Origin of the sequence: Pseudomonas sp. TWP3-1 (assembly GCF_049896625.1) — a bacterium.
GTDB lineage: Bacteria > Pseudomonadota > Gammaproteobacteria > Pseudomonadales > Pseudomonadaceae > Aquipseudomonas.
The window spans coordinates 57672-115342 of sequence record NZ_JAFCUQ010000017.1; the positions used below are offsets into that span (position 1 = coordinate 57672).

49 protein-coding genes and 1 pseudogene (2 of these 50 cut by a window edge) are annotated in these 57671 nt (G+C 59.0%); 19 read left to right on the forward strand and 31 right to left on the reverse strand.

The features are described 5' to 3' along the window. Positions 1 to 2105 carry the 3' portion of a 5-methyltetrahydropteroyltriglutamate--homocysteine S-methyltransferase gene (metE, locus tag ACP7BN_RS21325; RefSeq protein WP_426205971.1) on the forward strand. The gene continues 208 nt to the left of window position 1, outside the view, so only the last 2105 of its 2313 coding nucleotides appear in the window; its start codon lies off the left edge, out of view; its stop codon occupies positions 2103 to 2105. Positions 2106 to 2187: 82 nt separating this feature from the next. On the opposite strand, the gene ACP7BN_RS21330 is transcribed toward metE, so the two are convergent. From ACP7BN_RS21330 to ACP7BN_RS21340, 3 genes are all read right to left on the reverse strand, one after another. Next, positions 2188 to 2661 (reverse strand): hypothetical protein, encoded by a 474-nt coding sequence (locus ACP7BN_RS21330; RefSeq protein ID WP_426205972.1) that lies wholly within the window; start codon positions 2659 to 2661, stop codon positions 2188 to 2190. A gap of 131 nt (positions 2662 to 2792) precedes the next feature. Beyond that, positions 2793 to 8324, reverse strand: coding sequence for a dermonecrotic toxin domain-containing protein (locus tag ACP7BN_RS21335; protein WP_426205973.1), 5532 nt, complete (start codon positions 8322 to 8324; stop codon positions 2793 to 2795). A 146-nt stretch (positions 8325 to 8470) separates the two neighbouring features. Then, positions 8471 to 11938 (reverse strand): Ig-like domain-containing protein, encoded by a 3468-nt coding sequence (locus tag ACP7BN_RS21340; RefSeq protein WP_426205974.1) that lies wholly within the window; start codon positions 11936 to 11938, stop codon positions 8471 to 8473. A gap of 241 nt (positions 11939 to 12179) precedes the next feature. On the opposite strand from ACP7BN_RS21340, the gene ACP7BN_RS21345 reads away from it, so the two are divergent. Then, entirely contained in the window at positions 12180 to 13214 is a 1035-nt protein-coding gene (locus ACP7BN_RS21345; RefSeq protein ID WP_426205975.1) for an alpha/beta fold hydrolase, read from the forward strand. Positions 13215 to 13420: 206 nt separating this feature from the next. Here ACP7BN_RS21345 and ACP7BN_RS21350 read toward each other — a convergent pair whose 3' ends face one another. From ACP7BN_RS21350 to ACP7BN_RS21400, 11 genes are all read right to left on the reverse strand, one after another. Further along, positions 13421 to 13750 carry a GlpM family protein gene (locus ACP7BN_RS21350; protein WP_420646674.1) on the reverse strand — a complete coding sequence of 110 codons (330 nt, stop codon included), beginning with the start codon at positions 13748 to 13750 and terminating at the stop codon, positions 13421 to 13423. A 20-nt stretch (positions 13751 to 13770) separates the two neighbouring features. Then, the gene (locus ACP7BN_RS21355; RefSeq protein ID WP_426205976.1) at positions 13771 to 15099 is read right to left on the reverse strand and encodes a sigma-54-dependent transcriptional regulator; all 1329 of its coding nucleotides are present in this window, start codon (positions 15097 to 15099) and stop codon (positions 13771 to 13773) included. After that, a complete protein-coding gene (locus tag ACP7BN_RS21360; protein WP_420646196.1) occupies positions 15096 to 17009 on the reverse strand; it encodes a sensor histidine kinase in 1914 nt (637 codons plus the stop codon). Before ACP7BN_RS21360 ends, ACP7BN_RS21355 begins: the two co-directional genes overlap by 4 nt. A 219-nt stretch (positions 17010 to 17228) precedes the next feature. After that, on the reverse strand, positions 17229 to 17963 hold the full coding sequence (locus ACP7BN_RS21365) for an amino acid ABC transporter ATP-binding protein (RefSeq protein ID WP_007953170.1): 735 nt from the start codon (positions 17961 to 17963) through the stop codon (positions 17229 to 17231). Beyond that, positions 17960 to 18631 carry an amino acid ABC transporter permease gene (locus tag ACP7BN_RS21370; protein WP_420646198.1) on the reverse strand — a complete coding sequence of 224 codons (672 nt, stop codon included), beginning with the start codon at positions 18629 to 18631 and terminating at the stop codon, positions 17960 to 17962. Before ACP7BN_RS21370 ends, ACP7BN_RS21365 begins: the two co-directional genes overlap by 4 nt. After that, positions 18631 to 19377, reverse strand: coding sequence for an amino acid ABC transporter permease (locus ACP7BN_RS21375; protein WP_095190466.1), 747 nt, complete (start codon positions 19375 to 19377; stop codon positions 18631 to 18633). The genes ACP7BN_RS21370 and ACP7BN_RS21375 overlap by 1 nt, the downstream gene beginning before the upstream one ends. Positions 19378 to 19570: 193 nt before the next feature. Then, complete coding sequence (locus ACP7BN_RS21380) at positions 19571 to 20485, reverse strand: glutamate/aspartate ABC transporter substrate-binding protein (RefSeq protein WP_420646199.1); 915 nt, start codon at positions 20483 to 20485, stop codon at positions 19571 to 19573. Between the two features lie 341 nt (positions 20486 to 20826). Further along, complete coding sequence (glpD, locus tag ACP7BN_RS21385) at positions 20827 to 22365, reverse strand: glycerol-3-phosphate dehydrogenase (RefSeq protein WP_426205977.1); 1539 nt, start codon at positions 22363 to 22365, stop codon at positions 20827 to 20829. 315 nt (positions 22366 to 22680) lie between these two features. Beyond that, a complete protein-coding gene (locus ACP7BN_RS21390; RefSeq protein ID WP_007916700.1) occupies positions 22681 to 23436 on the reverse strand; it encodes a DeoR/GlpR family transcriptional regulator in 756 nt (251 codons plus the stop codon). Between the two features lie 95 nt (positions 23437 to 23531). Further along, positions 23532 to 25034 carry a glycerol kinase GlpK gene (gene glpK, locus ACP7BN_RS21395; protein WP_420646201.1) on the reverse strand — a complete coding sequence of 501 codons (1503 nt, stop codon included), beginning with the start codon at positions 25032 to 25034 and terminating at the stop codon, positions 23532 to 23534. Positions 25035 to 25110: 76 nt separating this feature from the next. Further along, a complete protein-coding gene (locus ACP7BN_RS21400; RefSeq protein WP_420651208.1) occupies positions 25111 to 25962 on the reverse strand; it encodes an MIP/aquaporin family protein in 852 nt (283 codons plus the stop codon). Positions 25963 to 26323: 361 nt separating this feature from the next. Between ACP7BN_RS21400 and ybaK the strand changes: the two genes are divergently transcribed. Beyond that, complete coding sequence (ybaK, locus tag ACP7BN_RS21405; RefSeq protein WP_426205978.1) at positions 26324 to 26794, forward strand: Cys-tRNA(Pro) deacylase; 471 nt, start codon at positions 26324 to 26326, stop codon at positions 26792 to 26794. An 89-nt stretch (positions 26795 to 26883) separates the two neighbouring features. Beyond that, on the forward strand, positions 26884 to 27666 hold the full coding sequence (locus tag ACP7BN_RS21410; RefSeq protein WP_426205979.1) for a PhzF family phenazine biosynthesis protein: 783 nt from the start codon (positions 26884 to 26886) through the stop codon (positions 27664 to 27666). Between the two features lie 140 nt (positions 27667 to 27806). Here ACP7BN_RS21410 and ACP7BN_RS21415 read toward each other — a convergent pair whose 3' ends face one another. Both ACP7BN_RS21415 and argF read right to left on the reverse strand, forming a co-directional pair. Beyond that, complete coding sequence (locus ACP7BN_RS21415) at positions 27807 to 28916, reverse strand: ABC transporter ATP-binding protein (protein ID WP_426205980.1); 1110 nt, start codon at positions 28914 to 28916, stop codon at positions 27807 to 27809. Next, complete coding sequence (gene argF / locus ACP7BN_RS21420; protein WP_426205981.1) at positions 28913 to 29833, reverse strand: ornithine carbamoyltransferase; 921 nt, start codon at positions 29831 to 29833, stop codon at positions 28913 to 28915. Before argF ends, ACP7BN_RS21415 begins: the two co-directional genes overlap by 4 nt. Before the next feature lie 404 nt (positions 29834 to 30237). Between argF and ACP7BN_RS21425 the strand changes: the two genes are divergently transcribed. The 3 genes from ACP7BN_RS21425 to grxD all read left to right on the forward strand — a co-directional run bounded on the left by ACP7BN_RS21425 (position 30238) and on the right by grxD (position 33204). Next, on the forward strand, positions 30238 to 30528 hold the full coding sequence (locus ACP7BN_RS21425) for a hypothetical protein (protein WP_420646206.1): 291 nt from the start codon (positions 30238 to 30240) through the stop codon (positions 30526 to 30528). A gap of 134 nt (positions 30529 to 30662) precedes the next feature. Next, the gene (locus ACP7BN_RS21430) at positions 30663 to 32768 is read left to right on the forward strand and encodes a molybdopterin oxidoreductase family protein (RefSeq protein WP_426205982.1); all 2106 of its coding nucleotides are present in this window, start codon (positions 30663 to 30665) and stop codon (positions 32766 to 32768) included. A gap of 97 nt (positions 32769 to 32865) precedes the next feature. Next, positions 32866 to 33204: a Grx4 family monothiol glutaredoxin gene (gene grxD, locus ACP7BN_RS21435; protein WP_420646208.1), complete on the forward strand. Its 339-nt coding sequence runs from the start codon at positions 32866 to 32868 to the stop codon at positions 33202 to 33204. A gap of 132 nt (positions 33205 to 33336) precedes the next feature. Here the strand turns inward: grxD and bfr are convergent, their stop codons facing one another. Beyond that, the gene (gene bfr, locus ACP7BN_RS21440) at positions 33337 to 33813 is read right to left on the reverse strand and encodes a bacterioferritin (RefSeq protein WP_426205983.1); all 477 of its coding nucleotides are present in this window, start codon (positions 33811 to 33813) and stop codon (positions 33337 to 33339) included. A gap of 201 nt (positions 33814 to 34014) precedes the next feature. Continuing rightward, positions 34015 to 34233 (reverse strand): bacterioferritin-associated ferredoxin, encoded by a 219-nt coding sequence (locus tag ACP7BN_RS21445; protein WP_003227725.1) that lies wholly within the window; start codon positions 34231 to 34233, stop codon positions 34015 to 34017. 293 nt (positions 34234 to 34526) lie between these two features. Here ACP7BN_RS21445 and ACP7BN_RS21450 point away from each other — a divergent pair, with 293 nt between their 5' ends. Next, positions 34527 to 35129: a peroxiredoxin gene (locus tag ACP7BN_RS21450; protein WP_003227723.1), complete on the forward strand. Its 603-nt coding sequence runs from the start codon at positions 34527 to 34529 to the stop codon at positions 35127 to 35129. A 71-nt stretch (positions 35130 to 35200) separates the two neighbouring features. On the opposite strand, the gene rnt is transcribed toward ACP7BN_RS21450, so the two are convergent. After that, positions 35201 to 35875 carry a ribonuclease T gene (gene rnt, locus ACP7BN_RS21455; protein WP_426205984.1) on the reverse strand — a complete coding sequence of 225 codons (675 nt, stop codon included), beginning with the start codon at positions 35873 to 35875 and terminating at the stop codon, positions 35201 to 35203. Beyond that, the gene (gene pyrC / locus ACP7BN_RS21460; protein ID WP_426205985.1) at positions 35872 to 36918 is read right to left on the reverse strand and encodes a dihydroorotase; all 1047 of its coding nucleotides are present in this window, start codon (positions 36916 to 36918) and stop codon (positions 35872 to 35874) included. Before pyrC ends, rnt begins: the two co-directional genes overlap by 4 nt. A 160-nt stretch (positions 36919 to 37078) precedes the next feature. On the opposite strand from pyrC, the gene ACP7BN_RS21465 reads away from it, so the two are divergent. Both ACP7BN_RS21465 and ACP7BN_RS21470 read left to right on the forward strand, forming a co-directional pair. After that, positions 37079 to 37987: a flagellar protein MotY gene (locus ACP7BN_RS21465; RefSeq protein WP_426205986.1), complete on the forward strand. Its 909-nt coding sequence runs from the start codon at positions 37079 to 37081 to the stop codon at positions 37985 to 37987. A 129-nt stretch (positions 37988 to 38116) separates the two neighbouring features. Continuing rightward, entirely contained in the window at positions 38117 to 39334 is a 1218-nt protein-coding gene (locus ACP7BN_RS21470) for an argininosuccinate synthase (protein ID WP_420646213.1), read from the forward strand. Between the two features lie 129 nt (positions 39335 to 39463). On the opposite strand, the gene ACP7BN_RS21475 is transcribed toward ACP7BN_RS21470, so the two are convergent. After that, positions 39464 to 40135 (reverse strand): hypothetical protein, encoded by a 672-nt coding sequence (locus tag ACP7BN_RS21475; protein ID WP_426205987.1) that lies wholly within the window; start codon positions 40133 to 40135, stop codon positions 39464 to 39466. 485 nt (positions 40136 to 40620) lie between these two features. On the opposite strand from ACP7BN_RS21475, the gene ACP7BN_RS21480 reads away from it, so the two are divergent. Next, on the forward strand, positions 40621 to 41247 hold the full coding sequence (locus tag ACP7BN_RS21480; protein WP_108592726.1) for a response regulator transcription factor: 627 nt from the start codon (positions 40621 to 40623) through the stop codon (positions 41245 to 41247). 86 nt (positions 41248 to 41333) lie between these two features. Here ACP7BN_RS21480 and ACP7BN_RS21485 read toward each other — a convergent pair whose 3' ends face one another. The 8 genes and pseudogenes from ACP7BN_RS21485 to metG form a co-directional block, all read right to left on the reverse strand. Next, positions 41334 to 41513, reverse strand: coding sequence for a PA3496 family putative envelope integrity protein (locus tag ACP7BN_RS21485; protein ID WP_420646215.1), 180 nt, complete (start codon positions 41511 to 41513; stop codon positions 41334 to 41336). Positions 41514 to 41619: 106 nt separating this feature from the next. After that, positions 41620 to 42258: an endonuclease III gene (gene nth, locus ACP7BN_RS21490; protein WP_420646216.1), complete on the reverse strand. Its 639-nt coding sequence runs from the start codon at positions 42256 to 42258 to the stop codon at positions 41620 to 41622. Next, complete coding sequence (locus tag ACP7BN_RS21495; protein ID WP_426205988.1) at positions 42255 to 42779, reverse strand: Rnf-Nqr domain containing protein; 525 nt, start codon at positions 42777 to 42779, stop codon at positions 42255 to 42257. Before ACP7BN_RS21495 ends, nth begins: the two co-directional genes overlap by 4 nt. Beyond that, complete coding sequence (locus ACP7BN_RS21500; RefSeq protein ID WP_426205989.1) at positions 42776 to 43369, reverse strand: RnfABCDGE type electron transport complex subunit G; 594 nt, start codon at positions 43367 to 43369, stop codon at positions 42776 to 42778. The genes ACP7BN_RS21495 and ACP7BN_RS21500 overlap by 4 nt, the downstream gene beginning before the upstream one ends. Then, positions 43366 to 44349: an RnfABCDGE type electron transport complex subunit D gene (locus tag ACP7BN_RS21505; protein WP_426205990.1), complete on the reverse strand. Its 984-nt coding sequence runs from the start codon at positions 44347 to 44349 to the stop codon at positions 43366 to 43368. The genes ACP7BN_RS21500 and ACP7BN_RS21505 overlap by 4 nt, the downstream gene beginning before the upstream one ends. A gap of 427 nt (positions 44350 to 44776) precedes the next feature. Beyond that, a pseudogene (locus ACP7BN_RS21510) lies at positions 44777 to 45151 on the reverse strand (RnfABCDGE type electron transport complex subunit B); the annotation flags it as partial. 17 nt (positions 45152 to 45168) lie between these two features. Continuing rightward, positions 45169 to 45738 carry an electron transport complex protein RnfA gene (locus tag ACP7BN_RS21515; protein ID WP_426205991.1) on the reverse strand — a complete coding sequence of 190 codons (570 nt, stop codon included), beginning with the start codon at positions 45736 to 45738 and terminating at the stop codon, positions 45169 to 45171. A 114-nt stretch (positions 45739 to 45852) separates the two neighbouring features. Next, complete coding sequence (metG, locus tag ACP7BN_RS21520) at positions 45853 to 47904, reverse strand: methionine--tRNA ligase (RefSeq protein ID WP_426205992.1); 2052 nt, start codon at positions 47902 to 47904, stop codon at positions 45853 to 45855. 365 nt (positions 47905 to 48269) lie between these two features. On the opposite strand from metG, the gene apbC reads away from it, so the two are divergent. Next, entirely contained in the window at positions 48270 to 49364 is a 1095-nt protein-coding gene (gene apbC, locus ACP7BN_RS21525; RefSeq protein WP_426205993.1) for an iron-sulfur cluster carrier protein ApbC, read from the forward strand. 132 nt (positions 49365 to 49496) lie between these two features. On the opposite strand, the gene ACP7BN_RS21530 is transcribed toward apbC, so the two are convergent. Next, on the reverse strand, positions 49497 to 50255 hold the full coding sequence (locus ACP7BN_RS21530) for an SDR family oxidoreductase (RefSeq protein ID WP_426205994.1): 759 nt from the start codon (positions 50253 to 50255) through the stop codon (positions 49497 to 49499). Between the two features lie 163 nt (positions 50256 to 50418). Here ACP7BN_RS21530 and ACP7BN_RS21535 point away from each other — a divergent pair, with 163 nt between their 5' ends. The 4 genes from ACP7BN_RS21535 (at position 50419) to groL (ending at position 53927) form a co-directional block, all read left to right on the forward strand. Then, a complete protein-coding gene (locus ACP7BN_RS21535) occupies positions 50419 to 51150 on the forward strand; it encodes a HugZ family protein (protein ID WP_426205995.1) in 732 nt (243 codons plus the stop codon). Positions 51151 to 51215: 65 nt separating this feature from the next. Continuing rightward, entirely contained in the window at positions 51216 to 51692 is a 477-nt protein-coding gene (locus tag ACP7BN_RS21540) for an FxsA family protein (protein ID WP_426205996.1), read from the forward strand. A 247-nt stretch (positions 51693 to 51939) separates the two neighbouring features. Continuing rightward, positions 51940 to 52233 carry a co-chaperone GroES gene (locus ACP7BN_RS21545; protein WP_003227685.1) on the forward strand — a complete coding sequence of 98 codons (294 nt, stop codon included), beginning with the start codon at positions 51940 to 51942 and terminating at the stop codon, positions 52231 to 52233. A gap of 50 nt (positions 52234 to 52283) precedes the next feature. After that, entirely contained in the window at positions 52284 to 53927 is a 1644-nt protein-coding gene (gene groL, locus ACP7BN_RS21550; protein WP_426205997.1) for a chaperonin GroEL, read from the forward strand. A gap of 181 nt (positions 53928 to 54108) precedes the next feature. Here groL and ACP7BN_RS21555 read toward each other — a convergent pair whose 3' ends face one another. Next, positions 54109 to 54852 (reverse strand): phosphatase PAP2 family protein, encoded by a 744-nt coding sequence (locus ACP7BN_RS21555; RefSeq protein ID WP_426205998.1) that lies wholly within the window; start codon positions 54850 to 54852, stop codon positions 54109 to 54111. A gap of 231 nt (positions 54853 to 55083) precedes the next feature. Here ACP7BN_RS21555 and colR point away from each other — a divergent pair, with 231 nt between their 5' ends. The 3 genes from colR to ACP7BN_RS21570 all read left to right on the forward strand — a co-directional run. Next, a complete protein-coding gene (gene colR, locus ACP7BN_RS21560) occupies positions 55084 to 55767 on the forward strand; it encodes a two-component system response regulator ColR (protein WP_420646228.1) in 684 nt (227 codons plus the stop codon). Then, positions 55757 to 57031 (forward strand): sensor histidine kinase, encoded by a 1275-nt coding sequence (locus ACP7BN_RS21565; protein ID WP_420646229.1) that lies wholly within the window; start codon positions 55757 to 55759, stop codon positions 57029 to 57031. The genes colR and ACP7BN_RS21565 overlap by 11 nt, the downstream gene beginning before the upstream one ends. Before the next feature lie 162 nt (positions 57032 to 57193). Continuing rightward, positions 57194 to 57671: the 5' portion of a class I SAM-dependent methyltransferase gene (locus ACP7BN_RS21570; protein ID WP_426206018.1), read on the forward strand. Its footprint extends 191 nt past the window's final position; the window shows 478 of its 669 coding nt (coding positions 1-478); the start codon lies at positions 57194 to 57196; its stop codon lies beyond the right edge, outside the window.

Below are 57671 nucleotides of genomic sequence, written 5' to 3' on the forward strand. Positions count from 1 at the left end.
TGACTCACTCGCTGACCTTCGGCGTGATCCCCGAGCGCTTCAACGGCGTGCGTGACGAACAGGGCCAGCCGAGCCTCGACACCTTGTTCGCTATGGCCCGTGGCGCAACCGCCAACTGCTGCGGCGCTGACCACGGCCAGACGCAATATGCGCAAGAGCTGACCAAGTGGTTCGACACCAACTACCACTATCTGGTCCCGGAATTCAGCGCGGATCAGCAGTTCAAACTGAGCTGGGAGCAATTGTTCGATGAAGTCGAAGAAGCCAAGGCGCTGGGCCATAACGTCAAACCGGTGATCATCGGCCCGCTGACTTACCTGTGGCTGGGCAAGGCGAAAGGCAACGACTTCGACAAGCTCGATCTGCTTGAGCGTCTGCTGCCGGTGTACAACGAAATCCTTGTACGCCTCGCCGAACAAGGCGTGGAGTGGGTGCAGATTGACGAGCCAATCCTCACCCTAGATCTGCCGCAAGCGTGGAAAAGCGCCTTCGAACGCGCTTACCACATCCTGCAATATTCGCCGCTGAAAAAACTCGTGGCGACCTACTTCAGCGGTCTGCAAGACAACCTCGGTCTGGCCGTCGGCTTGCCAGTGCAAGGTCTGCACATCGACGCGGTGCGTGCGCCTGAAGAACTCGGCCAAGTGCTTGATCGCCTGCCGACCTACAAGATTCTCTCAGTCGGACTGGTCAACGGTCGTAACGTCTGGCGCTGTGAACTGGAGCAGGCGCTGGCGCAACTGCAACCAGCGCAAGAGCGTTTTGGCGACAACCTGTGGGTCAGCAGTTCCTGTTCGTTGTTGCACAGCCCGGTGGATGTCGAGCGCGAAGACCAACTCGATCCTGAACTCAAGAGCTGGCTGGCCTTCGCCGTGCAGAAATGCAGCGAAATCTCCGTGCTGCGTGATGCCCTGAACGATCCACAAGCGCCGAAAGTCCAGCGCGCACTGGCCGAAAGCCGCGCCATTCAAGACAGCCGCGCGTGCTCGCCGCGCATTCATAAACCTGCAGTGCAGGCGCGGATCAAAGCGATCAACGCCAAGGACAGCCAACGCCAGTCGCCGTTCGCCAAACGCATCGCCCAGCAACAGGCGCGTCTGCAATTGCCGACGTTCCCCACCACTACCATCGGCTCGTTTCCGCAGACCGCTTCAATCCGTCTCGCGCGTCAGGCGTTCAAGCAGGGCAAGCTGTCGGCCAACGATTACACCGACGCCATGCACAGTGAAATCCGCCATGCGGTTGAAGTGCAGGAACGTATCGGGCTGGACGTGCTGGTACACGGTGAAGCCGAACGCAACGACATGGTCGAGTACTTCGCCGAGCAACTCGACGGTTATCTGTTCACCCGTTTTGGCTGGGTGCAGAGCTATGGTTCGCGCTGCGTGAAACCGGCAGTGATTTACGGCGACCTCAGTCGTGCGCAAGCCATGACCGTCGACTGGATCACCTACGCACAGAGCCTGACCAGCAAGGTCATGAAAGGCATGCTCACCGGTCCTGTGACCATGCTGATGTGGTCGTTCCCGCGCGAAGACGTGTCGCGAAAAATCCAGGCGCAACAACTGGCGCTGGCCCTGCGTGATGAAGTGCTGGATCTGGAAAACGCCGGAATCAAGATCGTGCAGATCGACGAAGCCGCGTTCCGCGAAGGCCTGCCGCTGCGCCGCGCGCAATGGCAGGAATATCTGGACTGGGCGGTGCAAGCGTTCCGTCTGACGGCCTCCGGCGTCAAGGACCAAACGCAGATCCACACGCACATGTGCTACAGCGAATTCAACGATGTGATCAAGGCCATCGCCGAGATGGACGCCGACGTCATCACCATCGAAACCTCACGCTCGGACATGGAACTGCTCGAAGCCTTCGAAGCGTTTGACTACCCGAACGACATCGGCCCCGGCGTGTACGACATCCACTCGCCACGGGTGCCGGACACGGCCGAGATGGTCAAATTGATGAGCAAAGCGGTGCAGCGGATTCCGGCGGAGCGGTTGTGGGTCAATCCTGATTGCGGCTTGAAAACCCGTGCCTGGCCCGAGACGGAAGCGGCGTTGATCAATATGGTCGCGGCGGCGCGGCAGTTGCGTAATCAGTTGGCGTGACGCGTCGAGGTCCCGTAACCGCGTCTAAAACCCCGCTACAAGGCACCCAGTGGGGGGCATAGTTCCAGCGCTCGTCTTGAGACTACCTCGGGGTGTAAGTCACGTGGTCGATGTAGAGCGGGCCTTTGCTTCCGTCTGGGTCGGAAGGCCCCGAGAATCGTACTTCGACTTTTGCAGTGCCTGCCGGCATGGTGCCGCTGTATCGAAACAGTGTCTCTGTGGGTTGTAGCTGGGCCAGACCAATATCCATCGAGAGCCACAGACCGTTGGCGTCGTATGCCTCAACGAAATATGCGAGAAACGGGTGAGTAGCATAGTTAAATGGCGGCTTGAAGTTCTGAGCGGTGGGCGCCGATGCTATGAACGTCATGTCACAAGGGCCGGGCGGTGCGTCGAATTTGTTAAAGAGTAATACGCCGTTATCCACTCCCGGCTGTACTCGCGCCTGGAAGCTGCGGTTGTGATTGACTACGTCGGCCTTACCCTGGAAAACCCGAAGAGTCCAAAAGCTGAAATCGCCCGTCTCGAAATCGCCGTTCGGAATGATGTTGCTCATCTTGCCTCCGCGATGCATTGCTGGCCCGTAAGGGGCACTGGAAAAATCATGCTCTGCGCAAACTGGATATCGGGTAACTGTCATTTCTGACAGTCCCGATAAACGGTATATAGCGTCTGCGTTGTCGACAATCAGAGATGCTCGAAAAACGGCAACGCCGCCGAGCGTTTACCAATGTCGGCATACGGCAGGTCAGGATTGTCCGCGTGGGTCAGAGCGCGGTGTTCCGGCAACTTCAAATGGGCTTTCTCGAAATCGCCGAAGCGTGGTGCGGCCTTGGAATAGTGAAAGTGCGCGTACCACAGCAGCTGCGCTGGTTCTTGGGTGAGGTTCCAGATTTCGTATTCCTGCAAATAATCGAATCGGCCATCACTACGTTTGCCGAGGGCTTTGAGCGGCGCGCGTTTGCGGATTTCCACAGCTTTCTGCCCGATCAGATCGAGCAACATGCCGTCGGTGGGTGCGTGCGTTCGCAGTGTCTGGCGGGTGCGCAGTTGGCGGCCGGTCCTCCTCAGTTCTGCGGCTTTTTCGCGAAGTAACTCAATGATCGGATCGTGGCTCGCAAGCGCTTCGATATCCCGCGCGCGGCGGGTCAGATCATCCGCTTCGATGACCAGCATATGTTCCAGATCAACCGGCAGCATGTGCTGCTCGGCGTACACGTGTACGTCCGCCAGATATTTGCTTTGGGCGCCGAGGCGCTTGCGCGCATCGGTGACCAGTCTGGCCAGATCTTTGGGCGCAGATTCAGGAGGCGTTGAATCACGCAGGCGAAATTTGCCACTGTCGGCCTGCTCCCAGATCTCGCCGCTGCGGCCTTCTTCACTCAGGGCGAACTGGCGCTTGCGGGTTCGCGGCTCCCACTGTTCGACGCCGAGCAGCATCTGGCCGTCTTCGGTCTGGAAGACTTTTTTATTCGACTGCCCGGCCGTTCTCGGCGCAGCTGGCAGGTCAAGCGTGGCGCGCGCCTTGTCGGCCATGCGCTCGATGCCGGCCATCAGGGGGGCGACGACATCGGCGTGGAAATAGTCAGGATGGCTGGTGGTCCACGCTTTCATTTTCTGCTGAAAAGCCGCGTAGGTTGCCAGGCACTCGCGCAACATCTGATTGCGTTGCACACGGCTGATATCGGCTTGCGCCAGGCTGTGTTGCACGTACAGCGCGCGGTGTATGTCGGCACGCGGCAGATAGGCCTGTTGCTGCAAATAGATCCACGACAGCTCCCGGGCGTGGGCGTAGTTCCTGACGATTTGCATTCTGTGGCTGGTTTTCAGGTACAGCAGATTGCTTTCGGTCAGGCGCTGGTTGAAGGTGGCGACGTCTGCGGCCAGGCGCAACTCCGGCCTTTGCGTCAGCGTGGTGATGCGCTCGTACCAGTGATTGAGTTCGCGCATGAGCAATTCGATGTGCTCCAGCTCGCGCAGTGATTCAACACGCAGTGTGCGGATAGCTTGCAGGTCGTTGAGGTGCTGGGTGATTGCTTCTGGCGGCAACTGATCGAGGGCTGTTCGCATGGCGTCGATCTGGTTTTGCAGGCGTGTCGCGCGGTCGCTCGAATAGTAGATGCGGTGCCGGTAGCGGTCGGCGATGATCCGCGCACTGTCACTGAGAAACCTGATCGTCTCGCGGCGTTTGTTGCCGTGGGTCAGGGGGTGCAAGTCTGTCAGTGCCTGAAAGCGGCGGCGGACCAGGCCGATATCGCCAATGCAGGCGACGTCGGCCAGCTCGCGCAGCAGTGGATCGTCCGTATTGTTGATGTAGCGGCTGATCTGTCCGTCATGGCGGGTGATCTGCAGCCTGATCTGTTCCATTAGGCTATCGGCGGTGTTCGTCAGCTGCACATGCCGGCGCAGGGCGCGATCAGTCCACCAGTGCGGCAGGCGCGCGCGGATCGCTTCCGGCCACAGCGGTTGCAGGGTATTGGCCAAATGGCCGAGTACACCACCACCGCCCAGTCCGCCACCTTCAAATGCGCTGCCGTAGACGCCGAACCAGGTGTCCCAATTGCCTGCTTCATCCAGCGCGATCGGCTGTTTATAAGTTTTCCCCGCCGTACCGGTAAGGCGCCAGTTGCGCGAATCCTTGCTCCACTCCACTTGGAAAAACCGTCCCTGGCGAACAATGAATTCACCGTCGGCATGCCGATATACGTTGCGGTAGATACCATGCGTCGAAGGTTGCAGCCCGGACAGCGAGAGCGGGCGCTGGTACTCGTATCCGCTGAAGCGCGCGACTGCATGTGCCGCCTGACGTCGCGACGCGGCCTGCAGGGCGGACGCGCTGGCGCTCAGTGCGCCCAGTTGGCGGGTGCGGGTCAATGCGCGTGCCGCCGGAGCGACGGAGGAGGCCGCCGCGTGACCCGGAATCAGATCCATCGCGGCATCGATCACTGACAGCAACGCCGAGACCAGTTCGTCCAGCCCGTCGCCGACCTTGCCGCGCAGAAACGCCGCGACTGCCTGATTCGCCGCGGTCCAGGCATCGTAGAGGGCAATCGCCGTGCCCATGAACGGCACAAAGCCCAAGGCCATCTTGATGTAGTTGAAGGCACGCGGGCCTTGCAGTGCATAGCGTTCAACGTACAGCGCATCGTTGGAACGCGAGCTGCCACGATGCGCTTCGAGCAGTCGCCCGAGGTGCGCATCGAGCAGCTGCGCGGCGAGCGAAGTGCTCACCGGCCAGCGCTCGCCGACGCCGATCATGCCGTCGAAATCGCGCTGCACGGCGTGGTTGAGTCGATGCTCGTGCGCGCGCACGTTGCCATGCAAGGTGCGGCGAGCCAGGTAGTGAATCATGGTGTCTTGCCGACACAGGGTGAACAGCCCCCGGCGCGCGTCTTCGAGACTGCTGAAGCGACGCAGAAAACGCTCGTCCGGACTGTCCGGCAGATAGAGCAGGGTCACGCCGCTCAGTTGTTCTTCAATGAACGTCACGCCGGACAACGTGGATGGGCCCTCGGCGTGGGTGTCCTTGCCGCCGGCGCTCAGGTAAGCCGGCAGGATCACGATGCGTTTGCCCGGCGGATTCCACGCCTGGGCGGTGACGGCATCCATCGCGATGTGCAGCGTTTGCAGATCGCTGTCGTTGAACTCGCCTTGCAGTCGCGCGCGTTGACCCTGCAATTGCAGCGTCAGACGCCACGGTTCGAGCAGGCATTCGCGGCGATGTTGCTGGATGAAAACGGCTTCGTCGGGCGCGCCTTTGAAGGTGTCGAGAATCAGCTTTTCATAAGCTTTGGGCAGATCCAGTTCCGGCAGGATCTTGCGCAGATAGATCAGGTTGATGCCGTTGAGCAGCTTGTAGCGATCGCCCGAATCCGTTGCGGCCACCTCCAGCCGCATGAACACCAGGCGCTGTGACAAGCCATCCTGCTGCACCGCATGCTGGTTATCGATATTCAGTTGCGCCAGCTCTTCCAGCGTCATTTTGCTGCGCGCGGTACTCGGCACCATGACCGTGGTTCTTCGGGTTCCGCTCGGACCTGCGCTGTAGCGCGTCTGCTGGGTGACCGAGTCGGGCAGGGTCAGCGCCAGCGTGAAATCTTCCTTCAACGCAAAGTCCTTGCGCAGCCGAGCGTGCAGGTGTTGGCGGGTGAAGTCATCGCGCCGGATCAGCTTGATCTCCATCAGCTCGTGGCTGCGCTGCATGGCCGCAACAAAGGCTTCGATCAGGGACTTGAGCCGGCTGCGCTCTGTGCTGTTGAGGCGGGTCAGCCAGTCCGGCAGTTGATTACTCAGAGTGGTGCTGCGCTCCTGCTCGTGCAGATGCTTGACCACCAGGCTCCTGGCCGCATTCACCGGGACGTGCAAGTCGGCGAGCGCGCGTTTGCGCAGGCGCTCCAGGGACTCGGCCTGATCGGTTGCGCCTTGGTGTTGGCGAATGGTTTCGGCCGAAGTTTTGAAGTCGGCCGTCAGCCGGGTCAGTGAGTGACGCAGTGGGTCGCCGGTGATCTTTTCCAGTTGCAGGTCGATGGCGCGGTCGTGGTGGTCGATCTTGAAAACCTGACTGGCAAGCACGCGGCGGTTGGCAAAACGTTGCAGACCGCCACCGCAGCCGGGCCAGTACAGCAGCACACTGTGAGGGGCGTCGGCATCGATCAATGTTTGCGCATGGGTGATCAGAAACGCGCCGCTGAGCGTTTGGCGTGTGTCGCCGGCTGGCCCGGTCATGCGCAGAGTCAGGCTTGCTGCGACGCGATCCGTACCGGGCGAATCCGGGCTTTCGAGCAGCGCTTTGAGCAAGTCTGCTTCTTCATCGCTGATTTGCCCAAGCATTCGTTGCAGTCCGGTCTCCGCATGCAAACCTGCCGTGTGCGCCTGATGCAGCGCCGTGAATTCCCGATCAAAGGTCGTGCTGTCCTGAGCGAGCAGGTTATGCGCGGCGGTATTGGCTGCCTGTTCCGCGCCCTCCAGCTCGCTGTGCAAAGCCGTGAATGCAGCAATTGTGCGCCCCGGTGCACTCAGCCAGGCCTCTAGCACTTCGCGCTGGCGGCGCACGGCAGCCTGGCGCCACGACCACGGAATGTCGGCGTACAGACTGTCGAACAGCAGCGGCTGATCATCTTCCGCTGTGCTATTTGCTGCCCCGAGCTCGAGCCCCGGCGCGGTAGAGAACACGGCAAGGCCCAATTGGCGGTCGACCTGATCGGCAACGCCGAGCGCCAGCGCGCCGTGCTCGGCCAAGTTGCGCCGCGCCGCTGAGCCATTACGCAAAGCGCCAACCTGGGCCATCTGCTGTTGCCACAGCCATTCGTTGAACGGCGTGTTCAACGCGCCATCAGTCGCGCCATATTCGACTTGCAGATTGACCTCGGGCACACCGAGCGGTATCAGCGGCTGGCTGATCAGCCACGCGTGTAAATCGCTGCGTCGGGCGAAGGCGTGCATCGCATCAGGTCGACTCGGCAGATACAGCAATTGCGCGCCAGCATCGTCACCGCGGCTGATGACCCACGCGGCGGCGAGCCTCGCCCGAGCGCCGTTGTTCAGCAGCAGATTTGGCAGTTCGACCTTCAGCGTTTCAGCGGCGGTTTGCGCAGCGAGCACAGGATCGAGCAATGACCACAGCGGTTGCAGTTGCCCGGCTGTGAGCTGGCGGCGGGCGAAGGCCATCTGTGCGACTGCCTCGATATGCTCGCGATACAACTGCGCAGCGTGTTCACGTCGCGACAGCGGCGTGCCCGGCGAGCGGGCGTCCCAGTAAGCGTTCCAGCGCTGTTCGAGCGCCTGAGCCGGTGCAAGGGTTTTCAGTCGATCGAGCAGTTGCAACGGCCTGAGTTGGCGCAACGCGTGGCTCGGGTGAATTCCCGTGACCTGGCACTGGCGGTCCAGCCATTCTTCCAGCACCGGCTGCTGAAAAACCAGCGCGCAGGCATCGGCGAGACTGACGAAGCGCTGCGCATGGCCGCTGACGGGATGAAACAGCAACCCGGCCTGTTGCCCGTCCAGATCCAACTGCTCACGGAGCAATCGATTGAGAGTCTGGCGCACGCTCGGCGCGCCAGCGCAGAGCTGGCGCAAACCTTCGCTGCTGGCACGCCGGTTGGTCGCGGCGACGTGCAGCAGATGTTCGTCCACCGGTGCTGCAAAGGCTGCCGCACCGGGCAAACCTGACAACAGGTCGCGCGCAGGCGGGGGGAAATCGAAAAGCAAGGATTCGGTCATGGCGGCAAGGCTCGATGAGGAGAGCGGCGGGCCCGCTCAATGCATCGGCCATTCAAGGGAAGTTGCCGGGGGGGAGGGTGTTAGATAGTTATCGCGTCGGAAACAGCCCCGCATGTTTGCGGGGCTGCGTGGGGTCGGCAGGGAGGTTATCGGCCAATCGTAGGGTAGTTCCTCGCGCCAACAGTATCGATATAAACTGTGCCACTCCCCATCATGAAGGCGTACGCATGGTGATTGATCGGATGATTGGTGGCCGTCCAGTAATTCCCACCAGGTATACCAAGTTGGGTCGGTACATCACCGCCGGGTGCATAAAGATTCCAGAGCGCCTGAACCTCCCAATATTGCAGACAATAGGGTACCCACGAGCCTTGTAAATGGACATGCCAGTTGACGCTGGACCACCATCTCACATACGTGACGCCAGTGACCGTAATGATAAAAGAGGCGCTTTGTCCGCTTCCGTCTGTGACCGTTATCTGTGCAGAGCCATTACCGACCGCGGCGATGCTCCCCTGATTGTTGATGACGACTGCGACAGCTGGATTTGAAGAGGTAATTGTGTAGGGACCGATTCCGCCGGACGGTGGGCGGTAAATGATGGCCCCAGGTGGATGAACCCGAGGAGGCCTGCCTGGAAACACAAAGTAAGCGCTCAGATTCACGTGGGCGTTGCCGCCGATACTAAGATCAGCTCCGATTCTCACCGTCCAGGTGTTCGATACCTTCAGGCCGTCCTGTGTTTGCGCCGTAAAGTTGTAGGTGCCGTACCCGAGGTTGAGCGTGGTTCTCCAGATGCCGTTTGCATCCACGGTGACTGCACGATGGAACGCTCCACCAATGAAAAAATCAATGATGGTTTTAGGCGTTGCTGTGCCAACCACTTCGGGTGTCGTGTCATCGCAACCGCCGCCGTTGGGAACCTGACCGGTACGTGGGGGCTGGTTATCGATCAATTGAGTAATTTGAGGCTTCGCCAACACGAGCGTGATGATCGTCAGCGTCGATATCGGGAATAACGTGTCGGCACCGCCCTTGTCACTGAAGTTGGCGATCGCCATCGAATTCAGTGCAGAGCCGCTCATGAACTCCAAGAGTTTTGGGCGGGGGATAGTGCCGCTTAATCCGGATTTCACATGGTTGGCATTGATTTGCCCATCAAATGCCATGAATACAAGTTCTTTACCGTTTTTATCGAGACCACTGAACGCTATCCGCATCCGTGTGCCTATAGCCATGAACAGGTAAGGTATTAATCGCCAGTGTGCGTCGCCGGTAAATTTATTGAAGTCCACCACATTGCCCTGTGCTTCCTGAATGGTGACGCTCGGGAATTTGAGCTCAGGTTTGTCGACAGTCTGCACCTTGTGTTTCGCCGAAGAAGACGTCTGGTCATTGATGCCGGGCTGAGCAACCACGTAATGGAAACTCATGAATGTGCCCATGTTGGCGGAGAATGCCGGGGGAGGTACATCGAATAGTAGTTTCCCTCTGGCGTCACCTTGTTTGGAGGCAATTAACGGGCTGCCGAAGCCAGGTCTCCCGATGACATGCGCAGTCACCTTATGTGTCGGGTGCATCCCTTCGTAGATGACTTCCAGGGTGGCAGATTTGTGGGTCTTCTCTGGATCGATGTTATTACCGGATGCCTCCTGCAGCTTGGGCGGGCCTAGCGCCAGCACCAGGTGGCCGATGCGCAATTCCCGTGGAGGGGCGGTCAACGGTGCCGACCGGAAACGTTTAATAAACCAATATATTCTGATGACGTTGTTAAGAAGCCCTTCAATGAGTTCATGTTCCAGGCGGAACTCGACGTCTTTCGCTACGTTAGCCGGTGTTATCGGCAAAGAATCGACATGCATCAATTCACCCGTTTTATCCGGGTCGCTGTCGTTCTTCCAGAGTTCAATATATACCTTATCACCGATCTTTGTGTGAGCAGCGGCAAGGCACTTGGCAGGCGTTCCGAAAGGGGTGTTTGCAGGATCAAGAACGTTGCCAATGACTTTGGCGACCTCGATTACTTCAAGTTGATGGGTTGCCGGGGCGATGCGCAGGTGGAGCACCTTGGACTTTATCGGTTCGGCATGTCCGTCTCCGGTCACTACGTAGAACAGTTCTACAAGGCCGTCGGGGAAGGTACTGAAATGCCCGGTTTCGTAACTAAAAGGCACACTGAATCCGATGCCCGGGACCTCCATGGATTCTGTCACGTATCGTTTGTAATCCTGTAGCCGAACCGTTCCCCCTGCGCTGGTGCTCTTGCAGGTCAATCTCACCTCGTCGGCCAATTTCATACCTTTCACGTCTGGCCCGCAACACACCAGTGTTTCTTTCAGCTCCGATGACAGAACCCCGCCTTGCGCCTCAAAGGCCACAGGTGGTGGTGCAAGGTAGGAGTGCGCACGCAAGCTTGGTGCATAGGAATAGGAGGGCGTACTGGCAGGCAAGCCAGGCGCTGGTCTGATTCTCGTGTATTTTAGGTTTATCGTGGTGGGCGCGAGCTGGGATACTACTTCGTATGGGATTTCAACGGTGTTCACGCCCACGCGGTAAGAAAACGGGCCATATATTTCACTGAATCCGCTGGCATGGTCAGATATCGTCAGCTCGAACTTATCTCCCGCCACTACCTCCGCCCGAGGCGCGTAAATATCCACCTGCATGGGTTTATGATCCAAGGCGTCGAGTTCCAGAGTATCGTCGAGCGTATTCCTCACTGTGGCTGCATCGAGCAAACTTATCTCTGGAATCAATTCCCCCGCGCCCACTGCCGACGGCAGACTGGTGTTTCCAACCAGGTCAGTGATGGAGTAACGCACCAGAAACGGGGCGGATGCTCCAATCGACTCAAGTACCGCAGACGGAACCGGAACCGTCACGTCCTTGCCAATGTGAGCAAGCTTGATCTCAAATTCGTATTTCACGCCGTCGAGATCCAGCACGATCTTATCCTGGTCAAACATGATCGACCAGGCAGGAATAATGAAATTGATGAATCCGGCTGCAAGCATTTTCTTGTCGATCACGGCGGGGAAGCCTGGAGCGCCCATCGCTTTACGCACGCTGGTATCGCCGGTCGGGTTGAGACTGTCTGGAAACGTCCGTATGAACAGCATGGCAATCCTTTCCGACTCATCTTGCGTGTTGCCACTGGTTCGCATTACCAGGTACCACCAATAACTGAGACAAGTGTGTTGCACGGCAACCGATGGAATATTGCCGGAGGTGTCTTCGTTGTTGTGATTCTGAGGGACCAGGAAAGTATCAATCAGGGTGCCGGGGTCCAAAGGGTCGGCCGCTTCGCCGGGTTTTAGACATTTCCCCTTGAACAATTGAATTGTGTCGTTTGTTTCCTGCTGCAGGTAAGCCGCGCACAGGCAAAGCCAGCCGTTACCGGGGCCGTCGGTTTCATCGGCGTTGACGCCCCACGTCGCCTGTTCGTAAGTCAATGGCACCGATCCCGGTATAAAGGGGGGGAGTATTTTCTGCAGCCCGCCGGCCTCGAACAGGGCGACCGATCGTTGTTTGGCGAACAAGTCCATCTTGATCTGCCGACTTTCATAGTTGATCTTGTCCAGGCCGGCTTTGGTGAACGGCTGCTTGGTGGTCATGAGCGAGTTCCTGTCAGGGCGTCACGGAGAGAATCTCCTTGGGCACCATTGGAGCGCCAATCCCGAAACCCGACCACTGTCAGAACTTACAGGTACGGAAGGTTTTCCGATAAACGGTTGCTCGCTGTGACATCCGACCGTTCGGCACTCTTCATCAAACTGTCACGTAACTGTGGCAGCGCGCTTGAACAAACTTCATCAGACTCGCGCTCTACTGGGGTTCTGCGTTTCGGTGTTTTTCATGGGTAAGCGTTTTCTTGCAATCGCAGCTGTATGGGCTGCGATTTTTTTCGGTTTGCCGGCGTCTGCCGCGTCGCGTTGCGATGTCAATGTTCCGACTGAACGGGTTGATCTGGCGCAGGTAAGCCTGGCGTACCAGAGCATTGGTCGTGCGTCCGATCCGGCGTTGTTGCTGGTGATGGGGCTGGGCGGGCAGTTGATTCACTGGCCGGATGAAGTCGTGGTCGCGTTGTGTCAGCAAGGGTTTCGGGTGATTCGCTATGACAATCGCGATGTCGGTCTGTCAACCTGGCGTCAGGCGCCGGCCGAGGCCAATCTGACTTTTGAAGTGCTGCGCTACAAACTCGGTCTGCCGGTGGCGGCGCCTTACAGCCTGACCGACATGGCCGACGATGCGCTGCGCTTGATGGACGCGCTGCACGTCGAACAATTCCACGTGCTCGGCGCGAGCATGGGCGGGATGATCGCGCAGCACATGGCGGCGATGGCGCCGCAACGGGTCGAGAGCCTGACGCTAATCATGACCAGCTCCGGTGCCGAAGGCTTGCCCGCGCCGAACGCGGCGTTGGTGCAGTTACTGTCCCGGCGTGGCGCACCGAATCGTGAAGTGGCACTGGAACAGCAGGCTGATCTGCTGGCGGCGCTCGGCAGCCCCTCGGTCAGTGATGATCGCCAGGCGTTGCTGCATCAGGCCGCGCAATCCTACGACCGTGCGTTCAACCCCGAGGGCGTCAAACGGCAGATCATGGCGATCCTCGCCGAGCCGAGCCGTGTGGCATTGCTCAATCAACTGCGGGTGCCGACGCTGGTGGTGCACGGTACGGCTGATCCGTTGCTGCCGGTGATGCATGGGGTGCATCTGGCGGCGCATATTCGTGGCAGTCAGTTGCGGTTGATTCCGGGATTGGCGCATCGCTTTCAGGAGGCGTTCAAGGAGCCGTTGCTGGGGGCGGTGCTGCCGTATTTGCGTGAGCATCGGGAGGATACTTCGCATTGGGCGCAGATTGAGCCGGTGGCAGAACACAATCTGCTGTGAAGCGGAAGAACCCCTCACCCCAGCCCTCTCCCAAGGGAGAGGGAGCCGACCGAGGCGTCTCGCGTCCGACAACGACCTGAAATACCGTGTCGATTGTGGATTCGGTAAAGCGCTTTCAGGTCGGCGTGTTTCTCCAATCTCCCCCAATCGGCCCCCTCTCCCTTTGGGAGAGGGCTGGGGTGAGGGGCTTTTGATCTGTGGGCAGGTCAGGCGTGCAAGCGCACCCAAACCGTCACCAGCACCGTAGCCGCCATCAACCATGCCACCGCAGCGACCGCCAGCGAAGCCTCCAGCCGCATCCGGTCAACCATCACATACAGCGTCGCCAGATACACGAAATACGGAATGATCGACCACATGCCAAACACGATGGTGGTCTTCAGATCGTCGATCGAACGGCCCTTGCCAACGATGTAATGCGCGATCAGCGCGAAGGTCGGAAACAGCGGCACCAGCCCTGCGATGTAGTAGTTTTTGGTTTTCGCCAGTGCGGCGAGAATCACCACCACCGCCGCACCGAGCAAGGCTTTGAAAATCAGATCCACATCGTTCTCGCTTAATGGCTGAGGCCGTATTTTTTCACTTTGTCGAACAGCGTGGTCTTGGCCATGCCCAGTTCCAGGCTGGCTTGCGTCAGGTTGCCGCCGCTGCGTTGCAGGGCATCACTGAGCAGGTTGCGTTCGAAGGCTTCCACCGCTTCGGCGAAGGCCAAACCCTGGCCGCCGCTGCTGGCGCCAGATTTCTTGAACGCCGGCAAACCGAGGGCGAAGCGTTCGGCGACGTTGCGCAGTTCGCGCACGTTGCCTGGCCAGTCGTGGCTCATCAGGTTCGACAGGGTCTGATTGTCCAGCTCCGGCAGGGCGCGGTCGAAGCGCAGGGCCGATTGCTGGGTGAAGTGTTCGAACAGTTGCAGGATGTCTTCGCGGCGTTCGCGCAGTGGCGGCAATTCCAGCGTCACCACATTGAGGCGGTAGTACAAATCGCTGCGGAATTCGCCGATTTTGCTCGATGCGTCGAGATCGGATTTGGTCGCCGCAATCACCCGGCAATCGACCGCCACGCTCTGGTTCGAACCGAGGCGTTCGAGGGTGCGTTCCTGCAACACGCGCAGCAGTTTTATCTGCAACGGCAGCGGCATGCTTTCCACTTCATCGAGAAACAAAGTGCCGCCGTCGGCGTGTTCGATCTTGCCGATCCGCCGTTTGCCGGCGCCGGTGAAGGCGTTGGCTTCGTGACCGAAGATTTCACTTTCAAACAGATTTTCCGGCAGGCCGCCGCAGTTCAGCGCGACGAACTGTTGGGTGTGGCGACGACTGAAATCGTGCAGGCAGCGCGCGACCAGTTCCTTGCCGGTGCCGGTTTCGCCTTCGATCAATACGTTGGCCGAGGTGTCGGCGACGTTGGCGATCAGTTCGCGCAGGTTCTGCATGGCTGGCGAGCGGCCGATGATGCGTCCTTCAAGAGAGTCGCGTTCGGCCAGTTGCCGGCGCAGCGAGGTGACTTCGCGGGCGAGGCTACGTTGCTCCAACGCACGGCGGGCAACGTCCACCAGCCGTTCCGGGGAGAACGGTTTTTCCATGAAGTCGTAGGCGCCTTTCTGCATCGCGCCGACTGCCATCGAGATGTCGCCATGACCGGTGATCAGCACCACCGGCAGGCTGCGATCGCGCGACTTGAGCCGGGTCAGCAGTTCCAGACCGTCGATGCCGGGCAGGCGAATGTCGCTGATGACGATCCCGGCGAAGTTGTCGCCCACGCGCTCCAGCGCTTCTTCGGCACTGCCGACGCCGATGCACGGAATGTCTTCCAGGGTCAGCGCCTGTTGGCAGCCGAGCAACACATGGGGGTCGTCTTCGACGATCAATACACTGAGGTCTTGGTTCATATTGGCTCGGCAGGAGTAGGGCTTACCAACGGTAAACTGAGGACGAAAGTGGTACCACCGCTGGCCGGGTGTTCAACACCCAGATGCCCACCGGTGGCGGCCGCCAGACTGGCAGAAAGCGTCAGGCCAAGGCCCAGCCCTTGTTCGCCGGGTTTGGTGGTGAAAAATGGTTCGAACAGATGTTTGCGTGCTTCGGCGTCGATACCGTGGCCGTTGTCGCGCACCCGCAGGCGATATTTGCCGTCGAATTCTTCGCCCTGCAGCCACAGCTCCGGCTGCGGTTGCGCCTGCATGGCGTCGAGGGCGTTGCCGATCAGGTTGACCAGAATCTGTTCAAGGCGGGTCTGGTCGATCTGCACTTGCACATCGATGAACTGGCGGTGCACTTGCAGCGCGGCGCTTTCCACCCGCGCGCCGAGTACTTGCAGCGCGGCGTCCACCGCTTTACCAAGACTGGCACGGCCCTTGTCGTCACCGCGCCGGGCGAACGAGCGCAGGCTGGCGGTGATGCGGCCCATGCGATCAATCAGGTCGTTGATGGTTTTCAGATTGGTGCTGGCGACGTCGAGCTGGCCACGTTCCAGAAACCTGATCGTGTTGCCGGACAGCGTGCGCATCGCCGCCAGTGGCTGGTTCAATTCGTGGGCGATGCTGGTCGACATCTGGCCGATGGCGGCGAGTTTGCCGGCCTGTACCAGTTCGTCCTGAGCACGGCGTAACGTCTCTTCGGCTTGCCTGCGTTCGCGGATCTGCGCCTTGAGCCTTTCGTTGCTGGCGCGCAGGTCGCCGGTGCGTTCGGTAATCCGACGCTCCAGTTGATTGTTGGCTTCCTGCAAGGCTTCGCGAGCGGCGAGGCGGGTGGCGATGACCTTGCGCCGCTCGTTCCAGGCGATCAGCAGGAACGCCACCAGCGCAAACGCAATGGCCACCAGAATCCCTTGGTTGATCGCTTCGCGGCGCAAGTCCTGCAACGGCGTGAGCAGGGTGAAATTCCACGGTGTATCGCTCAGCGGCCGGGTTTGCGCCAGATAGCTGATGTTTTCATCCTCAGGCTCTTGTTGCGGCAGCAGCTCGCTATTGGCCGGGAAGGTGAGTTTTTCCACGCCTTCGGCCAGGGTTTCACGGGCCAGCGGTTGCAGTTCGTTGAGCGGGAACCAGTAGTACTGCAGGCTGCGCGCGAGTTTTTCTTTGGTTTCGTCACTCAGCGGCACCACTGATTTCAGCCGTCGTGCCGGATCGCTGGAGAGAATGATGATGCCGTTCTCGTCGCTGACGAACGCTTCCAGGCGTGCACGCTGCCAGCGTTCTTCCATGGCTTCCAGACGCACTTTGACCACGGCGACGCCGATGATCTTGCCGTGTTCTTCGAGGCCGTGGGCCAGGTAGTAACCGGGTTCGCCGCTGGTGCTGCCGATGCCGTAGAAACGTCCGGGCTGACCGCGCACGGCATTCTGGAAGTAGGCGCGAAAGGACAGGTCTTCGCCGAGGTAACTGTCGACGTCGCGCCAGTTGCTTGTGGCCACCACGCGGCCGGTGGTGTCCATCACGTAGATGGCCCGACTGCGGCTGCGCCGGTTCAGGCCTTCAAGGTATTCGTTGACCGTTTGCCGGTGGTCCGCCGTCGGTTCGTCGAGCAGGCGCGCGACGCTCGATTCGAGCTCCAGCAGGCTGGGCAGGTAGGTGTATTTGCTGATTTCGCTTTCGACCGCACGGGCGTGCAACTCGAGTTGCCGCTGGCCGTTTTCGCCAAGGCTGCGGATGCCGAAATGTTCGCTGGTCCAGAAGCCGGCATAACCCAATCCGATCATCAGGGCGATGACCAGCGGCGGCAGGAACAAATGGCGGATCAGACGGGGTTTCACGGCAAGTGATGGCGTGGTTGCGCGATAAAGAGTGGGGTCGCATTTCATCACAGATGCCTTGGGTCAACCAGCACTGCCGCAGACGTCGCACTGGTTTGGTCGAGCCTGGAACCTGTGGCGAGGGAGCTTGCTCCCGCTCGGCTGCGAAGCAGTCGTAAAATCGGCTAATGCGTTGTGTCAGATACAACGGCATTTGCAGGTTTTGGGGCCGCTGCGCGACCCAGCGGGAGCAAGCTCCCTCGCCACAAGGGCAGATCGGTGTAGCTTTTAGTGCTGCAGGATTTTCTCGAGGAAGTGCTGCGCGCGTTCGGAGCGTTGGCTGATGTCGCCGAAGAACTCCTCTTTCTTGCAGTCTTCGATGATCTTGCCGGCGTCCATGAAAATCACCCGGTCGGCCACTTTGCGCGCAAAGCCCATTTCGTGGGTCACGCACATCATGGTCATGCCTTCGTGGGCCAGTTGCACCATCACGTCGAGCACTTCGTTGACCATTTCCGGGTCGAGCGCCGAGGTCGGTTCGTCGAACAGCATGACGATCGGGTCCATCGCCAGCGCACGGGCAATCGCCACACGCTGTTGCTGACCACCGGACAGTTGCCCCGGATGCTTGTGGGCGTGAGCCGACAGGCCGACGCGCTCGAGCAGTTGCAGACCTTTCTTGGTCGCCTCTTCCTTGCTGCGGCCGAGCACCTTGATCTGCGCGATGGTCAGGTTTTCGGTGATGGTCAGGTGCGGGAACAGCTCGAAATGCTGGAACACCATGCCGACGCGCGAACGCAGTTTTGGCAGATTGGTCTTCGGATCGGCAATCGAGGTGCCGTCGACCACGATGTCACCTTTCTGGAACGGCTCCAGTGCGTTGACGCACTTGATCAGGGTCGACTTGCCCGAACCGGACGGGCCGCAGACCACGATCACTTCGCCTTTTTTGACCTCGGTGCTGCAATCAGTCAGCACCTGGAAGTCCCCATACCACTTGTTGATGTTCTTGATAGAGATCATACGGCGAACCTTTTTTGCAGACGCTTGACCAGCAGCGAGGCGGCAAAGCTGATTGTGAAGTACACGAGACCTGCGAAGATCAGGAACTCATTCGAACGGCCAATGATGTCGCCACTGGCGCGCGAAGCATTGAGGAAGTCCACCAGGCCCACGGTGTAAACCAGCGAGGTGTCCTGGAACAGAATGATGCTCTGCTGCAGCAGCAGCGGGGTCATCTTGCGGAACGCTTGCGGCAGGATGATCAGACGCATCATCTGCCCGTAGCTCATGCCCAGCGCCTGGGCTGCACCCATCTGACCCTTGGGAATCGACTGCACACCGGCACGCACGATTTCGCAGAAGTACGCCGCTTCAAACATCATGAACGCCACGATGCATGAGGTGAACGCGCCGATCGGGGTGTCTTCGCCGGTGATCCAGCGCAGCACGAACGGCACCGCCAGATAGAACCAGGTGATCACCAGCAGCAGCGGGATCGAACGGAAGTAGTTGACGTAAGCGCCGGCCACCCGCGACAGCAGTTTGCTGGAGGACAGGCGCATCAGCGCCAGAATGGTGCCGAGAATGATCCCGCCGACCACGCCCAGCGCCATCAACTGGAGAGTCATGACCATGCCGTTCCACAAACCGGGAATGGCCGGGACGATGCCACTGAAATCAAATTCCATTATTTACCCCCCACGGAGATCAGGCCGGGCACGGCAACTTTCTTCTCGACCACGCGCATCAGCAGCATCAGGCTCATGTTCAGGGTGAAATAGATCAGGGTCGCCAGGGTGAAGGCTTCAAACAGGTTGGCCGAAAATTCGGCGGTCTGTTTGGTCTGGGCCAACAGCTCCATCAGACCGATCAGCGACGCCACGGAGGAGTTCTTGAACACGTTCAGGAATTCCGAGGTAAGCGGCGGAATGATGATCCGGTAGGCTTGGGGCAGCAGCACGTTCCAGTAGATCTGCGGCAGCTTGAAGCCCATGGCCCGAGCGGCGGATTCCTGACCGCGTGGCAGCGCCTGAATACCGGTGCGCACCTGTTCGCAGACCCGCGCGGCGGTAAACAGACCCAGACACACGACAACGCTCAGGTACGCCGAGGTGGTCGGGTTGAGGTCCTGCTTGTACCACTCCTGCAGATCGGCCGGCAGCAGATCGGGCACCAGGAAGTACCAGATAAACAGCTGCACCAGCAGCGGTACGTTACGGAAGAGTTCGACGTAGCAGGTCGCAATGCCCGATACGATGCGATTCGGCACAGTGCGCATCACGCCCAGAATCGAGCCCAGTAGCAGGGCGATGATCCAGGCCACGATGGCGATGGCGATTGTCCAGCCCAGCCCGGAGATGAACCAGTCGAGATAAGTCTCGCTGCCCACGCCGGTGGACTTGAAGAACACGCCCCAGTCCCAGTTGTAATTCATTAGGGTCTCCCCTCGATTCGATCGATGTACAAGTGCCCGCCTGGGGGAAATCCGTTCCCGCCCCGATCTTGTCGATCAGGCACACACGATCGGCTCGACAGCCACCGGTTCGAGTGTTCCCAAAAAGTGCCAGCAGGGAGTGACGAACTCCTGAAAGGGCACAGCCCCTTCAGGAGATAAGGTTAGTCAGAAATCAGGACTTCTTGTCGTCAGCCGCTTTATCAGTCGGATTGGCGATCAGGGCCTTGAGCTCGTCGCTCATCGGGAAGTTCAGATTCAGGCCTTTTGGCGGGATTGGCGCCATGAACCACTTGTCGTAGATCTTGTTGATCTCGCCGGACTTGTAGGTCGCAACGATGGCGTCATCCACAGCCTTTTTGAATGGAGCGTCGCCTTTGCGCACCATGCAGCCGTAGATTTCGTACGACTGTGGAGTGCCGGTGACGGCCCAGTCGGTGGCTTTCTTGGCCTTGGCGGCTTCGCCGGCCAGCAGCGCGTCGTCCATCATGAACGCCACGGCACGACCCGATTCGAGCATCTGGAAGGATTCGCCGTGGTCTTTGGCGGAGATCACGTTCATGCCCATCTGCTTGTCGGCGTTCATCGCCTTGAGGATGCGCTCGGACGTGGTGCCGGCGGTGGTCACGACGTTCTTGCCTTTCAGGTCGTCGAAATCCTTGTACTTGGAGTCAGCCTTGGACAGCAGACGGGTACCGATTTCGAAGATGCCGACCGAAAAGTCGACCTGTTGCTGACGCTCGACGTTGTTGGTGGTGGAACCACACTCGACGTCCACGGTGCCGTTCTGCACCAGTGGGATACGGGTCTGCGAAGTTACCAGGTTGTATTTGACCTGCAGGTTCGGCAGATCGAGGTCTTTCTTGATCGCTTCGACGATAGCCAGCTGGATATCGTGGGAGTAGCCGACTGGCTTGCCGGAAGCATCAGCGATGTAGGAAAACGGGATGGAGGCGTCACGATGCCCCAGGGTGATGGTGTTCGATTCTTTGATTTTCTTAAGGGTGCCGGTGAGCTCGGCAGCGAAAACTGGTGTGCTGATCAGAGCGGCAGCAATGGCTGCGCCCAGGATATGGGGAACGATGCGCATCAAATTTTCCTCGACATTGTTTTTTTTATGGAGCCGGTTGAGCGGGCCCTTGTTGTGCTTCGAATGCCTGACGGCTCCTGTCGGGTTGGCGCAACAGGCATTCGTCGAAGAGTGTAGAGCATGAGTCGTGCCAGAGCAGTCGTGGCTGGTTAAGTTGTTGATCTGTATTGAGATTAAAGTTTTGCGACGGTATTTTTTGGGTTTTCTGATCCGGTTAACCGAATTGACTGTCAGGTCGCGTTCGGAAAACCGAATGAAAAGGCGCTGACGAGATTTGCCGGAGATGCAAAAAGCCCCTGAGTCTCACGATTCAGGGGCTTTGCTTATTAAAACGGATCGAATCAGGCGGCTTCGATCTTACTGCGACTTTGCTCGACCTTGCTCAAGTACACCGCCAGTTTTTCTTGCTCTACCGGCGTGGTGAACAGGCCCAGCTTACTCCGGCGCCACAAGATGTCGTGTGCCGTGGTCGCCCACTCTTCACTGCACAGGTAATCCACTTCACGGGTGTAAAGCCCGCCACCAATGTGCTCGCCCATGTCCGCCAGGCTGTCCACGCCTTCGAGCATGCGCCAGGTGCGGCTGCCGTAAGTGGTGGCCCAGCGCCGGGCGATCTCGGTCGGCACGAAGTCAAACTTGTCGCGGATCAGCGCGCTGAGGGCCTGCGGGGTGGTCATGTCTTCGCCGCCGGGCAGGGTCGCGCTGGCGGTCCAGCTCGGGCGCATCTGGGTGAAGTACGGCATCAGTTGCGCCATCGCCGACTCGGCGAGTTTGCGGTAGGTGGTCAGCTTGCCGCCGAACACCGACAACAGAGGCGCTTCTTCTGTGCTGCCAGACAGCGCGAGGGTGTAATCGCGGGTCACGGCCGAAGGGTTGTCGGATTCGTCGTTGCACAATGGGCGCACGCCCGAGTAGCTGTGCAGGATGTCGTCGCGGCTGACCTGCTTCTTGAAGTGGGCGTTGACCACTTTCAGCAGGTACTCGGTTTCGCCTTCGGTGATCGCGACTTTGGCCGGATCGCCGGTGTACTCGCGGTCGGTGGTACCGATCAGGGTGAAGTGGTTCAGGTACGGAATAGTGAAAACGATGCGCTGATCTTCGTTTTGCAGAATGTGCGCGTGTTCGCCTTCATACAGCTTCGGCACGATCAGGTGGCTGCCTTGAATCAGACGGATGCCGTACGGCGATTCCATCTTCAGGTCGTCGCGAATGAACTTGGCAACCCACGGGCCGGCAGCGTTGACCAGCGCTTTGGCGCGGATCGAAAACAGGCTGCCATCGGCGCGTTCCAGGTGCAGGTGCCACAGGCCTTTGGTACGACGGGCGCTCACGCAACGGGTCTGGGTGTGTACATGCGCGCCTTTTTCACGGGCGGCCATGGCGTTGAGCACCACCAGGCGGGCGTCGTCGACCCAGCAGTCGGAGTATTCGAAGCCTTTGGTTATTTCGCTTTTCAGTGCGCTGTCGGCACCGAACTTCAAGCTTTTCGAGCCTGCGAGTTTTTCGCGCTTGCCGAGGTTGTCATACAGGAACAGGCCCGCACGGATCATCCACGCCGGACGCAGGTGCGGACGATGTGGCAATACAAAGCGCATCTGTTTGACGATGTGCGGCGCCTTGGCCAGCAGCACTTCGCGCTCGGCCAGTGCTTCGCGGACCAAGCGGAATTCGTAATGTTCGAGATAGCGCAGGCCGCCGTGGATCAGCTTGCTGCTGGCCGACGAGGTGTGGCTGGCCAAATCATCCTTTTCACAAAGGAACACCGAAAGCCCGCGACCGGCGGCATCCGCTGCGATCCCCACGCCATTGATCCCGCCGCCGATCACGGCAACATCGTAAACCTCTGAGATTGGGGGCGTAGGCAAGGTAGAAGTGGGCATCGGCTGGCCTCGGGCTCTTTTGATTTTCTGTTTGGAATTCGAACATTAATGTTCATTTGCGAAAATGGTAGCCCATAAAGACGCGCACAGCCAGTCAACTTCGATTGAAAAAACTCATCGAAGGAGGCTTAAAGGAAAATTTTCGAACATTTACCGGCGGAGTGGGTGTTTCTGTGGCGAGGGAGCTTGCTCCCGCTGGGCTGCGAAGCAATCCTAAAGTTTGAGAGCTGTACACCAGGAGAATGCGGCGACTGCGTCGCCGAGCGGGAGCAAGCTCCCTCGCCACAGTGGGGGGGGGGGCTCGCTTTAGGTGGGTTAAACGACTTCCAGCCGAATCTTGTGCTGACTCAACAATTGCGCCAGCGCCGGCACCGGCTGCTGATCCGTCACCAGACAATCAATCAAACTGATCGGCCCCAGGCGAATCATCGCGTTGCGCCCGAACTTGCTTGAGTCCGCCGCCAGAATCACCTGCCGCGCATTGGCAATGATCGCCTGCGACACCCGCACTTCCTGATAATCGAAGTCCAGCAAACTGCCGTCCTCATCGATGCCGCTGATGCCGACCAGGGCAAAATCCACCTTGAACTGGTTGATGAAATCGACACTCGCCTGACCGACCACACCGCCATCGCGACGCACATTGCCGCCCGTCAGCAGCACATCGAAATCATCCTTGGCACTGAGCATTGAAGCAACGTGCAGGTTGTTGGTGATGATCTTCAGGTGATTGTGATTGAGCAGGGCGCGCGCAATCGATTCGGTGGTGGTACCGATGTTGATGAACAGCGAGGCGTGATCGGGGATCTGTGCGGCGATGGCTTCACCGATGCGTTGTTTTTCATCGCGCATCTGATCGGCGCGCATCGCATAAGCGGTGTTTTCGACGCTGGAATCATAGGCGGCGCCGCCGTGGTAGCGACGCAGCAGATTGGCTTCCGCGAGCTGATTGATATCGCGGCGGATGGTTTGCGGGGTAACAACGAACAGCGTGGCCATTTCCTCGATGCTCACATAGCCGCGTTCGCGGACCAGCTCGAGGATTTGCTGCTGACGGGGAGGCAGATTCATGGGGCGTCCTTTGGGCTGCCGTGCAAAATTTGCCCATGATGCCGCAGGAATCGCCTCCCGACCAGTTTCCGGCCTTAGTCAGTCCTCAGACTGGCTTATTCAGCGTCTTCACGTGCCCAGTCGCGGGTACGGCTGACCGCTTTTTTCCAGCCTTTATAGAGCTTTTCCTTTTCGACTTCGTCCAGCGTCGGTTCGAACTCGCGCTCGATCACGGCTTTGTTGCGCAGTTCATCCAGGCTGCCCCAGAAACCGCACGCCAGGCCGGCCAGATACGCCGCGCCGAGGGCGGTGGTTTCGCGCATTTTCGGACGCTCGACCTGCGTGCCGAGGATGTCGGCCTGGAATTGCATGAGGAAGTTGTTCGCCACCGCGCCGCCATCCACGCGCAGGGCTTTCAGGCGTTCGCCGGAATCCTGTTGCATGGCGTCGAGCACGTCGCGGGTCTGGTAGGCAATCGACTCCAGCGCAGCGCGGATGATGTGATCCACGCGCACGCCGCGAGTCAGGCCGAACAGTGCGCCACGGGCATACGGGTCCCAGTACGGAGCGCCCAGGCCAGTGAAGGCCGGCACCAGGTACACGCCGTTGCTGTCCTTCACTTTGCTGGCGAAGTATTCGGTGTCGTGGGCGTCGTTGATGATTTTCAGTTCATCGCGCAACCACTGCACGGTCGAACCGCCATTGAACACTGCGCCTTCGAGTGCGTAAGCGACCTCGCCGCGCGGGCCGCACGCGATGGTGGTGAGCATGCCGTGTTTGGACTTCACGGCTTTGTCGCCGGTGTTCATCAGCAGGAAGCAGCCAGTGCCGTAGGTGTTCTTCGCCTGGCCCGGCTCGACGCACATCTGGCCGAACAGTGCAGCCTGTTGGTCGCCGGCGATACCGCCGATGGCGATGCCGCTTTTGGTGCGACCGTAGATTTCCGACGAAGCTTTCACTTCCGGGAGCATTTCGCGCGGGATATCGAGGATCTCCAGCATCTTCGCGTCCCACTCCAGCGAGTGGATGTTGAAGAGCATGGTGCGCGAGGCGTTGGTGTAGTCAGTGACGTGCACCTTGCCGCCGGTGAATTTCCAGATCAGCCAGCTATCGATGGTGCCGAACAGCAGTTCGCCGTTGCGCGCACGCTCGCGGCTGCCTTCGACGTTGTCGAGGATCCACTTGAGCTTGGTGCCGGAGAAGTACGGGTCGGTGACCAGGCCGGTGGTGTCGCTGATGTATTGCTCGTGACCGTCGCGCTTGAGCTGCTGGCAGATCTCGGTGCTGCGGCGGCACTGCCAGACGATCGCGTTGTAGACCGGGCGGCCGGTGGTCTTGTCCCAGACGACGGTGGTTTCACGCTGGTTGGTGATACCGATGGCGGCAACCTGGTCGTGATGCAGACCGGCCTGAGCCAGCGCTTCGACCATTACTGCGCTCTGGGTGGCGAAGATTTCCATCGGGTCGTGTTCAACCCAACCGGCTTGCGGGTAATGCTGGGCAAATTCGCGCTGCGCGGTGCACACCACGTTGGCGTCACGGTCGAAAATGATCGCGCGCGAGCTGGTCGTACCCTGATCGAGGGCAATGATGTAGTTCTTATTCTGAATGTCGGTCATGTCGATTGCCTTGGACGAAGTAAGGAGAGTGGGCCGTAGCGCGGGCTCGATTTGGCAGGAGCCCGCGCCGACTGTTTCAAGAAGTTCTTGGTTTGCCGTCAATGGCCGGTTCTGCATCCTTTGTAGCAGGTGTGGCGCCGGTCAGGTGACGGGCGATAAGCCCGCGATACCCGGCAGCGCCGAGGCAGGCACCGACAATCGGTGCAAAAATCGGAATCAGGAAGTACGGAATTTCACGCGCGCCGGTGAAGGAGACTTCACCCCAGCCAGCGAAGAAAGTCATCAGTTTCGGACCGAAGTCACGCGCCGGGTTCATCGCGAAACCGGTCAGCGGGCCCATCGAACTGCCGATCACCGCGATCAGCAAACCGATCAGCAGCGGTGCCAGCGGGCCTTTCGGCAAGCCGTTGTTGTCGTCGGTCAGGGACATGATCACGCCCATCAGGATCGCGGTGATGATCATCTCGACCAGAAATGCCTGAGCGGTGGACAGCGCAGGATTAGGGAAGGTGGAGAACACCGATGCCAGTTCCAGGCTCGCCTGTGTGCCGCGAACCATGTGGTGAGTTTGTTCGTAATCGAAGAACAGGTTGCTGTACAGCGTGTACACCAGCAGCGCGCCGCAGAAGGCACCGGCAATCTGCGCGAGGATATAGAACGGCAGTTTGCGCTTTTCGAAGTCGGCGAAAATGCTCAGGGCGATACTCACGGCAGGGTTCAGATGCGCGCCGGAAACGCCGGCGGTGAGGTAGATCGCCATGCTCACGCCGACGCCCCAGATGATGCTGATTTCCCATAGGCCGAAGCTGGCACCCGCGACCTTGAGCGCAGCGACGCAGCCAGTGCCGAAAAAGATCAGCAGCGCAGTACCCAGAAATTCCGCCATGCATTGGCTCGAAAGCGATGGTTGCTGTAAAGCAGTTGTCATTGAAAACCTCGTTTTTGTTGTTGTCTGGCGCGCTTGCCATCAGGGCAAGGCGCGATTTTCCCCGAGGCAGGATCCCCATCCTGTTCTCGGTCTACTGCTGGGTGCTGCACAAGTAACAATTCTTACATTATTCAGATTCGAAAAAATATAGACAAGAAACACTGCTGTCAAAGGTCGAAAGTGAACTGTCGGTCACAATGTAACTATCAGCCTTGTGAATGATCGCGCGGTTGTCGCGGCTAACTTTCTGGTTGATTGCACGCAAGCCACGGGAAACACGGGGTGTGCTAGAGCCTTTTGTGCTTGGTTGTCCTAGAATCCGACGCAGCATTTTTCACTGACTGCCGAGCCTGGAGCTGCCATGACGCCTGCGTTGGACTTGTTGAAAAAAGTTCGTGCCGAACATCGCGTGCACAGTTACGAACATGACCCGAAGGCCGCGTCCTATGGGCTGGAGGCCGCAGAGAAACTCGGGCTGGCCCCGGCGCAGGTGTTCAAGACGCTGCTGGCGGCGAGTGAAAAAGGCGAGTTATTGGTTGCCGTGGTGCCGGTCGTCGGAACCCTCGACCTCAAGGGACTGGCACACGCGGCCGGCGTGAAAAAAGTCGAAATGGCTGACCCTGCTGCAGCCCAGCGTTCGACCGGTTACCTGTTGGGCGGCATTAGTCCGCTAGGGCAGAAAAAACGCTTGCGCACCTACATCGATAATTCCGCTCAGGCTTTTGCGACTATTTATGTCAGCGCCGGTCGCCGCGGGCTTGAAGTCGAGTTGGCACCTGCGGTGCTGGCTGAACACACTCAAGCCAAATTCGCTGATATCGGGCGTACTTGAAGGCTGTATGCAGAAAATTCCCCGGCACTGTCACTGGTGCTGATCAGGCTGGCGCTGCATGCTGCGCCCACTGACTCAGGGAGAACGTTATGCAGCTGGAATTTCATCAGGTCGACGCCTTCAGTGATCGGCCGTTCAGTGGTAATCCGGCGATGGTTTATCGCCTCGACGCCTGGCTTGCCGATGAGCTGATGCAGAAAATCGCCGCCGAGCACAATCTGGCGGAAACCGCATTTCTGGTGCGCGAAGGCCAGGCGTGGCATATCCGCTGGTTCACCCCGACCACCGAAGTGCCGTTGTGCGGGCATGCGACGTTGGCCAGTGCTTACGTGTTGTTCGAGATCTACAAGGAAACCGCCGAGCGTCTGGACTTCATCAGCAAGTCCGGGCCGTTGAGTGTCAGTCGTGAGGAGGGGCGGCTGTGGCTGGATTTTCCGGTGATCGAGCTGTCGGAAGTCGATATGGCTCAGGATGTCGAGCGCGCGCTGGGTGTCGCAGCGGTAGAGGTGCTGGGGTCAAACGAATTGTTCGTGGTGCTGGAGTCGGAGCAGGCGGTGCTCGATTGCACACCGGACATGGTCGCGTTGGCCAAGCTGCCGTGGCTGGGCGCCATCGTTACAGCGCGTGGTGATCAGCATGATTTTGTCTCGCGCTATTTCGCCCCCGCGATTGGCATCAACGAAGATCCGGTGACCGGCTCGACCCATTGCAGCCTGATTCCGTACTGGTCGAAGCGTCTGGGCAAAACCAGTCTGACCGCGTGCCAGCGTTCGGCGCGGGGCGGGGAGCTGGTTTGTCGGCTGGAGGGTGACCGGGTGAAGATTGGCGGGCATGCAACGCTGGTTGCCAGCGGTACACTTTTGCTCGGCTAACCCCGAAACAACTGTGGGAGCTAGCCTCTGTGGCGAGGGGATTTATCCCCGTTCGGCTGCGCAGCAGTCGCAGCGTCCAGGGCCGCTGCGCGACCCAACGGGGATAAATCCCCTCGCCACAAGGACTCACCCCACAGAGATTACAGTGCTGCGCTGTACCGGCGCACGCCGCTTTCCACTGCAAGGATTTGTGCTGCCGTGCTCCCCGATGCCTGAAACAGCACCAAGTGCTCAGCCACCACACGAATCCCCACCTCTGCACCGACCTGGTGATCAGCATGACTCGGGAAAATCGATTCCAGCTGCGCGCCTGTCGGCAGTTGCAGGCGGTACAGGGTCGATGCACCGAGGAACGTCTTGCCGACAATCCGCGCTTTCAACGAGCTGTCCGGCGCATAAACAATGTCATCCGGACGCAGCAACACATCCACGGCACCGCCAATTGGCCAGGTGTAAGCACGATTGCCGCGCAGTTCGCCGAGTTCGGTCTGCACCGATTCCGGGCTGGCGAGTTGGCCGCGAATGAAATAACCCTGACCGATGAAACTGGCGACATAAGGTGTAGCCGGTTCGTGATAGAGGTTGTAGGGCGTATCCCACTGCTCCAGCCGACCTTCCTTGAACACGCCAACGTGATCGCTGACGGCGAAGGCTTCTTCCTGATCGTGGGTTACCAGAATCGCGCTGGTGCCGCGCGCTTTGAGGATGTCGCGCACTTCGTGACTGAGCTTGCGTCGCAGTTCGCCATCGAGGTTGGAAAACGGCTCGTCGAGTAACAGCAGTTGCGGCTCCGGCGCCAAGGCGCGGGCGAGGGCGACGCGTTGCTGCTGGCCGCCGGACAACTCGTGCGGGAAGCGTTTGCCGAGGTTCTTCAGGTTGACCAGTTCCAGCAGCTCTTCGGTGACGCGCTCTTTTTGCGGGTGCTTGCGAATGCCAAAAGCAATATTGTCCGCGACGCTCAGGTGCGGGAACAGCGCGTAATCCTGGAACACCATGCCAATCCGGCGTTTTTCCGGGGCGAGGGTGAAACCGGCGCTGGAGATGACTTCACCGCCGAGCTGGATTTCACCTTCGTGCACCGGTTCGAAACCGGCAATCGCACGCAGCGTGGTGGTCTTGCCGCAGCCGGACGAACCGAGCAAGCAGCCAATATCGCCGGCGTTCAGGTGCAGATTGAGGTTCTGCACCACACGTTGGTCCTGATAGCCGCAAGCGAGGTTGCGCAGGTTCAGCAGTAATTCATGGCTCATGCGTGGTGATATGCCGGCTCGACGAGGAATTCGAGCAGCGCCTTCTGTGCGTGGAGACGGTTTTCTGCCTGATCCCAGGCGACGGAGCGCGGGTCATCAAGCAGGTCGAGGCTGATTTCTTCGCCGCGGTGCGCGGGCAGGCAGTGCAGGAACAGCACGTCCTCGGCCGCCAGATCGAGCAGGGCACGATTGACCTGATACGGCGCGAACAGCTTGAGGCGCTTGGCGGTTTCCTCTTCCTGGCCCATCGAGGTCCAGACGTCGGTACTGACCAGATGCGCACCGCGCACGGCATCTTTCGGATCGCGGACGATGGTCACACGATCGCCGGCCTTGGCCACGAATTCCGCGTTCGGCTCGTAGCCTTCCGGGCAGGCAATGCGCAACTGGAAGTCGAACTGGATCGCCGCTTCTATATAGCTGTTGCACATGTTGTTGCCGTCGCCGATCCAGGCCACGGTCTTGCCCTGAATCGAGCCGCGGTGCTCAAGGAAGGTCTGCATGTCGGCCAGCAACTGGCACGGGTGCAGGTCATCGGACAAGCCGTTGATCACTGGCACGCGCGAGTTGGCGGCGAATTCGGTCAGGGTGCTGTGGGCAAAGGTCCGGATCATCACCGCATCGAGCATGCTCGACATGACGATCGCGCAGTCGCCAATCGGCTCGCCACGGCCCAGTTGGGTGTCGCGCGGCGAGAGGAAAATCGCCTGGCCGCCGAGCTGGATCATGCCCGCTTCGAACGAGATCCGGGTGCGAGTCGAGGACTTCTCGAAGATCATCCCCAGCACGCGGTTTTTCAGAGGCTCGAACAGTACGCCGCGGTTACGCAGGTCCTTGAGCTCAACGCCTCGACGGATCACGCTGACCAGCTCTTCGGGCGTGCAATCCATCAGGGAGAGAAAGTGCCTTGCGCTCATCATTGACTACCTTTTGCTACAAACCGCAGATGCTCAAAGCCTTGTCTAACGGAACAACGGGCGAGACCTGCGGCGTAAGCCGCACGGGGCGACGAAATAGGGAAGGGCGCGATATTGACACTAAATGTCGCGTTTTTCCAATAGGCTACGGTTTTTGTAAATGTGTGCCGGTGTGATAGCAGGGCGAACGCTGTGATTTATCGTCAGCTTCGCCAGGGGCAGCAGGCCATTTGTACACTGGCCCCACCGCGCTTGGCAATCAGCCACGCCGCGGATGGTGCGGGCCGGGTCGGTTTGCGACCGGTGAGCCACTGAGCCGCTTGGTCGGATGGCGCGCTGAAACATTTGCTAAAGCAAAGTGCTGAGTTATAAATAACCCCACGAGCGACGCAGGATGCCTACGCATGGAATCGAAAGAACAACTGTTAATGGAATTGCTGGGCCACACGGCACGCTCCCTGACTCATCTCACCGCCTCGATGACGTCCATGTCCTTCGAATTGATGCGCAGCGAAGACGACGTGGTCAAGGCTGCCAGCCGCCAGATGATTGATCGCATGGCGACCATCAGCGCCGGACTCGACGAACACTGGCGCCTGATCGGCGAACTCACCGGCGTGCACATCGCCCACGAGCAGATTGAGACCATTCAGGAAATCCAGCTGGCGCCGCCGCCACAATCCACTCCCAATTGACCGCGCCGGGCTATCGGCGCGCCTGATGGCCGCCGATTCACAAGACGAACGTCGCTGGCGCAGCTCTGGTACACGGGCCATAGTTTTGTTCCCGCAGGCGTTATCGCCCGCCCAGAACAATACAGAGACTGGCCATGACCAAGACTCTCCATCACCGTGCCTGCCATCTGTGTGAAGCCATCTGCGGCTTGACCATCGAAACCAGCGAAACCGATGGCGCCGTCGCGATCACCTCGATCAAGGGCGATGCGCAGGACACTTTCAGCCGCGGGCATATCTGCCCCAAAGCGGTGGCGCTGCAAGATATCCAGAACGATCCGGATCGCTTGCGTCAGCCGATGCGCCGGGTCGGCAGCGAATGGCTGCCCATCGAGTGGGATGAGGCGTTCGCGTTGGTGGCCGAGCGGCTGGCGGCGATCCAGGAGCGGCATGGGCAGAACGCGGTGGCGGTGTATCAGGGCAATCCCAGCGTGCACAACTATGGGCTGATGACCCACAGCAACTACTTCCTCGGGCTGCTGAAAACCCGCAACCGCTACTCGGCGACTTCGGTCGATCAACTGCCGCATCACCTGACCAGTCATTTGATGTACGGCCACGGTTTGCTGCTGCCGATTCCGGACATCGACCACACTGATTTCATGCTGATCCTCGGCGGTAATCCGCTGGCGTCCAATGGCAGCATCATGACCGTGCCGGATGTCGAGAAGCGCCTGAAGGCGATTCAGGCGCGCGGCGGCAAAGTGGTGGTGGTCGATCCGCGGCGCAGCGAAACGGCGGCGATGGCCGATCAGCATTTGTTCGTGCGTCCCGGTGGCGATGCGGCGTTGTTGTTTGGCGTGCTCAATACTCTTTTCAGCGAAGGCCTGGCGCGGGGCAGTCATCTGCCGGTCGACGGTCTGGACGAAGTGCGCGCCGCCGTGGCGGGTTTCACCGCTGAAACCATGAGCCCTTTGTGCGCCGTGCCGGCCGAGCAGATCCGTCAATTGGCCCGCGACTTTGCCGCTGCGCCGAGCGCTGTCTGTTACGGGCGGATGGGCGTTTCCACTCAAGCCTTCGGCACGCTGTGCCATTGGGTGGTGCAACTGATCAACCTGGTGACCGGCAACCTCGACCGCGTTGGTGGTGCGCTGTGCACCGAGCCGGCGGTGGATCTGGTGGCGACTACTTCAGGCGGGCATTTCAACAAATGGCAGAGCCGCGTCTCCGGGCGGCCCGAGTACGGCGGCGAATTACCGGTTTCTGCGCTGGCCGAAGAAATGCTCACGGAAGGCGAGGGCCAGATCCGCGCGTTGATCACCGTGGCCGGCAATCCGATCCTCTCCACGCCCAACGGTCGGCAGCTCGAGCAAGCACTGGATGGGTTGGAGTTCATGGTCAGCATCGACCTGTACATCAACGAAACCACGCGTTACGCCGACCTGATCCTGCCGTCGACTTCGGCGCTGGAGAACGATCACTACGACACCACGTTCAACCTGTTCGCGGTGCGCAACGTCACGCGCTTCAATCGCGCAATCCTCGCCAAGCCCGAGGGCGCCTTGCACGACTGGGAAATCTTTGTCGGCCTGGCGAAAGCCTTTGCGCAGAAGACCGGGAAAGAACTCAAGCCAACCATGCCACCGGCGAAGATGATCGACATGGGCCTGCGCATGGGCATGTATGGCGACGCGTCAGAGCTCAAGTTATCGCTGGCGACGCTGTTCGATCATCCGCACGGAATCGATCTGGGTGCGTTGAAACCTAATCTTGCACCGCGTCTGAAGACTGCCAATCAGCGCATTCAGGCTGCGCCGGCAGCGATTCTTGCCGACCTCGCGCGGTTCGCCGCATTACAAGCGCCGGCCGCCGATGAGTTGCTGATGATTGGCCGCCGGCATGTGCGCAGCAACAACTCGTGGATGCACAACTACCATCGACTGGTGAAGGGCAAGCCGCGTCATCAACTGTTGATGCACCCGGACGACCTCGCCACGCGCGGTCTGACTGACGGGCAGTTGGTGCGCGTGAGTTCGCGTGTCGGGCAGATCGAGGTCGAGGTGGTGGGCAGTCTGGACATGATGCAAGGCGTGGTCAGCCTGCCGCACGGTTGGGGGCATGCGCGGCCGGGTGTACAGATGGCGATTGCCAGTAGCCAGCCGGGTTCCAGCGCGAATGACTTGACTGATGAGTGTCAGCTCGACGAACTGTCAGGCAATGCGGCACTGAATGGCGTGCCGGTGACCGTGGCGGCGGCTTGAGGAAGTCTGTCGGGGAGACCGAGCAGCGCGCTCGGGATTCCGTTACAATGCGCCACCGTGCCGACCCGTGAGTCGGAAAGTTCAGCCGAGGTGCTCCATGGATATCATCGAAACGATTAAAGAGCAGATTGCCAACAACACCATTCTGCTTTACATGAAAGGCTCGCCGAATGCCCCGCAGTGTGGCTTCTCCGCGAAAGCCGCGCAGGCCGTTATGGGCTGTGGCGAGAAGTTCGCCTACGTCGACATCCTGCAGAACCCGGAAATCCGCGCCAACCTGCCGAAGTACGCCAACTGGCCGACTTTTCCACAACTGTGGGTTGGTGGTGAACTGGTCGGCGGTAGCGACATCATGATCGAAATGGCTGCCGACGGTTCGCTGCAAAGCACCATCAAGGCTGCGGTTGAAGCTGCTGCTGCCAAGACTGAAGCCTGAATCGATTAGCTCCCCTGTTGGAGCTGTCGAGAGACACGAGGCTGCGATCTGTTGATCTGCAGCCAAATAAAAAGCCCCGCCACTCGAAAGAGGGCGGGGCTTTTTAGTGTCTCGAAACTAGCGGACGCTAACTTACTCGTCTTCGCCCATCTGCGATTGCAGATAGTTCTCAAGACCGACTTTATCGATCAGGCCCAGCTGAGTTTCCAGCCAGTCGATATGTTCTTCTTCGGATTCGAGAATGTCTTCAAGCAGTTCACGGCTGCCGTAGTCGGCAACGGTTTCGCAGTGCGCGATCGCAGCTTTCAGATCAGCATGGCCGGTTTTCTCGATACGCAGATCGCACTCAAGCATTTCCTTGGTGTGCTCGCCGATGTGCAGCTTGCCCAGATCCTGCACGTTCGGCAGACCTTCCAGGAACAGGATGCGCTTGATCAGCTTGTCCGCGTGCTTCATCTCGTCGATGGATTCTTTGTATTCGTGCTTGCCGAGCTTGTTCAGACCCCAATCTTCATACATGCGTGCATGCAGGAAGTACTGATTGATCGCGACCAGCTCATTGGCAAGGATCTTGTTGAGATGCTGGATGACTGTAATGTCGCCTTTCATGATCGGAGTCCTGCCCTGTAATAGCTATATATGGGCCAGAGTTTGAGCCGCGCTCTTATAAGTGTCAAACCTAAGTTATTGAATAATAAATGAAAATTAATCGGAATAAGAATGTTTGTGTTCCGCGTCTAGACGCTAAGCATTTGATTTTCAGGCATAAAAAAACCGGACATAAGTCCGGTTTTTCGAAATAGGGGGTATTTACGCGGCAGTAAATTCTACCGGGTAGGGGATCGCGGCCTGGGCGGTTTGCAGCTTGGTCAGGGTTTCGCGAACCACTTCCTTGGCAAGGCAGGCACATTTGCCGCATTGGCTGGCGACGCCGGTGGCCTGACGAACTTCTTTATAGCTGCAGCAACCTTCATAGATCGCTTCGCGGATCTGTCCGTCGGTGACGCCAGTGCAGAGACAAACATACATAAGTGAGAACCGTCGCTGGTTGTGACTCAATTGCGATGGATCTTAATGTTAACGAGAATGATTGTCAAAGTGCTTTCGGAACGGATTATCGCCAAATCCGGGTATGCCTGACGAACGGTGTCTTATGGCCGGAGGCCAGCGCGACTTGTGCAAAAAAACCGTTGAGGACAGGCCAAATTCGCAGTGTATGATGGTCGGCCCTTGCGAAGGGGGTTCGTGTCACAGGGCTGTCGCCTGAGGGTGACAGGCTGGCCCGGACCCTGAACTTCAAGTTTTTACACCAGGAGATATCAATGAGCGTACTCGTAGGCAAACAAGCCCCAGACTTCACCGTCCCGGCCGTACTCGGCAATGGCGAGATCGTTGACAGCTTCACCCTGTCCTCGGCCATCAAAGGCAAATACGGCCTGGTGTTCTTCTACCCGCTGGACTTCACCTTCGTCTGCCCGTCCGAGCTGATCGCTCTGGACAACCGCATGGCCGACTTCAAGGCACGCAACGTAGAAGTGATCGCTGTTTCGATCGACTCGCACTTCACCCACAACGCCTGGCGCAACACCCCGGTCAACAATGGCGGCATCGGTCAGGTGAAATACACCATGGCTGCCGACATGAAGCACGACATCGCCAAGGCTTACGACGTTGAGTCCGAAGGCGGCGTAGCTTTCCGTGGCGCGTTCCTGATCGACGACAAGGGCGTTGTCCGCTCGCAGATCATCAACGACCTGCCGCTGGGCCGTAACATGGAAGAGCTGATCCGTCTGGTCGACGCTCTGCAATTCCACGAAGAGCACGGCGAAGTCTGCCCTGCCAACTGGAAAAAAGGCGACAAAGGCATGAACGCTTCGCCAGAAGGCGTTGCGGCTTACCTGACCGAGAACGCTGCCGCCCTGTAAGGCGCAACGTCGAGGTACAAAAAAACCGGCTCTTGAGCCGGTTTTTTCATGCGCGCGAAAAACTTCGACGATCAGTCGTTGAAGTCTTCCCAGCCACCCATCTGTTTCCAGCGGTTGACGATGCCGCAGAACAACTCAGCGGTTTTCTCGGTGTCGTAACGCGCGGAGTGCGCCTCGCGACCGTCGAAATCGATGTCGGCTGCCTGACAGGCTTTCGCCAGTACGGTCTGACCGTACGCCAGACCGGCCAGCGTCGCGGTATCGAAACTGGAGAACGGGTGGAACGGGTTGCGCTTCATGTCCAGCCGCGCGACGGCGGCGTTGAGGAAGCCCAGATCGAAGCTGCTGTTGTGGCCGACCAGAATCGCCCGTTTGCAGCCGTTGGCTTTCAACGCCTTGCGGATGCCACGGAAGATGTCGGTCAACGCGGTTTCTTCACTGACGGCCATGCGCAACGGATGATCCAGCTTGATCCCGGTGAACTCCAGCGCAGCCGCTTCGATGTTGGCGCCTTCGAACGGCTCGACACGGAAGAAGTAGGTGTGGTCCGGGTAAACGAAACCCTTTTCATCCATGGCGATGGTGGTCGCGGCAATCTCCAGCAACGCATCGGTGGCGCAATTGAAGCCACCGGTTTCTACGTCGACGACAACCGGCAGGTAGCCGCGAAAGCGTGCTGCCATCGGGTGACGGGAGCCGCCACCACCTTGACCTTCCTGTTCGTCGTCGAAATGGTCTTCACTCACGCGTGTTCCTCCAGCAGGCGCCAGCGCAGTTTTTCACCGGCGCGCAGCGGGATAACGGTCAGCTCGCCGAATGGCAGGCTGGTCGGGGCGGTCCATTCTTCACGAACCAGGGTAATGCGATCGGTGTTCACCGGCAGGCCGTAGAAACGCGGGCCGTTGAGGCTGGCAAACGCTTCAAGCTTGTCCAGCGCATTGCGCTGTTCAAAGGCTTCGGCATACATCTCGATGGCAGCGTACGCGGTGTAGCAGCCGGCACAGCCGCACGCGGCTTCCTTGGCGTGCTGGGCGTGCGGTGCCGAGTCGGTGCCGAGAAAGAACTTCGCGCTGCCGCTGGTAGCGGCGTCGAGCAGGGCTTCCTGATGGGTATTGCGCTTGAGGATCGGCAGGCAATAGAAGTGCGGCCGAATCCCGCCAACCAGCATGTGATTGCGGTTGTACAGCAGGTGATGCGCAGTGATGGTCGCGCCAACGTTGGCCGCAGCCTCATTGACGAACTGCACGGCGTCGGCGGTGGTGATGTGTTCGAACACCACTTTGAGCGTCGGAAAACGCTCGACCACACGGCGCATGTGCTCATCGATGAAGATTTTTTCGCGGTCGAACACGTCGACATCGCCACGGGTGACTTCACCGTGGATCAACAACGGCATGCCGACTTCGGCCATGGCCTCGATCGCCGGGAAAATCTTGTCGATGCTGGTGACACCGGAATCGGAGTTGGTGGTGGCGCCGGCCGGATACAGCTTGGCGGCGTGCACGAAACCGCTGGCCTTGGCTTCACGAATTTCTTCGGGCTGGGTGCGGTCGGTGAGGTACAGCACCATCAATGGCTCGAAACCACTGCCGGCCGGGCGGGCAGCGAGAATCCGCTGGCGATAGCCGTCGGCTTCAGCGGCGTTGCGCACCGGCGGTACCAGGTTGGGCATGATGATTGCGCGACCAAAGGTGCGCGCGACATCCGCAACGGTATTGGTCAACACGGCACCATCGCGAAGATGAATGTGCCAGTCGTCGGGACGCAGCAGGGTCAGGCGGTCGGACATGAGGGGATTCCAGGCGGGTCAAACTGAGGCGAATGCTACCGGAAAAGACTCCTTCAGGCACTCGCTATCAAGTTTTGAGACAAGCGTCCGATATCCCATAGGTATGCCGTAAACATATGTGTATCGGTCTTTTTGTTGCAGAAGCCAGATGGAGCCTCCCGTGCGCCAGCGTTATTTAGCCTTGCTCAGTGTGTTTGTCAGCCTTCCGGCGATGGCGCTGACGTACCAGACACGTCTGGAGAACATCGAGTGGACGGTCGAGGGCGACAAGTTCGAATGCCGCTTGACGCAGCCGATCACCGATTTCGGCTCAGGGCAGTTCGTGCGCAAGGCCGGCGAGCAGGCGACCTTCCGGCTCAACGCCTACAACGCCATGCTCGGTGGCGGATCGGCGACCCTGCTGGCAGCCGCCGCGCCGTGGCAACCGGGGCGCGGCGACCTCAATCTGGGGACCGTCAGGCTGGGTAGCGGCAACGTGCTGTTCAACAGTTCTCAGGCTCAGGCCGGACGTTTGATCAGCGGCTTGATGGACGGCCGCAGCCCGCTGATCCGCCATGCCTCGGGCGATGGCCGGGTGGCGGAAGTGCGTCTGTTGCCGGTCAAGTTCAGCAAGGCGTTCAACGATTACCAAACGTGTGTGGCAAAGTTGCTGCCGCAGAATTTTGATCAGATCAAGCAATCGCAGATCGGCTTCCCCGGCGAAGGCGTCGAACTGGACGCTGCCGCCAAAGCCAAGCTGCAAGTCATGCTCGAATTCATGAAGGCCGATCCGACGGTCAATCACATCGAGCTCGACGGCCATTCCGACAACAGCGGCAATCGCCTGACCAACCGCGAACTGTCGCGCCGTCGCGCCTTGGCCGTGGTCGACTTCTTCAAGGCCAACGGCATTCAGGAGTCGCAGATCACCGTGCGCTTCCATGGCGAGCGTTATCCGCTGGTGCCGAACACCAACGCGGGTAACCGGGCGAAGAACCGCCGGGTCAATGTGCACCTCGCACGGGTGGCGCCGACCACGGCTCCGGCACCTACCGCGAGCACGCCTGCCAACGCTGCGGCGACTTCCTGACTCGCCGGTCATCGTCGCGCTGTCGAAACAATCTGTCGCTTTGTCGTCTTAAGCTGTCGCGCCTCTGTAAATTATCGCGTTTGAGCGGTAGACTCCTCGGCTTTCCGTAGAACCCCGTGGAGTGATGGCATGGCGGACGTAAACAAGGTCGTTCTGGCGTATTCCGGCGGCCTGGACACTTCGGTGATCCTCAAGTGGCTGCAAGATACTTATAACTGTGAAGTAGTGACTTTCACTGCTGACCTCGGTCAGGGCGAAGAGGTCGAGCCAGCTCGCGCCAAGGCGCAGGCCATGGGCGTCAAAGAAATCTACATCGACGACCTGCGCGAAGAATTCGTGCGTGATTTCGTATTCCCGATGTTCCGCGCCAACACCGTTTACGAAGGCGAGTACCTGCTGGGTACTTCCATCGCACGTCCGCTGATCGCCAAGCGCCTGATCGAAATCGCCAACGAAACCGGCGCTGACGCCATTTCCCACGGCGCCACCGGCAAAGGCAACGACCAGGTACGTTTCGAGCTGGGTGCCTACGCGCTCAAGCCTGGCGTGAAAGTCATCGCGCCATGGCGTGAATGGGACCTGCTCTCGCGTGAAAAGCTGATGGATTACGCTGAAAAGCACAACATCCCGATCGAGCGTCACGGCAAGAAGAAATCCCCGTACTCGATGGATGCCAACCTGCTGCACATCTCCTATGAAGGTGGCGTGCTGGAAGACACCTGGACCGAGCACGAAGAAGACATGTGGAAATGGACCGTCTCCCCGGAGAAGGCTCCTGACCAAGCGCAATACCTGGAACTGACCTACCGCAACGGCGATATCGTCGCACTGGACGGCGTCGAAATGACCCCGGCCACCGTGCTGGCGACGCTGAACCAGATCGGTGGCGCCCATGGTATCGGCCGTCTCGACATCGTCGAGAACCGCTACGTAGGCATGAAGTCCCGTGGCTGCTACGAAACCCCGGGCGGCACCATCATGCTGCGCGCGCACCGCGCCATCGAGTCGATCACTCTGGACCGCGAAGTCGCTCACTTGAAAGACGAGCTGATGCCGAAATACGCCAGCCTGATCTACACCGGCTACTGGTGGAGCCCTGAGCGTCTGATGCTGCAGCAGATGATCGATGCTTCTCAGGCCCACGTGAATGGCGTTGTGCGCCTGAAGCTGTACAAGGGCAACGTGATTGTCACCGGCCGCAAGTCCGACGAATCGTTGTTCGACGCCAACATCGCCACCTTCGAAGAAGACGGCGGTGCTTACAACCAGGCCGACGCGGCGGGCTTCATCAAGCTCAACGCGCTGCGCATGCGTATTGCCGCCAACAAGGGTCGCAAGCTGTTCTAAGACCCTCGTACGCGCAATTAAAGAAGGCGGCCTTGTCATTGGACAAGGTCGCCTTTTTCAATTCCGTGTTTTTTGGCCTACGTGCCAGTGTGCTGATCTTTTTGTGCCTCAAACCCGAATGCCAATGCATCAAAATTTGCCGAGAGCAGTCACGACTCGCGTACATACCTTGTAAACAATGAAATAGCTAGTGCCTCTGCCTTTCTTTGGAAGTTTACTCTCACGCAAATTGTCTGTTGTAAGAAATTTGTCCGAAACATCGTTGGATAAAAATATGACAACTTGAGATATGCGTTTTCCCGTAGGCGGTATTTTTTCTAGACTTTCTCCAAGCTCGTTTATTTCTGTCATTGTGCGTGCATCTATAATGTGCAACTCCTTGATCGCGTCTGGAAGGTTTATATGGTGCTGCGCCATGGGGTCAAGTGTGTCTTGAGAGTTTGTCGGTGGGTCTGCGATGTTATGCGTTCTGTCAGATAGAGCAGAGTCTGCTGTCTCACAAGGTGTCTGTTCGGTTGATCCAGGTTTCCTGTTATCGCGCTCTTTGCTATCTATGACCTGAATGAAACTTTCGTCCGTCTCGAAATCAGATGGCGCGTAGAGCGAGCGGTAGTTGAAGTTGAGGGTCATGAAAAAAAGGAACAACAAGTAAAACGGAAAGCTGATCAGGAACCAGACGTAAATTTCTCTTTCTTCGTCTGCCAGGAAGGGCAGGGAAATCGCGGCTGATGACTCTGACAGGACCGCGAATATGGCGATAATGGTCATCGGGTTCGGGATTTTTTTCTTGATCTTTATCATGTTTGAGTTCCATGGGGGCGTATTGCTCGTCAAGTTCATTGAGTGTGGGTTGGCTCGTACTTCTGGTTGTTCAAGTTGCTGCAATCTGTGTTTATAGCAAAAGTCGATTTTTTGAAAGTGTTCTCTTGTATCAGAGGTTTGTCGAGTTGCTGATACTTGGCGAAGTAGCATCGACTGCCGCAGATGTAATAGTTGACCGATATGAATTCGTGTCGTTTGTATAGCGCGATCAGAAGGACGAGATGGGCGCGCTTTTTCCATCAAGCATGTAGTCTCGATGCCGGTTTTTTACGTTTGCGAGGCAAGGCCACACCATTAGTGTTGCCGTCAGTGAGGCGAGTAAGGTTTTTTTGTAGGATAAATCCATTAAAGCTGTAGGGAATGTCTCTCGCTGCAAGTGCGTGAGCGATGCGGTGTGCAACAAGGGAAGTCACTAGGATATTGTGCCGGTTCTAAAAATTCGAACAGCGAAACTGGACTTGCCCATGAATAAAGTGCTGATCGTGGATGATCACCCCGTCATTCGTCTTGCGGTACGTATGCTGATGGAACGTCATGGCTACGAAGTCATTGCAGAAACAGACAATGGAGTGGATGCGTTACAACTTGCGCGCGACCAAATGCCCGATATCGTTATTCTGGATATCGGCATACCGAAACTTGATGGTCTGGAAGTCATTGCGCGGCTGACCTCGACCGCCATGCCGCTGAAAGTCCTGGTGTTGACTTCCCAGGCGCCCGGGCACTTCTCCATGCGCTGCATGCAATCGGGGGCTGCGGGGTATGTTTGCAAGCAACAGGATCTGACGGAACTGCTAAGTGCGATCAAGGCAGTTCTGTCCGGGTACAGTTATTTTCCCAACCAGGCTCTGCACACCGTGCGTACCAGCTTGGGCAATGCCAGCGAAGCCGACATGGTCGATCGTCTTTCCGGGCGAGAAATGATGGTGTTGCAACAGTTGGCGCGGGGTAAAACCAACAAGGAAATTGCCGACGGCATGTTTCTCAGCAACAAGACCGTGAGTACTTACAAGACCCGCCTGTTATTGAAACTCAACGCTCGCTCACTGGTGGATCTGATCGAGCTGGCGCAGCGTAACGGTTTGGTCTGACCGGTTATTCGCTGACCGATCCTGGGCAGATCAAATCAGCTTGCTGTAGAAAGCGAAAAGCCTCCATTTCTGGAGGCTTTCAAGTTTCACAGGTCAAAATCGTAATCGGCCAATTGCTTTTGCAAACGACGCTCCTCAAGCATGTTGTCGATGGTGCGGCGCTTGCTCAGGTTGGTCTTGGCTACTTCGACTACGGGTTCGGCATCGTCAATTTCTACGGGGATAAAATCGTCTTCTGCTTCCAGTTGCTCTTTGCCGGTACTCATAGAATCACTCCAGGCTAAGACTGCCTTTGGCGCCCCTTATAACGATAAACAGGCGGCGGGTAAAAAAGATTTTTTCAATCGAAGAATGAAAAAACCTAATAGCCGCTCAATCGTCAGAGGTTTTCTGTTTGTACTCGCACAAATCTTCGATCCGGCAACTGCCACAGCGCGGCTTGCGCGCGAGGCATACGTAGCGCCCGTGGAGAATCAGCCAATGGTGCGAATCGAGCAGAAAATCTTTGGGTACAAACTTCATCAGTTTCATTTCCACTTCGACCACATTCTTGCCCGGGGCAATGCCCGTGCGGTTGCTCACCCGGAAGATGTGGGTGTCGACGGCCATGGTCAGTTGGCGGAAAGCCGTGTTGAGCACCACATTGGCAGTCTTGCGGCCTACGCCGGGCAAGGCTTCCAGTTCTTCTCGGGTCTGCGGGACTTCGCCGCCGTGGCGCTCAACCAGCAAGCGACAGGTCTCGATCACGTTTTTTGCCTTGCTGTTGTACAGGCCAATGGTCTTGATGTATTCGGACAAGCCTTCCACGCCCAACGCATAAATGGCTGCAGGCGTATTGGCCACTGGGTACAGCCTGGCCGTCGCCTTGTTCACTCCGACGTCGGTCGATTGCGCTGACAGAATCACCGCGATCAGCAGTTCGAACGCCGAGGAGTAAGCCAATTCGGTCTTGGGCTCGGGATTGTCCTCGTGCAGCCTGCGGAAAATTTCCAGACGTTTTGCGGCATTCATGGGCGATGCGTTTCCTCGGGTAGGGCGGCGGGGCGTTTCCAGGTCTGACGGGCGGCGAGCAAGAGTCCGAGCACAATGAATGCACCCGGTGCCAAAGTGAGCAGGTGCAGACCCTCGCCGAACAATTCGCGCAATGTGGCCAGTGTCAGCATCAAGCCGACAAAGAGGCCGTACAGGCTCAGACGCTCACTCGCAGACCGGCTAAAGATTCCATGCTGTTCCAGCAGCACGCACTGCAGGCCGATCAGGCCGATATAGAGACTGACCGGCGTATGCCACTGCAACGACCAGCGTTGCAGCAGGATGTCTGCGCAACTGCTCAGGGTGGCCGCCAGCAGCAGACTGGCGAGCAATAAACTTGCGGCGCTCAGCCGCGTGCGCAGTGGCTTCATGCACAGATGATACAAACCGACGACGACCGTGAACATCAGCAGGATCGCCAGCGCGCTGGCTATTGATCCTGAAGCGCCAAGCAGCAGAACCAGCAGCATCGAGTTCGACAGCGCCGCCGATCTGTTCATGGCGCACTCCCTGAGAAGGCTTGCCGGTGCTCGTCGAAATAGCGCAAAGCGTCATGGATCGCGTTGATCGCGGCGCGGGAAGTGACGGTGGCGCCGGCCATCTGGTCGAATTGCCCCTGATCCTTTTTCAATGCCCAACCTGCATCCAATGATTTGCCGGTAAACGCCTGCAACCAACCATTCGGCCAGTCACCGATGTGTCCGCCGAGTGCCGGTGTTTCGGTCTGCCGCAGTGTTTTGACCCCAAGCAATCTGCCGTCGGAATCAATCGCGATCAATAATTCGAGCGTCCCGGCATAACCCTCAGTCTGACTGCGCAGGAGCACCGCGACCGTGCGCCCGCCCTTGGTCGCCCGATAGCCAGCCACCAGAGAACTGTGGCTCAACTTGACATCGATCTGCGGCAGCGGTTGTTCCAGCGGTTGATTGTCGTAACTGTCCGCCGCAAGAACATCGAGTAACTTGCGGCTGTCGATCAGACGTTGTTCGGCAGCAATCTGCGGCGCATTGATCCGATACACCGTGTAAGTCACGGCGATACCCGCTACTGCCAGCAGCACCAGCGTGATCAGGCTGCGACGATGGTTCATGGCGTCACCCGGGCCTGACGTGCGGCGGCAAAGCGCTCAAGCGCCGGTACGCACAAGTTCATCAGCAGCACCGCGAACGCCACGCCGTCGGGATATCCGCCCCAGGTTCTGATCAGATAAGTCAGCAACCCGACACCGACACCGAACAGCAAGCGCGCGAGCGCGGTTTTCGCCCCGGACACTGGTTCGGTGATGATGAAAAACGCGCCAAGCATGCTTGCGCCGCTGAGCAGGTGAAACAGTGGCGAGCCGTGGGAATCCGACCCCGAGCCGTTCCAGCACAGCAAGCTGATCACAAACAGACTGGCGAGCATGCCAACTGGTGCGTGCCAGCCAATTACCCGCTGTTGCAGCAGAAACAGCCCTCCGGCAAGAAACGCCAGATTGATCCATTCCACACCGCGCCCACCGAAACGCCCGAAAGCCTGATTGGCGGCAAACAGCTCGTCCATGGTCAGGCTTTTGTTGATACGCAGACTGTCCAGCGCGGTGGCCTGAACCCAGGCATCCGGTGCCTGCCCGAAAGTGAACACCTGCTGCAAAGCCGCGAGCAGATCCATGCCATGCGCCGGCCAGTGAGTCATCGGTTGCGCGAAGGTGACCATGGCCAGGGCGAAGCCCAGCATCGCCGGGTTGAACGGATTCCTGCCGACGCCGCCATACACATGCTTGCCGAACAACAAGCCCGAAGTGATCGCGCTGACCGTCAGCCACCATGGACAATACGGCGGCAGTGCCAGCGCCAGCAAGGTCGCAGTCACCAGCGCGCTGCCGTCGGTCAATGTCGGTTGCAGCGCTTGCCCGCGCAGACTTGCCACCAGCGCCTCGACGACCAATGCGCCAGCCACGCACAAGATCAGATTGATCAACACGCCCCAGCCGTAAAACCAGAACGACGCGAGCAACCCCGGCAGCGTGGCCAGCAGCACCAGCCTCATCGCCTGTTGCAGGCGAGCGTCCGGGGCCTCAAGGGGCGACATGGTCTTGCACCTGCCGCTCGGCGGCGTGCAGTGCACGTTCTGCCGCCTCGAACTGCTGTTGCAGTACGATCAATTGCGACTGCTGTTCGAAAGTCGGCGGATGACCGAAGGCTTTCAGCGACTTGTTCAATTGCGCGCGGCTCATCGCCACATCGATCTTGGCTTTCTTCAGTGCAGCATCCGCGCCCACGGTTTTTTGCGCGCGCACTCGCTCAAGTGCTGCCTGCACCGGATCGAGCGTGGTGGTTGCTACGAGTGCCGCGCGTTGTGCGCGGGCTTCGCGGTCGGCCTGTTTCTGCTGTTCCTCGCGTTGCAGTCGAGCATTGCGGCGCTCGAAGCGTTGCCGGGCGTGGTCGCGTTTGGCGGCGCGCTCCTGCAGCTCTTCAAGACTCGCTGCGAGGCCGCCAATCACCGGCAGTGTCCCCAGCGGCAACGGATGCATCTCGATGCAATCCACCGGGCACGGCGCCACGCACAGGTCACAGCCGGTGCATTCATCAATGATGACCGTGTGCATCAGTTTCGCCGCGCCGACAATCGCATCAATCGGGCAGGCCTGAATGCATTTGGTGCAGCCGATGCATTCGGCCTCGCGGATGTAGGCGACTTGCGGTGGAGCCACACCACGAGTGACGTCCAGCCCCAACACCGGAACCTTCAACAACTCGGCCAGCGCAGCAATGGTTTCGTCGCCACCGGGCGGGCACTTGTTGATCGGCTCGCCGGCGGCGATGCCTTCAGCGTAGGGTTTGCATCCGGGATGCCCGCACTTGCCGCATTGGGTCTGCGGCAGCAGCGCATCGATGCATTGAATCAGACTCATGTTTTGATCAGTCCACTGAATCCGAGAAAAGCCACGGCCATCAATCCGGCGCCGATCAACAGGATCGGCAAGCCACGGAAGGGCAGTGGAACATCGTTATCCGCCGTACGTTCACGCAAATCGCAGAACAGGCTCAACACCAGCCAGAAACCCAGCCCCGCGCCGAGGCTCAGCGCTGTCGCGTGCAGTAAGCCCCGGTCTGCTTGGGCGTTGATCAGCGTCAACCCCAACACGCCGGCATTGCCCAGCAGCAACGGCCACAAACCGTCGAAGCGCCACGTCGGCAGCCAACGCGCCAGCAGTTTAAGCAGCGGCGCGATCAGCAACACGCTCAGCGGCAGGAACACGAACAGGCGCAACGCCTGCAATTGCAGCGGCACCAGTAGCCAATGCCAGATCGCATAACCGAGCACGCCGACCATCAGCATCAAGCACAACGTCGCCAAACCCAGCGCATGCACCTGACGCCGATCAGCCGCGAGTAGCGGATCGACGCCCAGCGGCCAGTGCAACACGAAGTTGTTGAGCAGCGCAGCACTGAAAAGCGTAAGCACGAGTTCGGTCATGGTTCTGCCGGCAGAAACGGGCGGGTGTCACTCAAGGTTAGGCATTATCCGCCCACATATGAAAAATCCCACAGGCGCACGGAGCACGCCGGTGGGATCAGTCAACGCGCAGTCTTACTTGATGCGCTGACCCGGCTTGGCGCCGCTGTCCGGGCTGAGCAGGTAGATTTCTTCACCGCCCGGGCCGGCCGCCATGACCATGCCTTCAGAGATGCCGAACTTCATTTTGCGCGGCTTGAGGTTGGCGATCATCATCGTCAGGCGACCATCAAGCTTCGACGGGTCTGGATAAGCACTCTTGATCCCGGAGAACACGTTGCGCTGCTCGTCACCGATGTCCAGCGTCAGACGCAGCAACTTGTCCGCGCCTTCCACGGCTTCAGCCTTGACGATCAGTGCCACGCGCAGGTCGATAGCGGCGAACGCGTCGAAGTCGATTTCCGGCGACAGCGGGTCCTTGGCCAGTTCGCCATTGCCGGCCGGTGCAGCGGCGCCGGTGTCGGTCTGGCTGGCGGTCAGGTCTTCTTTCGAGGCGTCGCTCATGGCTTGTACTTTTACCGGGTCGATGCGGGTCATCAGCGGCTTGAACTCGTTCAACTGATGATTGGCCAGCAGGGTGGTGTGGTCGTTCCAGGTCAGCGGCGCGACGTTGAGGAATGCCTCGGCATCGGCGGCCAGCAGCGGCAGCACCGGTTTGAGGAAGATCACCAACTGGCGGAACAGGTTGATCGCGGTGGCGCAGATCGCCTGGACTTCAGCCTGCTTGCCTTCCTGCTTGTTCAGCGACCACGGTGCCTTGTCGGCGATCCACGCGTTGGCGCGGTCGGCCAGGGCCATGGTTTCGCGCATGGCACGGGCAAAGTCGCGAGCTTCATAAGCATCAGCGATGCTTGGCGCGGCAGCGAGGAAGGCTTCGGTCAGTTCCGGTGCGGCGTTGGTATCGACCAGCAGACCGGCGTTGCCCTTCTGGATGAAACCGGCGCAACGGCTGGCGATGTTGACCACTTTGCCAACCAGATCCGAGTTGACCTTCTGCACGAAGTCTTCGAGGTTCAGGTCGAGGTCATCCACGCCACGGCCAAGTTTGGCCGCGTAGTAGTAGCGCAGATACTCTGGCGACAGATGATCCAGATACGTGCGGGCCTTGATGAACGTGCCGCGCGACTTGGACATCTTCTGGCCATTGACGGTCAGGTAGCCGTGCACGTTGATCGCGGTCGGCTTGCGGAAACCCGTGCCTTCAAGCATTGCCGGCCAGAACAGCGCGTGGAAGTTGACGATGTCCTTGCCGATGAAGTGGTACAGCTCGGCGGTGGAGTCCTTGCCCCAGAACGCGTCGAAGTCCAGCTCCGGCGTGCGGTCGCAGAGGTTCTTGAAGCTGGCCATGTAGCCGATCGGCGCATCCAGCCACACGTAGAAATATTTGCCCGGCTCGCCCGGGATCTCGAAACCGAAGTACGGCGCGTCGCGGGAGATGTCCCACTGTTGCAAGCCAGCATCCAGCCACTCGGCGATCTTGTTGGCCACGGCGTCTTGCAAGGTGCCGCTGCGGGTCCAGGTTTGCAGCATCTGCTGGAAATCCGGCAGCTTGAAGAAGAAGTGCTGGGAATCCTTGAGCACCGGGGTGGCGCCAGAGATTGCCGACTTCGGATCCTTCAAGTCAGTCGGCGCGTAGGTTGCGCCGCATTTTTCGCAGTTGTCGCCGTACTGGTCTTCAGTGCCGCACTTCGGGCAAGTGCCCTTGATGAAGCGGTCGGCCAGGAACATTTTCTTTTCCGGGTCGAAATACTGGGTGATCGAGCGCTGTGCAATGTGCCCGGCGTCACGCAGCTTGAGGTAGATCTGGCTCGACAGCTCACGGTTTTCTTCTGCGTGAGTAGAGTGGAAATTGTCGAAATCGACCAGGAACTCGGCAAAGTCGGCGCTGTGTTCAGCCTGGACGTTGGCGATCAGTTGTTCCGGGGTGATGCCTTCCTTTTCTGCGCGCAGCATGATCGCCGAACCGTGGGCGTCGTCGGCGCAGACATAGATGCATTGATTGCCGCGATGCTTCTGGAAGCGCACCCACATATCGGTCTGGATATATTCCAGCATGTGGCCAAGGTGGATCGAACCGTTGGCGTAGGGCAGGGCGCTGGTGACGAGTATCTTGCGTGGCTCGGACATGGGGCTTCGCTACTTGATGAAACGGAGGTCGGCCACTATAAAGCGCTGGCGCATATTTTTCACCCCACAGGCCTGTTTCCGATTGCGGCAGATGCGATAACCGTGGCGAGGGGATTTATCCCCGTTGGGTGGCGAAGCCACCCCAAAACCATCGCACTCAGTGTGTCAGGAATACCGAGTGCAGTGGTTCAGCGACTGCTGCGCAGCCGAACGGGGATAAATCCCCTCACCACAGAATCCCTTTTCCACAGTCATTCCCCTATCCACAGGTAAATCCTTCCCTACACCTAAATCCCCTCACCACCAATGAATGTCAGGGGTTAGGATACCCGCCATCTTTTCCAGTCTTGTTATCGGAGTTGCCCATGAGTGCCGTCACTCGCGCAGCGGTGGAAGCCGTCCTCAGCCAATACACCGACCCTTACCTGAATCAGGATCCGGTCAGCGCCGGTTGTGTGCGCAACATCGAAATCAACGGTGATCGCGTCAGCGTGCAGCTGGAAATCGGTTATGCCGCCGGTCTGTTCAAGAGCGGCTGGGCGCAATTGCTGCAACTGGCCATCGAAAACCTCGACGGCGTGGCCACGGCGCGGGTCGAGGTCAATTCGGTGATCGCCGCGCATAAGGCGCAGGCGCAGATTCCGGGGCTGGCCAACGTCAAGAACGTGGTCGCCGTGGCGTCCGGCAAGGGCGGCGTCGGTAAGTCCACCACTGCCGCCAACCTCGCACTGGCACTGGCCCGTGAAGGCGCGAAAGTCGGGATTCTCGATGCCGATATCTATGGCCCGAGCCAAGGCATCATGTTCGGTATTGCCGAGGGCACACGTCCGCAGATCAAGGATCAGAAGTGGTTCGTGCCGCTGCAAGCGCACGGCGTCGAAGTGATGTCGATGGCGTTCCTGACCGACGACAACACGCCGATGGTCTGGCGTGGGCCGATGGTCTCCGGTGCGCTGCTGCAACTGGTCACGCAAACCGCGTGGGGCGATCTGGATTATCTGGTGATCGACATGCCGCCCGGCACTGGCGACATCCAGCTGACCCTGGCGCAGAAAGTCCCGGTGGCCGGCGCGGTAATCGTCACCACCCCGCAGGATCTGGCGCTGCTCGATGCACGCAAGGGCGTGGAGATGTTCCGCAAGGTCAACATTCCGGTGCTTGGTGTGGTGGAAAACATGGCGGTGCACATCTGCTCGAACTGCGGGCATGCGGAGCATCTGTTCGGGGAGGGCGGTGGCGTGAAGCTGGCAAATCAGTTCGGCGTCGAACTGCTGGCCTCGCTGCCGCTGTCGATGCTGATCCGCGAACAGGCCGATGGCGGCAAGCCAACGGTGATCGCCGAGCCAGACAGCCAGATTGCCATGGTCTATCAGGAACTCGCCCGCCACGTTGGCGCGCGGATTGTGTTGCAGGAAGCGGCGTCGCCGGCGATGCCGAACATCACCATCAGCGACGATTGATTTTGCCGCGCCGCTGAAAAAAACTGTGGGAGCGAGCTTGCTCGCGAAAGCGGTGTGTCATTCAACCTATCAGTTGCCTGATCCAACGCATTCGCGAGCAAGCTCGCTCCCACATTTGGTATGTGTTGCCAGTTAGATGCGCAACCCGCCATCCATCTCCAGAATCCGACCTGTGTAGTAGTCGTTCTCGAAGATATAAGCCGCCGAGTGCGCAATCTCCTCCGGCTTGCCCATACGCTTGAGCGGAATCCCCGCCGTCATCTTCTCCAGCGCTTCCGGCTTCATGCCCAGCGTCATCTCGGTCTCGATAAAGCCCGGCGCAATGCCCGCCACGCGAATCCCGTAACGCGCCAGTTCCTTGGCCCAGGTCACGGTCGCCGCCGCGACGCCAGCCTTGGCCGCTGAATAGTTGGTCTGGCCAACGTTACCGGCGCGCGAGATCGACGAGATATTGATGATCGCGCCGCTGTTCTTCAGTTCGACCATTTTCGCCGCGACTTCACGAGTGCAGAGGAACACGCCGGTCAGGTTGACGTCGATAACCGCCTGCCACTGCGCCAGGCTCATCTTGGTCATTTCGCCGTCCTTGACCTTCAGCAGCAAGCCGTCACGCAGGATCCCGGCGTTATTGATCAGGCCATGAATCGCGCCGAAGTCTTCGGCCACCTGAGCAACCATGTGCGTCACTTGCTCTTCGTTGGCGACGTTGCACAGATAGCTGCGCGCCTCGACACCCTTGGCCTTGCAGGCTGCAACCGCGTCATCGAGTTTTTCCTGATTGAGGTCAACCAGCGCCAGCTTCGCGCCCTTGCCGGCGAAATACTCGGCCATCGAGCGGCCCAAGCCTTGGCAACCGCCAGTGATAATGATTACTTTGTCGTTGAGTTGCATTCGCATGCCCCGATAGCAGGTCTGAGTGGTGTTCTCCTTGAGAGCCTCTCGATCTGCACCGGCCGTGGCTGGCTGCATATGAGAATTGCCCCGATGGCGCAGCGGAAACTTATCCCATGCGCCTGTCCGTTTTTTCGACGGATTCTATTTAAGGAGTCATAAATTGAGCGTTGAAGCGGCCAAGCATGCCCGAGAATTGCTTCTCAAGGAATACCGTGGGGTCCTCTCGACCCACTCCAAATCGATGCCCGGTTTCCCGTTCGGTTCGGTAGTTCCGTATTGCCTGGATGAGCAGGGCCGGCCGCTGATCCTGATCAGCCGCATCGCCCAGCACACTCACAACCTGCAAAAAGATCCGAAGTGCTCGCTGCTGGTGGGTGAGCGTGAAGCCGATGACGTGCAGGCCGTTGGTCGGCTGACCTATCTGGCTGAAGCGCAAAAGCTCGAAGACCCGACGGCAAAAGAAGCGGCCGCCGAGCGCTACTACCGCTACTTCCCCGATTCGCAAAACTACCACCAGGCCCACGACTTCGATTTCTGGGTGCTCAATCCGGTCCGCCATCGCTACATCGGCGGGTTCGGTGCGATCCATTGGGTCGATCAGCTGACCCTGGCCAACCCGTTCGCTGGCAAGGCCGAGATCAGCATGGTCGAGCACATGAACAGCGATCACGCCAAAGCCATCGCGCATTACGTCGAACTCGCCGGTCTGCCGCAAAGCGTGCCGGCGCAACTGGCCGGGATCGACACTGAGGGCATGCACCTGCGCATCGGTCAGGCGCTGTACTGGCTGCCGTTTCAAGCCCCGTGTCATACGCCGATACAAGTGCGCGAAGCCTTGGTTTCACTGGCTCACGCCGAGCATTGGCCAAAAAATGCAGTGGCCGACGCTTGAATTCACGAAAGGGCGACGTCATCTAAGGCTTACTGCAAGGCATTTCTTGCGTTGAGGAATCTTTGATGCGCCCTTTTCTGTTGCTCTTTCTGCTGTTTCCAGTGTTGGAGCTGTTCGTATTCGTCAAAGTGGCAGGCTCTATCGGGTTTTTCCCGGCCCTGCTGCTGATAATCGTCGGCTCGATGTTCGGCGTGTTCGTGCTGCGCGTCGCCGGTCTGGCTACCGCACTGCGTGCGCGTGAAAGCCTGAATCGCGGTGAATTGCCTGCGCAAACCATGCTTGAAGGCTTGATGCTGGCATTGGCCGGCGGTCTGTTGATCCTGCCGGGCTTCATCAGCGATGTGGTCGGTCTGGTGATGCTGCTGCCGTTCACCCGTCGTCTGCTGGCCAATAAAATGCGCCAGCGCGCCGAAGATCAGGCGATGCGTCAGCGAGCCTTCGCCGATGACCTGCAGCCACGCGGCGGGCCCGCCCCACGCGAGCCGCTGGGACGTGAACCGAACGTGATCGAAGGCGAGTTCGAACACCGCGACACCAAGTAAGACTTTTATCGACACGGCACCCTCGGGTGCCGTGCGCTTTTGTGGGCGCCGTGATGAAAAATTTTCTGCACTCGCCCTTGTAATAAGCTTATGCGCCCTTATGTAACGGTCACCGCAAGGTTTCTGGCATGTGTGCCAGTCAGACTTCCGCGTCTCGCTTGTCGAGGCGCAACCGGCGAAGGCCGGATTTGTTAAACCCGCCGGGACTACACCGGCCGATGAAAACCACAATTAGGAGAGATCGACAATGAAGCTTCGTCCTCTGCATGACCGCGTCGTAATCCGTCGCAGCGAAGAAGAAAAGAAAACCGCTGGCGGTATCGTCCTGCCAGGTTCGGCTGCTGAAAAAGCCAACCACGGTGTGATCGTCGCTGCAGGTCCAGGCAAGACTCTGGAAAACGGTGAAGTGCGTGCGCTGGCCGTTAAAGTCGGTGACAAGGTTGTGTTCGGTCCGTACTCCGGCAGCAACACTGTGAAAGTTGATGGCGAAGACCTGCTGGTAATGGCTGAGAACGAGATTCTCGCTGTACTGGAAGGCTGATTTTCCCGTTCATTTTCCCGCTACTACAAAGTATTTAAGGAATATCGATCATGGCTGCTAAAGAAGTTCTGTTTGGCGATTCCGCCCGTAAAAAAATGCTCAAGGGCGTCAACGTCCTGGCTGACGCGGTAAAAGCGACCCTGGGCCCGAAAGGCCGTAACGTGATCATCGAGAAGAGCTTCGGCGCTCCGACCATCACCAAGGACGGCGTTTCCGTAGCCAAAGAAATCGAACTCGAAGACCGTTTCGAAAACATGGGCGCGCAGCTGGTCAAAGACGTTGCCTCCCGTGCCAACGATGACGCCGGCGACGGCACCACCACCGCTACCGTTCTGGCTCAGGCCATCGTCAACGAAGGCTACAAAGCCGTCGCTGCCGGCATGAACCCGATGGACCTCAAACGCGGCATCGACAAGGCGACCATCGCCGTTGTTGCTGAGCTGAAAAACCTGTCCAAGCCATGCGCTGACACCAAGGCAATTGCTCAGGTCGGTACTATCTCCGCCAACTCCGACAGCTCCATCGGCGAAATCATTGCCGAAGCCATGGAAAAAGTCGGCAAAGAAGGCGTGATCACCGTTGAAGAAGGCACTGGCCTGGAAAACGAACTGTCGGTTGTAGAAGGCATGCAGTTCGATCGTGGCTATCTGTCGCCGTACTTCGTCAACAAGCCTGAGACCATGGTTGCCGAACTGGAGAGCCCGCTGGTTCTGCTGGTCGACAAAAAGATCTCGAACATCCGCGAAATGCTGCCAGTGCTGGAAGCCGTTGCCAAAGCCGGCCGTCCACTGCTGATCGTTTCCGAAGACGTTGAAGGCGAAGCCCTGGCGACGCTGGTCGTGAACAACATGCGTGGCATCGTCAAGGTTGCAGCCGTCAAGGCTCCAGGCTTCGGCGACCGTCGCAAGGCCATGCTGCAGGACATCGCTGTTCTGACCGGCGGTACTGTTATCTCCGAAGAGATCGGCCTGAGCCTGGAAAGCGCCACCCTGGAAAACCTCGGCAGCGCCAAGCGCGTGACCATTTCCAAGGAAAACACCATCATCGTTGACGGTGCTGGCGTAGCAGGCGACATCGAAGCGCGTATCGCTCAGATCCGTGCTCAGGTTGCCGAAACTTCCTCGGACTACGACCGTGAAAAACTGCAAGAGCGTCTGGCCAAGCTGTCCGGCGGCGTTGCAGTAATCAAGGTTGGCGCTGGTTCCGAAGTAGAAATGAAAGAGAAGAAAGCCCGCGTTGAAGACGCCCTGCACGCAACCCGCGCAGCCGTTGAAGAAGGCGTGGTACCTGGCGGTGGCGTTGCGCTGATCCGCGCTCTGGAAGCCCTGACCAACCTGACCGGCGACAATGCTGACCAGAACGTTGGTATCGCTGTACTGCGTCGTGCTGTTGAAGCGCCGCTGCGCCAGATCGCTGCCAACTCCGGCGACGAGCCAAGCGTTGTGGTCAACGAAGTCAAGAACGGCAAAGGTAACTACGGTTACAACGCTGCAACTGGCGTGTACGGCGACATGATCGAAATGGGCATCCTGGACCCTACCAAGGTGACTCGTTCGGCATTGCAGGCAGCAGCTTCCATCGGTGGCCTGATCCTGACCACCGAAGCTGCAATCGCTGACAAGAAAGTAGACGCTCCAGCTGGCGGCGGCATGCCGGATATGGGCGGCATGGGTGGCATGGGCGGCATGATGTAAGCCAGCCTTACCCCTGTACGAAAAAACCCCGTCTGCGAAAGCAGGCGGGGTTTTTTATTGGCCTTGAATTCGGTGTTGGCGCAACACCGAGGCGCGGCCATCGCTGGCAAGCCAGCTCCCACAGGGATTGGTGTTTCACCTTGGACACTGTGGGAGCTGGCTTGCCAGCGATAGCGTCAGATCAGGCGCTGGCAGTTTGCGCTTTGACGGCAGCCTCGGTGTTCACCGCCGGGCGGTACAACACCCAGTAATACGACCCCAGACAAATCAACCAGCAGAAAATCGCCGTCCAAACGTTGTGTGAAAAAAAGTGCGCGCCCTGCATCATCCGGCTGATCGAAAACACCGAACCCAGCGCGAAGGCAAAGACAAACGCCTGCCGCGCCAGACGTGGGCGTCGATCACGCAGCACGAAGAACAATGCAAACAAGGTGAAACCGGTCGCCGCATGACCGCCGGGCCAGCAACGGCCGGGCTTGTCGGTGGCCGGACGATGGCTCAGCAATTTGCTGTAGGTTTCATGTCCACCGAACTGCTCCAGACTCCACGGGCACTGCACTGCCGTCGCCGCTTTGACTGGCGTGACGAACGAAGTCGCCAAGCCCAGCGACAACACCAGACAGCCCAGTTCGCGCTTGAACGGTTTGAGCCGTTCGACGAAAAACGCAGCGATGAAGCCGACGATGGCAAACACCGAAAACGCGATCACCACTTCCTTGGCGCGGTCGTGCAGGATGTCTTCGAGAAAGTAACTGTGCCGACCGATGAAATCCCCCGCGACCGGGTCGTAAAACAGGCGCGCCAGATCCATGTCCAGATCGGTCAGTTCCAGCAACACCAGAATGACCGCCGCAACAGCGGGAATTCCCAGGCACAGCCAGAAATTCAAAGGTCTTGAAGCAGGGCGGGCAGCGATCGGTACCATGGCAGTTCCTGGGTCGATTTAAGTATTCGGTGGAGTTGTTCAGGGATGCGCAACCGCGCGAGTCTGCGCTGGATTCTGTCGGCAACTTGTCAGCCGGCCGTGAAAAAATCGTCAATCCCGGCAATGGCCGTTTTAAAGTCGAATCCGTCCATCCACGCCTAGCCCTGAGCCACACTTGGCCGTAAGCTGCGCGGGCCATGACGGCCGTTACTGTGTACGTAGGAGGTGCCCATGCGAATTCTAGTGGTCGAAGACAACCGCGATATCCTGGCCAATCTGGCCGACTATCTGGGTATGAAGGGCTATACCGTGGATTGCGCCCAGGACGGTCTGTCGGGCCTGCATCTGGCTGCCACCGAGCATTACGACCTGATCGTGCTCGACATCATGCTGCCCGGCATCGATGGCTACACCCTGTGCAAACGCCTGCGCGAAGACGCCCGCCGCGACACGCCGGTGATCATGTTGACCGCCCGCGACCAACTCGACGATCGCTTGCAGGGGTTCAAGTCCGGGGCCGACGATTACCTGATCAAACCGTTCGCCCTGTCGGAACTGGCGGCTCGGGTCGAGGCGGTGATGCGCCGCGCTCAGGGTGGCGGTCGCCGTGCCCTGCAGGTCGGTGACTTGAGCTACGACCTCGACACCCTCGAAGTGACCCGCGAAGGCAAACTGCTCAAGCTCAACCCGGTCGGCCTCAAGCTGCTGGCGGTGTTGATGCAGAAGAGCCCGCATGTGCTGCGCCGGGAAATTCTCGAAGAAGCGCTGTGGGGCGATGATTGCCCGGACAGCGACAGCCTGCGCAGCCACGTCCACCAACTGCGTCAGGTGATCGACAAACCGTTCGCCAAACCGTTGCTGCACACCGTGCACGGCGTGGGTTACCGCTTGGCCGAGGGCCGTGATGGAGTTTAAGCAGAGCCTTTCCCAACGGATCATCATCGCCTTTGCGTTGATGAGTGCACTGGTGGCGGGCGCCTTCGCCATGGGCATCGTCGCGACCGTGCATCTGGTGGAAGAGAAACTGATTTCGGCAGGCCTGGGCGGCGACTTGCAGCGCCTGCTGTTGATGGACAACGTCTCGGACTGGAGCCATCGTCCGGAGCCGGATCAGTTGTTCTATTTCAGTGGCGGTCCGGGTGATTTCGAGCTGCCGAAAGATCTGCGCCATCTCGACTCGGGGTTCCACGAAGTCTTCCGCGAAAATCTCTCGTATCACGCCATGGTCGAAGTGGTCGACGGCCGGCGTTACGTACTGCTGCAGGATCAAAGCGATTTCGAAGAACGCGAGCGCGTGCTGTTTGCCGTAGTGCTGGTGGGCTTCGTGCTCAGTCTGGCACTGGCGGTATTTCTCGGCTGGGTGCTCGCGCGCAAAGTGATGGCGCCGGTGGTGCGGCTGGCGCGTCAGGTGCGCCATCGCGACCAACTGCTCGGACTGGCGCCGCCGCTGGCGCCGGATTATGCCGCTGACGAAGTCGGCGAACTGGCGGTGGCGTTCGATGCGACGCTGGGTCGTTTGCGTCAGGCGTTGACCCGCGAACGGCTGTTCACCAGTGATGTGAGCCATGAGTTGCGCACACCGTTGATGGTGCTGGCCAGCTCCTGCGAACTGCTGCTGGAAAACCCCGGCATCGATCAGCGCGGTAGGGCGCAGGTTGAGCGCATTGCCCGCGCCAGCGAAGAGATGCGTGAACTGGTGCAGACCTTCCTCATGCTGGCTCGCGCGCAACGTGAAGACGCCGGCGCAGCACCTCAGCAAAATCTCACGCATGTGGCTGACAGCTTGCTGTGCCTGTGGCGTGAGCCGATCGAAGCCAAGGGCCTGACCTTGATCTTCGAACCCGGCAATCCGGCAGATACCCGTTACAACGCCACCTTGCTCAACGCGGTGATGGGCAACCTGCTGCGCAATGCCCTGCACTACACCGAGCATGGCTTCATTCGCCTGACGCTCAGTGCCCATGGTTTTGTGGTTGAAGATTCTGGCGTGGGCATTCCGGAAGAGAAACGCGAAGCCATGTTCGAACCCTTCGTGCGCGGAACCGAGAAGCGCGGCGACGGTCTTGGATTGGGTCTGTCACTGGTGCAGCGGATTTGCGAGAACGAAGGATGGAGCGTCAGTCTCGGCACGATGGAACCCAATGGCTGCCGTTTCGAGGTGGATCTCGGCCAGCATTGAGAAGCACTGCCTATCACACGACAGTGCTACCAACCTGAACCAATCCTGTATAACCTTGAAATAGTTTGCCGGTTTACCTGACATTTTTTTCACAAAGGGATGACCTGACGCTGACAAGCCCATCCCTAAGGTGAGGCCATCAGCATTTCAGGAGCCCTGATGATGGCCGGCCCGATCAAACTCGATTTTTCCGAAAAGTACGACGACAACCATGCGCAGAAATATTTGCGCAAGCATCAGGACGGTCTCGGCCGTCGTTTGTCCAACTGGCGCGATCAGCAAGTGGCCCGCAAGGCGCTGACACTGGCTGGCGAGCCGGGACTGGTGCTCGATCTGCCGTGTGGCGCGGGACGCTTCTGGCCGATGCTGGCGGAAAAGCAGAATCGCGTGATCATCGGAGCGGACAACTCCGAGTCGATGATCAAGATCGCGATGCAGTCGCAACCGGCCGATGTGGTGAAAAGGGTACAACCCTTGCACACGTCGGCATTCGACATTGCTTTGCCGGATAACGCGGTCGACAGCATTTTCTGCATGCGACTGCTGCATCACATCGGCGAGGCCGAGCACCGCCGGGCGATTTTGCGCGAGTTCGCCCGTGTGACCCGTGACAGCGTGATCATTTCGCTGTGGGTGGATG

Bases quoted from the DNA above. Each gene is read 5' to 3' on its own strand.
- metG (WP_426205992.1), bottom strand. From the start codon at position 47,904: ATGTCCGAGCCACGCAAGATACTCGTCACCAGCGCCCTGCCCTACGCC.
- ACP7BN_RS21565 (WP_420646229.1), top strand. From the start codon at position 55,757: ATGGAGTTTAAGCAGAGCCTTTCCCAACGGATCATCATCGCCTTTGCG.
- groL (WP_426205997.1), top strand. From the start codon at position 52,284: ATGGCTGCTAAAGAAGTTCTGTTTGGCGATTCCGCCCGTAAAAAAATG.
- ACP7BN_RS21400 (WP_420651208.1), bottom strand. From the start codon at position 25,962: ATGACAACTGCTTTACAGCAACCATCGCTTTCGAGCCAATGCATGGCG.
- ACP7BN_RS21355 (WP_426205976.1), bottom strand. From the start codon at position 15,099: ATGAACCAAGACCTCAGTGTATTGATCGTCGAAGACGACCCCCATGTG.
- ACP7BN_RS21375 (WP_095190466.1), bottom strand. From the start codon at position 19,377: ATGAATTACAACTGGGACTGGGGCGTGTTCTTCAAGTCCACCGGCGTG.
- ACP7BN_RS21495 (WP_426205988.1), bottom strand. From the start codon at position 42,779: ATGAACAGATCGGCGGCGCTGTCGAACTCGATGCTGCTGGTTCTGCTG.
- ACP7BN_RS21500 (WP_426205989.1), bottom strand. From the start codon at position 43,369: ATGAACCATCGTCGCAGCCTGATCACGCTGGTGCTGCTGGCAGTAGCG.
- ACP7BN_RS21480 (WP_108592726.1), top strand. From the start codon at position 40,621: ATGAATAAAGTGCTGATCGTGGATGATCACCCCGTCATTCGTCTTGCG.
- ACP7BN_RS21450 (WP_003227723.1), top strand. From the start codon at position 34,527: ATGAGCGTACTCGTAGGCAAACAAGCCCCAGACTTCACCGTCCCGGCC.
- ACP7BN_RS21485 (WP_420646215.1), bottom strand. From the start codon at position 41,513: ATGAGTACCGGCAAAGAGCAACTGGAAGCAGAAGACGATTTTATCCCC.
- ACP7BN_RS21360 (WP_420646196.1), bottom strand. From the start codon at position 17,009: ATGAAATGCGACCCCACTCTTTATCGCGCAACCACGCCATCACTTGCC.
- ACP7BN_RS21335 (WP_426205973.1), bottom strand. From the start codon at position 8,324: ATGACCGAATCCTTGCTTTTCGATTTCCCCCCGCCTGCGCGCGACCTG.
- ACP7BN_RS21415 (WP_426205980.1), bottom strand. From the start codon at position 28,916: ATGAGCCATGAATTACTGCTGAACCTGCGCAACCTCGCTTGCGGCTAT.
- glpD (WP_426205977.1), bottom strand. From the start codon at position 22,365: ATGCCCACTTCTACCTTGCCTACGCCCCCAATCTCAGAGGTTTACGAT.
- ACP7BN_RS21365 (WP_007953170.1), bottom strand. From the start codon at position 17,963: ATGATCTCTATCAAGAACATCAACAAGTGGTATGGGGACTTCCAGGTG.
- ACP7BN_RS21475 (WP_426205987.1), bottom strand. From the start codon at position 40,135: ATGATAAAGATCAAGAAAAAAATCCCGAACCCGATGACCATTATCGCC.
- nth (WP_420646216.1), bottom strand. From the start codon at position 42,258: ATGAATGCCGCAAAACGTCTGGAAATTTTCCGCAGGCTGCACGAGGAC.
- bfr (WP_426205983.1), bottom strand. From the start codon at position 33,813: ATGAAAGGCGACATTACAGTCATCCAGCATCTCAACAAGATCCTTGCC.
- pyrC (WP_426205985.1), bottom strand. From the start codon at position 36,918: ATGTCCGACCGCCTGACCCTGCTGCGTCCCGACGACTGGCACATTCAT.
- ACP7BN_RS21545 (WP_003227685.1), top strand. From the start codon at position 51,940: ATGAAGCTTCGTCCTCTGCATGACCGCGTCGTAATCCGTCGCAGCGAA.
- ACP7BN_RS21380 (WP_420646199.1), bottom strand. From the start codon at position 20,485: ATGCGCATCGTTCCCCATATCCTGGGCGCAGCCATTGCTGCCGCTCTG.
- ACP7BN_RS21540 (WP_426205996.1), top strand. From the start codon at position 51,216: ATGCGCCCTTTTCTGTTGCTCTTTCTGCTGTTTCCAGTGTTGGAGCTG.
- ACP7BN_RS21330 (WP_426205972.1), bottom strand. From the start codon at position 2,661: ATGAGCAACATCATTCCGAACGGCGATTTCGAGACGGGCGATTTCAGC.
- glpK (WP_420646201.1), bottom strand. From the start codon at position 25,034: ATGACCGACATTCAGAATAAGAACTACATCATTGCCCTCGATCAGGGT.
- argF (WP_426205981.1), bottom strand. From the start codon at position 29,833: ATGAGCGCAAGGCACTTTCTCTCCCTGATGGATTGCACGCCCGAAGAG.
- colR (WP_420646228.1), top strand. From the start codon at position 55,084: ATGCGAATTCTAGTGGTCGAAGACAACCGCGATATCCTGGCCAATCTG.
- ACP7BN_RS21430 (WP_426205982.1), top strand. From the start codon at position 30,663: ATGACCAAGACTCTCCATCACCGTGCCTGCCATCTGTGTGAAGCCATC.
- ybaK (WP_426205978.1), top strand. From the start codon at position 26,324: ATGACGCCTGCGTTGGACTTGTTGAAAAAAGTTCGTGCCGAACATCGC.
- ACP7BN_RS21345 (WP_426205975.1), top strand. From the start codon at position 12,180: ATGGGTAAGCGTTTTCTTGCAATCGCAGCTGTATGGGCTGCGATTTTT.
- ACP7BN_RS21515 (WP_426205991.1), bottom strand. From the start codon at position 45,738: ATGACCGAACTCGTGCTTACGCTTTTCAGTGCTGCGCTGCTCAACAAC.
- ACP7BN_RS21555 (WP_426205998.1), bottom strand. From the start codon at position 54,852: ATGGTACCGATCGCTGCCCGCCCTGCTTCAAGACCTTTGAATTTCTGG.
- ACP7BN_RS21425 (WP_420646206.1), top strand. From the start codon at position 30,238: ATGGAATCGAAAGAACAACTGTTAATGGAATTGCTGGGCCACACGGCA.
- ACP7BN_RS21470 (WP_420646213.1), top strand. From the start codon at position 38,117: ATGGCGGACGTAAACAAGGTCGTTCTGGCGTATTCCGGCGGCCTGGAC.
- ACP7BN_RS21340 (WP_426205974.1), bottom strand. From the start codon at position 11,938: ATGACCACCAAGCAGCCGTTCACCAAAGCCGGCCTGGACAAGATCAAC.
- ACP7BN_RS21505 (WP_426205990.1), bottom strand. From the start codon at position 44,349: ATGTCGCCCCTTGAGGCCCCGGACGCTCGCCTGCAACAGGCGATGAGG.
- apbC (WP_426205993.1), top strand. From the start codon at position 48,270: ATGAGTGCCGTCACTCGCGCAGCGGTGGAAGCCGTCCTCAGCCAATAC.
- ACP7BN_RS21370 (WP_420646198.1), bottom strand. From the start codon at position 18,631: ATGGAATTTGATTTCAGTGGCATCGTCCCGGCCATTCCCGGTTTGTGG.
- ACP7BN_RS21530 (WP_426205994.1), bottom strand. From the start codon at position 50,255: ATGCAACTCAACGACAAAGTAATCATTATCACTGGCGGTTGCCAAGGC.
- ACP7BN_RS21410 (WP_426205979.1), top strand. From the start codon at position 26,884: ATGCAGCTGGAATTTCATCAGGTCGACGCCTTCAGTGATCGGCCGTTC.
- grxD (WP_420646208.1), top strand. From the start codon at position 32,866: ATGGATATCATCGAAACGATTAAAGAGCAGATTGCCAACAACACCATT.
- ACP7BN_RS21445 (WP_003227725.1), bottom strand. From the start codon at position 34,233: ATGTATGTTTGTCTCTGCACTGGCGTCACCGACGGACAGATCCGCGAA.
- ACP7BN_RS21390 (WP_007916700.1), bottom strand. From the start codon at position 23,436: ATGAATCTGCCTCCCCGTCAGCAGCAAATCCTCGAGCTGGTCCGCGAA.